The following is a 57,671-nucleotide window of genomic DNA, read 5'->3' as shown; positions in this document are numbered from 1 at the left end:
ATGTGCCACATTCCAAACAGGCCGCATACATAACATTGATACTGCCATCAGGCTGTTTGGAATAAACATGTGCCGGACATATCCGTATCAGTAAATCAACAGCATTACTCTTAGCAGCTGCTTCCTGATTAACTTTGATATGAGATTCCTCTATATCTGTTTCATAGCGGTCTTTATCCAGCCGTTCTGTAACATCACCAAATGGATTTTTATTCATAATGCCCTCACCCCGGTATACATATCTTTTATCAGTTGAAATGCACTAAGCTGATTTTTCTTTATTATCTTAAGTCCCTCGGACATCATATGCTGTCTTGGTGTTGTATCAAGATTATAAATATTATACATAATATCACCAAGAAGCGGTCCATAATTTTTATACATGCGCGGATTTTCTAAAAATACTGGCATTTTAGCATATGTTTTCATGTCTTTACCGACAACTATATTATTAAGTTCTGTATAATAGGCATCCATTGCTGCCTGAGAAAAATCCTTCTTGCTTAGTACCTCATCAACTACTTTGGCTGCGGCAATACCTGAACCTGCTGCCAAATCCATTCCCCGTACAGTACTGCCGGTATTTAATGCGAGTCCGGCAGCATCGCCTATTACAATCAAACCAGCACGAGTTAAATCATGCAGCATGGCTTGACCGCCTTCCGGTACCATATGGCAACCATATTCGAGTAATTCACCCCCGCGCAGTAATGGCTCAATGGCCGGATGTGATAAAAATCTGTCATGTAAATCCGAGGCACTTTCACTACTTTCTGCCAAAGCATCAATTTTTACAACTACACCAATAGATATTGAATCACTATTGGTGTAAATAAATCCACCGCCATTAAGTCCATTGGTACAATCACCAACCACTGCGTAGGCTGCCCCTTCATTTTCTTTTAAATGGAATCGTTCTTCAATAGTATCTTTTGGTAATCCAATAACAGATTTTATACCAACGGCTAAATTTTCCAGAAGTTCTCTGGTTCGAATTCCAGCATTACGACAAAGCATTGAATTTACTCCATCCGCCGCAATTACTACATGTGAATATAATTTATCATCGCCTGCCTGTATACCAACAACTTTATCGCCATCCATAAGAAGTTCATCTACTCTTATTCCTGGCATAAATGTAACTCCGGCATCTTCACATTGCTGAGCCAGCCATTCATCAAGCTTAGCCCGTTTTACCGAAACTGCTGTAACAGAATTTTCCAACCGCGCATCACCATAGTTGATATTTACAAAAGATGATTCATTAAGAAAGCTAATGCAATTGCGGGTAATATATCTTTCTATAGGAGCTTTTTTTACAAAATCAGGAATAACATCCTCCATAACACGGCAGTAAAAAACTCCACCTGATAAATTTTTACTGCCGGCACTTTGTCCACGTTCAGCTAATAAAACTGAATATCCTTTATCAGCCAGTTTTAATGCTGCAACACAACCAGCTATGCCCGCGCCAACAATGATGACTTCAAAATCTACTTCATTATTAACATTATTTTCCATTTGGGCATCCTCCTTTTTATTCTCAGTACTTTGCTATAAAATCTGATTAAAAATCAAGCACCAAGAGTTTTTATGATATGACGGGCTGCTACACGTCCTGATGCATGGGCAAAACCATTAGCTGTCCCCGGAACATCAAGATTATAAGTATCACCATAAAGACCGCTGGCATCATTACCAACTGCATATAAACCAGTGATAGGTTTATATTTTTCATCAGTTACCTGCATATTGCCATTTACACGAATACCACCATCGGATACAAGAACACTTGGTGCCATATTTATGGCATAAAATGGGCCTTTGCGCACATGACGCAGGAATTTACTCGGCTTAAAGAACAATGAATCATAATGATTGTCACAAGCTTCATTATATTCTTTTACAGTATCAGCTAATACCTGTGCATCAAGTCCCATTGATTTAGCTAATTCTTCAATACTATTACCCTTCCATGCAATACCGGCTTCAACATCCTGATCTAGTTCGGTCTGCAGACGGGTAAGTTTCATATGGTATTCAATAAAATCGCCAAGGCCAATATCTGAACCATCGTTCATAAGATGCTGAATTGTATCACTGTCAATAATGGCATAGACAGTTCCCTGCGGCTGCATAGCAATAGTATTACCAGCATCAGCAAAACTCATGGCTACTTCTTCACTGGCAAAACGCTTACCAGTTTTATTTACCCACAATACTGGTTGTGAACCAGCACCGCTTACATGTGACGTAAGCGTTTTGGTACGGGCACAGGGAATAATCATTATTGGTCCGATATTATCGGTATCAGCACCAATTTCCAAAGCCATATTTAAACCATCGCCGGTATTTTCTGTAGGTACACACTGATATGTATAGTCTGCTGAACGATACAACCAGGAATATTTTTTTACAAGTTCCGGACTATTACCATAGCCGCCCGATGCCAAAACAACATCTTTACAGCCGATATTAATTCTGTTACCCTTGGAATCAAGAGCCTGCACACCAACTACAGCATTATCTTTCATCAATAATTTTTTAGCCGGTGTTGATGTAAAGATATCTACGCCAGCATTAACGCAGGCACGCAATAATACTTCCTGCATATGTTCACCTAAACCTTCTGGTCGGTGGAATGTATATAATTCATGCGGCTGATCATAAGCATAAATATTTACATCTGTATATTCTATGCCTAATTTTTTCATAAGATCGATTGTTTCTGCTGTATTACTTACCTGCATACGTACAACATCAGTATTAGCACGATGATGGCTGTAATCTATATAACGTTTGAAACCCTCTTCCTTACTGGGAAACTGCTTTCCTTCCGGCAGTTTACGAGTTTTTTGTTCACTCGATTCAAAAGCGGCCTGTCCTTCAGCATAAATAGATGTACCACCAGTATGTTCCATTTTTTCCAGCAATGCTACACTAAGTCCGCCTTTAGCTGCGGTAAGGGCTGCTGATTTACCAGAACCACCCCCGCCAATAACTACCACATCATATTCAATATCAAAAGTCATGTCTTTTTCAGCCATATTTTCTCCCACTTTCTTTAAGTAATTTTAATTAAGCATGTTTAAAAGCTTCCATCAAAGCTGGGGCAATTTTATGAAAATCACCCACAATTCCATAATCACAGTTCTTAAATATTCTGGCATCAGGATCATTATTTACTGCAACAATCACCTGGGCATCGCGTATGCCCGACATGTGCTGCGGCTGCCCCGATATTCCCATAGCAATATAAAGCTGTGGTGCAATCTGATGATGCGAAGATCCAATAACCCGTTGTGATGGGAACCAGCGCATATCATCACAAATTGGTAATGTACAAGCTATTTCGGCATCTGCTGCAGCTACCAGATCTTCTATCATTTTTAAATCATCTTTAGCTGTTACGCCCATGCCAACACCGATAACTCTGTCGGCATTTTCTATACCAGCTTCATTACTGCTGCCAGCCTTTTCTACTATTTTTGCATCTGCAGTTGGCGCATCAAGTACTATATTTTCTATAGCTGGTGCTGCTTCAGCTGACATATCTTCATCATCACCATCAAAAACAGCACTTATTTTACCGGAAATTTCTATATCTTCCAACACTTTACCTTCTACTGCACTTCTTACTGCTGTTAATACATTGCCATTTTTACTTAATGCCCGAACATTGCTGACTACAGCCGCATCAAGCTGCCGGGCAATAGTACCGAGAATAACACGTGCTGTTGGTGCATCGGTAGCTATTACAACATCCGGTGCTTCTTCTTTGGCTTTAATTGCAATTTGGCGGGCATAAACTTCACGGGGAACATTTTCAGCAGCAGCAAAAAACATTATTTTATCAAAACTATATTTAGCTGCTGTTTGCGCTAATGCCTGTGAACCTATTACTACAGCTACTGCTTGTCCTTCCAAATTACGGACTGCATTAAGCATACCGCCTATACGACGTTCATCAACAATAATAATCCAGCTATTCATATATCTATCTCCTTCAATTTCTCATGATGTATATTTCTTATAGTACTCCGTCCGTATGCAAAGCTGTCATCAACTGCTGACAGGCTGCAACTGCATCACTGCCATCAATAATCTGTGCAGGTGGTGTATCAGGTAATCTTGTTCCCTGCGAAACTGCTTTTGAACTATGTTCCACTGTTAAATCGGCGATCGTAATTTTATCAACTGGTTTTTTACGGGCAGCAATTACATCCTTTAAACCTGGTGCATTTTTTTCAGAATGCGTTGCTGATACCGCCAGTAAAACAGGAACTTTTACTTCTATCACTTGTGCTGTATTACCTGATTTTTGTGTTACTTTTAAGGTATCCCCATTATTTTCCACTGAAGTTATACCAGCCAGGCAAAGCATATCAAGCTGACCTGCTAATGCTGCAACAGCGCCGTAATCCCAGTCAGAATCGCCAATAATAACCACATCAACAGCAGCTAATTTTTTTATTTCAGCTGATAAAACAGCCGCTGTTGCGGCACTGTCTGAATCAACTGTTGCATCGGTAACAACTATGGTATGTGCTGCACCTCTGGCTGCCGACCAGGTATTATCGCCATCACCTATTGTCAGAGCAATAACTTCCCCACCTTGTGCTATAGTTGCAGCTGTTTCCATAACTGCCGGATCATCATCATTTACCGACATTTTTACACCCTGCCAGTTTACTTTCCCATCATTACTTACACGAGCATCCTGTGGATTCTTCTGCCATTTAAAAACTGTAACTATCTTCATCTATTATTATCTCCCTTATTGTCGTAATCAATGTGCTGTCTGTCCGGCATCTACCGGATTTTCCTACATATCCTTCACATCCTTATTTTCAACTTTAGATTATATATTTATTATATGTCGCTTTATAGCTGCATAGATAACAACTATTTTTTACCGAGAGTAAACTAACTATTTACACCATCAGTACCAATCATTAATTTAATTAATGATAAGATAATTATTATTTTATATAAACTATTTCTATTGCTCGATTATTAAAACTTATCAATACTTTTCTTCACATAGAATAAATTTCAATATATAATAAAAATATATACAATTCTTATAATTTTTTTTATAAATTTTAATAAATCTATTATAAATTAAACTAATATCTACAGGAGGAATAATATTGACCATACGCGATTTAACATTTTTTCTGGCTGTCTGCCAAAAACACAGCATTCGTAAAGCTGCCAAAACGCTTTTTATTACTCCGCAAGGTCTGAGCAAAGAAATAAAAAAACTGGAACATGAGCTGCAAACGCCGCTTTTTTACCGAAATTCCAGTGGTATAGTCGTTACTGATTTTGGTAAAGTTGTAAAAAAATATGCTGAAATCATACTAGATAATGTCAACCATATGCAAACTGACCTCGATAGATTAAAAAACACTACCTATAATCAAATTCCTATTGCCTGTGCCTATGGTGTAATCAGTGCCTTATCCCCAGAATACCTGCTTGAATATAAACAAATTAATCCTGCTATCGAACTAAATATACATGAATATCCTGATTTATTAGTAGAAAACGCTGTTTGGGAAGAAAAAGCTACTATTGGTTTTACTATCGGTCCTGTCGATGAGAACAAGTTCGATGCCTTTCTCATAAAAAAACATGACTTAAAACTACTCGTAAATCAAAAAAATCCTTTAGGTAGAAAAAAGAGCATTGACTTTAGCGATTTAAAAAATGAAAAATTTATTTTAGTTAACAATAAATTTAAGACTCATCAAAATATACTCAACCGATGCCATGCGGCAAATTATGAACCTAATATCTGCATGTCAGTATCGGAAATCAGTATGGCCCATAAATACTGCAATTTAAATTACGGCATTGCGGTTACTGTCGATTACATAATTCAGGATCTGCAATTTGATAAAATAAAAGCCCTGCCCTTCAGCGACAAGACTTGTACCTGGGATATTTATATGATTGTAAAAAAAGACATTTACTTAAGTGATATTGTTAAAAATTTTATTAACAATATCAAAGCACAAATTATCAACTAAATCAGCATCATTTACATTGGATAATATCAACATTTTAGATCTGTATGTTTACAAAAAAAGTAGTAGAGCACTAAAAATAAGTGCTCTACTACTTTTTTGTTTTACTACAATAATTTAATCAAATATAAAATTTATATTCTGCCAAACATTTTTTTATTGCCGCTGTTGTATCACTAAAAATCACACCAGCTCTGGCTGCTTTATCGGTATTTATTCTAATATCACGAGCTTTTTGCGCATATTTAACAGTGTCTTCTGACAATAGTTCAGGTAAACGCTGCTCTAATCCCAATTCTTTTATTATTTCAGCTGTAATTTCATAACGACTCTTATTATTTTGTGCGCCAATGTTATAAGTTCCATAAGGAATTTTAAATATTTTTTCCATATTTTCTATTACCTCCTGCACATAGGTCATCCCGCGAAATTCATTTTTAGAGGCTTTAACCGGCTTATTCTGTAATATGGATTTTATTGTACCCCAAATTATATTATCTGACATCCCACAATTGCGCTGCGGCAGGCCAAACAGCCAGGTAAACCTAAGTATCCATAGTTCCGGCAATATTTCCTGCAATAATTTTTCTGCCTTAAGTTTAGTTTGTCCATAAACTGTATCAGGAACTGCCCTGTGATTTTCACTATATGGTCCAGCTTCATCATTGCCATTAAATACCTGCTCGCTGCTGATAAAAACCATTTGTGCATCTATTTCTTTAGCTGCATGTGCCAAATATACCGTGCCATCTACATTTATTTTATGAGCAATATCAGGATGTTCATTACAATAATCCGTGGAGGCTACAGCAGCCGTATGAATAATTATATCGGGAACAAATGCCGCAATCACTTTATTCACTGATGCTTCATCTGTTACATCCAGTTCTTTATGCCCCGGCGCAAATATTTCATATTTGTTTTTATAAAAATCTACAAATCTCGATGCAAAAAAACCCTGTCCGCCAGTAATCAATATTTTCATGCTAATCACCTTTCATCTTTAATAATAATTTTATTAATTTTCTGTCCGATAATTTTTGAGCATTGTCATAACAAGTTCATGATCTTCTTGCTGTGACATCCCCGATACAGTAACAACACCAACTACGCCTGTCCCTTGCAGATAAATAGGCACCGCTCCACCCGCTGCCGTAAATTTATCTACCGGCAAACCATACCGTTCTGCCGGACTTTGTTGTTTTTGTTCAAGATAAAGTGCCGTTGCATAAGACGAATGACCTGTATAGTATACAAGATTTTCCTTGCGCAATACCCAATTATCATTTTCAACTGCCGTTCCGTCACAAGCATATTGAAATAAAACATGATGATTTACCGATATACGTATTACCAATATCTTATCATTATTCATTGCCCATTTAACTAATAAATTACCCAGATTCCAAGCATCTTTGGCATTAAAAGATTTAATACCAGTATTTTTTTCCATTTCGTAAATTTTTTCTACCTCTGTCATTTATTTTCCCCCATTATATTTTATCTGGTGCAACTAATTGTTCATGCCCATTAATATTGCTGGCAGCATCCTGTTTTTCGGTAAGCAGTAACAGAAATAATGCTTCAATTATTGCCAATGCCGGAATTCTTGTAAAACTTACTTTTTCAATAAAAAGTATCTCCCTAGTCGCTGTTGTCAAATGATAGTCACCCTTTTGTGCCAACGGTGATTTATTATGATTGGTTATTGCCACAACTATAGCACCTTTGCTAATGGCAATATCTGCCAATTCCAACAAATGTCGTGATGCACCTGATGCCGATATTGCTATAATGACATCATTTTCTTTTAATGTTCGTCCCAAAGCCAGCTGTGTTTCCCAAATTGGCGCACTAAGAGCAGTAATTCCCAGCTGATTAAATTTATAAGCACCATCCATAGCCGCTGGAATAGTATTTCCCATTGCCGCAAACAGTACTGTTTTGGCTGTTAATATTTTTTTTATTACATCTGCTACAACTTTTCCTTCAATCTGTTTAAATGTCTGCTCAATCTCTTCTATTTTATTTTTCATGATTATCTGCAATGAATTGTCCATATTATTCACGGACAATTCACCTTTTAATGGTTCTTTTGCTTCATCAAGCATCTCACGCGCAATTTGTATCTTCAGCTGATGAAAACCTGTACAGCCGCATTTTTTACAAAAACGTACTACAGTAGCCACACTTGTTCCAGTTGCAGCAGCCAATTCAGATACGGTCTGCTCCAGAACATCATTTTGGTTAGCTATAACAAAATCTGCCACTTTTTTTTCTGCCTCAAATAATTCAGGGTAAATTGCATATATGTTATTAATAGTTTGCATATATTCTCCTTGTCGTAAATTTATTTCGTCTATTTAATTATGGCGAAACTTTTTTACGACTTTATTATATAATTAAATTTCACTTTTTGCAATAAAAAAAGTTTCAATATATCAACCTAGATAATTGAAACTCTTTCTTTTATTTCTGTATCTTTTTTAATTTTATATTACACAATATTGCTCCAGCAACTACAACAGCACCACCTCTAAGCTATATAAGATTAAAATTTTTTCATTTATAATCTCTCCAATAAAAAATTGTATTGCAATTGTTTATTTTAGATCTGTTAATATTTATTGTAAATATTAATTATTGCTTATTTTAAATAAAATTATGTTATAATTAACACTACTAACTGCTTTATTTGCAAAGGATATTTACATATGCCGCGTACAACACTAAAGAATATTGCTCAAGCTGCCGGGCTCTCAACAACAACTGTTTCTCTTGTTCTAAACGATAAACCGCATCATATTTCCAAAAAAAAATGTCAATTAGTAAAAGATCTCGCCATAAAAATGAATTACCGCCCCAACCGTCTAGCTGTAGGTCTAATAAAAAAACAAAGCAAGAACATTGGCCTAATTGTGCCTGATATTAGCAATGCTTTTTTTGCCGAAATGACAAAAGGTGTTGAAGATATCGTCCGCAGTAATAAGTATAATCTATTGCTATGCAATTCCAATGGCCGAAATAATTTGGAGTTAGAATGTATTAATATGCTGGCCGACAGCAGTGTTGACGGCCTTATTATCACCATGTCTCCAGAAAGCTTTGGGGCAAAAGAACAACTTAGTCTTAATGCTTTAAAATCACTTGGTCTACATGCAGTAATAGTTGATTCTTTCAATGAAATAAATCAATTCAGCACAGTTTCCATTGATAATTTTCAGGCTGCCTGCTCTGCGGTAGAATATTTGATATCATTGGGACATAAACGCATTGCCTGTATTACTGGTCCTATCGGCCCAAAAACAACAGAAAACCGTTTAAACGGCTACAAATATTCTCTAAAAAAACATAATATCAGCTATAATGAAAATATGGTTTTTCATGGTGACTACCATTATCAAAGTGGCTATGATGCTGTTGCTGTACTACTTGCCAATAAACCAACTGCTATATTTTGCTTAAATGACCAGATGGCTTATGGTGCTGTCAAAGCTTTAAAAAAACAGGGATTGCGTGTACCTGATGATATATCCGTGATTGGGTTTGATAATATCTTTTTTTCCCAAATGGTTGAAGTCCCATTAAGTACAGTTAGCCAGCCTATATATAAACTTGGCGAAAAAGCCGCCCAAATTTTAATTACCGAACTTACTACTAAGCAAAAAACACAGCATCTTGTCCTTGAACATACTCTAAAAATAAGACAGAGCACCGCTAAAATAAATAATTAAAAAATTGACCACTTATATGTACTTACAACATATAAGTGGTCAATTTTCTTTAATTTATATTAGTTATTTTTTAATTCATATTTATGTTCAAAATAGAAATATGATGTTACTATAATATAACAAATCATTGGTACTAAGAAAGAAATCTGCATTGAGCCGCTTAAATCAGAAACAAACCCTTGAATTGCCGGAATAAAGGCACCGCCGACAATCGCCATAACAATAAAAGCACCGGCTGTTTCTGTATACTTTTTATCAGCAACAGTATCGAGGGTATGGGCATAAATAGTAGGCCATTCCGGCCCAAAGAAGAAACTGGTAAGTATAGCCATATACACTGCTGTCATATTAGGAATAGTAGCCGTAAGCAACAATGTTATTGTTCCTAATGCCGAATAAATCGTCAATACCTTTGTTACCGAGAATTTATGCATAAAATAATTGGCAAATAATTTGCCGATAAACCATGCAATATAGCTATATATCATGAAAGTGGCGGCATCGCTGTCACTTATTGAGTTATTGAGATTTAATGCCAAACGGATTGTAAACGACCATACCGCTGTCTGCATTCCTACATAAAAGAATTGAGCCATAACACCTTTTTTAAAGCGAGCATTTTTCATTAAATACTGCAGTGTTTCTTTAAGACTTGGTCTTTTTTCTTGATTATCCTTATTAATTGCTTTAGAAGCAGGCATTGGTGTCAATGCTAAAATAATTAAAATAACTAATAAAATAACTAATATGTATTTATAAGGCTGTAAAGTAAGCTGCAGCATTTGTTCACCATAAGCAATGCGTTCAGCCCCATGCAAATTACTCATTTCGGCAGCCAAATTACCTACGGAACCAAAGATAAGAAATTTACCAAGTACAATCCCGGCAATATCACCAAGCGGCACTAACGTTTGGGAAATATTTAAACGAATATTAGCTGATTTTTTTGGTCCAAGCATCGAACTATATGTATCACAAGAAGTTTCCAAAAAACTAAGTCCTACAGCAATAGCAAAAATTGCTACCAGGAACATACTGTATGTCGCTATCTGGGACGCAGGGAAAAACAGGCTGCAGCCAACAATATAAAATATAAGACCTAACATGATAGCAAATTTATAGCTGCTCTTTTTTATGACCAGCGATGCCGGAATTGCTATTAAAAAATAGCCGCCATAAAAAGCACTCTGCACAAAAGCTGTTGCTGCATCATTTAGCATAAATACTGTCTTAAACTGCGTAATTAAAATATCATTTAAACTGGCCGCAGCTCCCCATAAAGGAAAAATCAGCGATACTAAAATAAATTGGAATATCGGGGTTCTGTCCAAATAACCATCAGAAAGCTGTACCCAATTACGTTTGGAAAAAAAATTCATTATTACTCTCCCATATTAAATATTTTACTTATGAATATATATAATATGGCTGCCGCACATTAATAAAAAATTGTATCAATATATATACACTATTTTAAAATAAGCTTTCATACAGCAGCCATTTTTTAACATTTTTAAAAAGTTACACCTGATTCTAAAATCACATTAGCAAATGGCGTCATTTCACCGGTGCGAACAAAAGCATGTGTTTTTGCTAAATCTTTCTTTAACTGTGTATGTGGTACAAACACAACTTCTACATCAGGCATCAATGCTTTTACCGCTGCCAGCTGTTCTTTGTTTTCTGTCTTTATTTCTTCCGCCAAATATATTTTTTGCACTTTAAGCTCTGTTAATATGTTTTTTAATACATCAATAAAGCTTGGCAGCTGCTGTGCTAAAGCCAAATCTATCTTTTTTACTCCCATTGGTACCGGCATACCAGCATCACCTACAGATAACCAGTCCATATGACCCATTCCAGCAATGACTGCTGCTAATTCTGAATTGATTACACCTGTCTTTTTCACATTTATTCCTCCAATTAAATCAACTTATATTTTAATAATAAAATTCTATTTGCTTTGTGCTATATAATCAGTAATTTCCTTGAGTGTAGGAATAGATGGTTGGGCACCGACTCTCTGCACTGTAATGGCACTGGCTTTTTGAGCAAAACTTATCGCTTCTGCTAAATTATTGAAACTCTTGTCTAATTTAGCAGTCAACGCTCCGATAAATGTATCACCGGCTGCGGTCGTATCAACTGCCTGCACCTTATTTGCTGCCTGAAATCCATCTGCATTCTTCGTCGCATAATAAGCACCACGACTGCCCACTGTGACAATAATATTATCAACACCCATTTTAGCAAAAGCTTTTCTAGTCTGAGACATTGAATCTATATCCGTAATTTTTATCCCAGTAAGAGTTTCGCTTTCTGTTTCATTAGGAATTAATATATCGGTCAATTTTATAATTTCTGGATTAATATTCTGTGCGGGTGCCGGATTAAGTACAGTTTTTACATTATTCTGTTTGGCAATCTTAAACCCAGCAAGTATTGCTTCCTGCGGAATTTCAAACTGAGCTATTAGAAAATCAGCAGCAGCAATTTTTTCTGCATTGGCATCTACTTCATCCACTGATAATGTTTGATTGGAACCACCATAAACAAGAATACTATTTTGTCCATCAGGATAAAGGAAAATTTCCGCTGCACCTGTTCCAACATTGTCATCATATACTACAGCTGCAGTATCAATATTTTCTTGTTTAAGGCAATTAAGCATATAGTCACCGCTTTGGTCTTTGCCAATCTTACCAATAAAACTTGTTTGAGAACCAGCTCGCGCTGCTGCTACTGCTTGATTTGCTCCTTTTCCGCCTGGTGAATTAGCTTTGTAATCTGTTGATAAGGTTTCACCGGGAACCGGCATACGATTAATCTTTATAATCGTATCTAAATTTAAACTGCCCATGATAACAATTTTATTTGCCATAATAAACACCGCTTTCTTCTTAGTAAAACGTTTTACTAAAAAACATATTTTTAATCTATTTTCCAATTTAAAATATCATAATCATTAAAAGTCATACAACTAGATAATCTTTAATTAATTATCATACATTTACTGTTATTTTAAAATTTATAAACTATTAAGAATTTTTTATCAGTATCTTAAATATCAATAAAAATAGTAAAACGTTTTATTATATTAATTTATAATTTGTTCACAAAAACATATATAGTATAATTATTATATATATATTTGTCAATTATAATTAATACAATATAGACGCAAATATATTATATAATAAATCATTATCTTTTTACTAATAAATTTGGTCTTGATTTTTTTTTATAATATTGTATAATTAAAGAAAGTGATTGATTAGCAGTCTTTGGGGCAGGGTGTGATTCCCTACCGGCGGTAAAGCCCGCGAGCCTTTTTGGCAGATTCGGTGTAATTCCGAAGCCGACAGTTATAGTCTGGATGGAAAAAGATTGTGGCGTTTTATTTTTGTAATTATAATAAGACAATACAAGTCCGTTCCATATAAAAATGAGTGTTATTCGCTTCCCAAAGCTGTTAAATGCAATTGCATTTAACAGCTTTTTTGTTTTGTCCTTAATCTTTTTCTTCGGAGGTCTTATTTATGAATCGCGATGAAAAATATATGCAAATGGCTATTGACCTTGCTAAAAATGCCATTGGGCGCACCAGCCCTAATCCTATGGTTGGAGCTGTAATCGTAAAAAATAACCGCATTGTTGGCTGCGGCTGGCATAGAAAAGCCGGTACAGAACATGCTGAAGTACATGCACTACGAGCCGCTGGTGAACTGGCCAAGGGTGCTGATATTTATGTCAGTCTTGAACCCTGCTCACACTATGGGCGCACACCGCCCTGCTGCGATGCTATAATAAAAGCTGGTCTTAAACGAGTAGTTGTTGCTATGACCGATACTAATCCCAAAGTAGCCGGCCGCGGCATAAAAAAAATGCGTGATGCCGGTATCGAAGTCATTACGGGCGTTTTAGAAAATGAAGCACGGAAATTAAATGATGTTTTCTTTAAATGGATTGAAACAAAATCACCATTTATTACCATCAAAAGTGCTATGACCCTTGATGGTAAAATATCGACTGTTTCCGGACAGTCACAGTGGATAACTAATGAACATTCCCGTCAATACGGTCATAAACTACGCGATATCAATGATGCTATTATGGTGGGCATAAACACAATAATTAGTGATGATCCTTCATTAACTACACGCTTGCCAAATGGCGGTAAAAATCCTATCCGTATTATTGTCGATAGTACCGGAAAAGTCCCACTAACTGCCAAAATTTTAAATGATAATGCCGCTCCCGTCATCGTTGCTGTTACTGAAAAAGCTGCGAGTGAAAAAATAACCGCCTTAAAAAATAAGGGCATTGAAATCATTCAAACCGCTGCTGACGAAAATAATCAGGTTAATCTAAAAGAACTTTTACATATACTGGGACAAAAAGATATTTGCAGCATTCTTGTAGAAGGTGGTGCCACTCTTCTTGGCAGCCTTATCTGCCAAAAGTTAGCCGACAAGGCTTACTTCTTTATTGCGCCTAAGCTAATCGGCGGCAAGACGGCAAAGTCTGCTGTTGAAGGCATAGGTATTGCCGACCTAAGTAATGCAGCCTTATTATCTGAACCATCAGTAGAAATTTTAGAAGGCAGCGATATTCTAATTAAAGGCTATCTTAAATAATTAATGAGGTGACAAAATGTTTACTGGAATCATTGAAGAAGTCGGTCATATCAAAAAACTGGATTTTGGCACAGCATCAGTCAAGCTTACCATCTCTGCCAGCACTGTATTACAGGATGTTAATCTTGGCGACAGCATAGCTGTAAACGGTACCTGCCTTACTGTCACCCACTATACAAATAATAGCTTCACCGCTGATGTTATGCCCGAATCGGTACGTAAAACCTCTCTTAGTGAATTAAAAACAGGCAGTCCGGTAAACTTAGAGCGTGCTTTGAAATTAACCTCCCGTTTGGGCGGTCATATTGTCAGCGGCCATATTGACGGCACTGGTAAAATTCTCAAAAAAACACCGGAAGATAATGCTATTATTGTATCTATCAATGCCGACAAAAGTATATTGCGCTATATTGTAAAAAAAGGTTCAGTAACAATTGATGGTATCAGCCTTACTGTTGTTGACGTTGATGATAATAAATTTTCTGTATCGCTTATCCCTCATACTGCATCCATAACAACTATTGGCAGTAAAGGACCAAGCTCACTGGTTAATATTGAAACTGATATTTTAGGAAAATATGTAGAAAAATTACTTGCTGGAAATGACAAAGAAACAAAAACTTCACCATTAACTGCAGCATTTTTTCAGCAAAATGGATTTTAATAAAAAGAAAAGAGGACTTATAATGGATATAAAATTTGATTCTGTAGAAAAAGCTATCGAAGATTTTAAAAATGGCAAAATGGTTCTTGTCGTTGATGATGAAGACCGTGAAAATGAAGGTGACCTCATCGCCCCAGCTGATAAAGTAACTCCGGAAATAATAAATTTCATGGCCATTCATGCTAAAGGTCTTATCTGCATGCCAATGGATGGTGAACTTATCGATAAAATGGAATTAAATCCTATGGTTGCCAATAATACTGATAACCATGAAACTGCATTTACTGTTTCTGTTGATCATGTTGATACTACTACTGGTATTTCAGCTTTTGAACGCGCTTTGACCGTACAAAAAATGATTGAGCCTGATATAAAACCATCCGATTTACGCCGTCCCGGTCATATTTTCCCATTACGCGCTGTTGAAGGCGGTGTTTTAAAACGTACTGGTCACACCGAAGCCACTGTTGATTTAGCCAAATTAGCCGGTTTTAAACCTGCTGGTCTTTGCTGTGAAATAATGAGTGCTGACGGTCATATGGCCCGTACACCAGAATTATATCAATTTGCCCAAGAACATGATCTTTCATTTATAACAGTAGCTTCATTAATTGAATATCGCAAACGCACTGAATTACTCGTTACTAAAACAGCTCAGGCAAAATTCCCAAGCAAATATGGTACCTTTACTGTTGCTTCTTTTGAAAGTGCTATTGATGGTAAATGCCACCTTGCAATTATTAAAGGTGATATCAAAGGCAAAGAAAATGTTTTGACTCGCGTTCATTCCGAATGTCTTACTGGTGATGTCCTAGGTTCTATGCGCTGTGACTGTGGCGACCAGCTGGCTACAGCTCTTCGTCGTATCGAAGCTGAAGGTGAAGGTGTTGTTCTTTATATGCGACAGGAAGGCCGCGGCATTGGTCTTAATAATAAAATCCGTGCTTATGCCCTGCAGGATACTGGCAAAGATACTGTAGAAGCAAATCTTATGCTTGGTTTTGACGCTGATATGCGTGAATATGGCTCCGCTTCACAGATATTATCTGAGCTTGGCCTAAAAAGCATCCGACTAATGACTAATAATCCTGCTAAAAAAGCTGCTTTAGAAGAATACGGCGTAAAAATAACCGAAAGAGTTGCTATTGAAATTCCTGCTAACGATTTTGATGCTAAATATTTAGAAACAAAAAAAGAAAAAATGGGTCATTTATTAAAAGACGCTTAATCCGCTATTACTTTATTTAAAATAATTAAAATATATTATTAAAACAATATTTGGGAGGCTTTATTCCATGGCAAAAATTATTGAAGGTCATTTATCCGCAAAAGGTCTAAAATTTGGCATAGTCGTAGCCCGTTTCAATGAATTTATTACCAATAAATTATTATCTGGTGCTCTTGATACATTAAAACGTCATGACACTGCAGAAGATGATGTAACTGTAGCTTGGGTTCCAGGTGCTTTTGAAATACCTATGGTTGCCAAAAAAATGGCCCAAAGCAATAACTTTGATGCTGTTATCTGTCTAGGTGCTGTTATTCGTGGATCGACAACTCATTATGATTATGTCTGCAGTGAAGTATCAAAAGGTGTCGCTGCAGTTGGCCTTTCCACAGGCGTTCCTACAATTTTCGGCGTAGTAACCACCGAAAATATTGAACAGGCTGTAGAACGTGCTGGTACTAAGGCTGGTAATAAAGGATCTGATGCAGCTATGAGCGCTATTGAAATGGCTGATTTACTAAGAAAACTATAATTTATATCCCTCAAAGACTATCCAACTGATTCTAGCTGGATAGTCTTTTTGTATTATCAGTAACGCTTTATTTTTAAAATTTTTCATGGTATAGTTACTACTATAGTATTTTAATAAAAATAATGAAAATCTACTTATAATATATTTGAAGGGATGATACTTTTATGAAAGTCGGTATAATAAGCGATACTCATGGCTGTGTAGACAGATTTACGCTCGCCTATGAAAAATTATTTCAAGATGCTGATATGATAATCCATGCTGGTGATGTTTTATACCATGGTCCAAGAAATCCCATGCTTGCTGATTATAATCCGGCTAAGCTTGCCGAAAAAATTAATAATCTGCCCATTCCTGTTGTTGTTGCTAAAGGCAATTGTGACAGTGAAGTTGATACACTTGTTCTAAACACTCCTATTCAATCGCCCTATACTTATGTAGTCATTGACGGATTTAAAATAGTCACGACCCATGGTCATTATGTCATGAGTGATAAGGAAAAAGATAATATGGCCAATCACTTAAAAGCTGATTTATTCATCAGCGGTCATGTCCATATAAATGTTCTTGAAAAACGTGGTGATACGATATTTTTAAATCCCGGCTCACCAGCATTAAGTAAACGGTCTGATGGAAAACAGACAGCAGCTGTTCTCACTGATAAAAAAATTGAAATTATTGACATTGATACCGATGAAGTTATCATGTCACTTGATAGATAATTTTCTAAGATAAAAGCAGTGGAAATATTTACTTTCCACTGCTTTTATCTTAGAATATAGATTATTACATTCATGCCATCTAGGAGGATCTTTATATAAAAATGTTTAATAACAGCAGGCTTTTTCGCCGTATTGACATTCCACTCATAGTTGCTATTATTCTACTTGTTACAATTGGAATTGTCATCATTGGCAGCGCAACCCACATAAATACCCCCAGCAGTGATCGTTATTGGTATGTTCAGCGCCAGACTATTTTTGCTTTAGTTGGAGCGCTTCTCGTATTTATAATGATGAAATTTGATTATCATATGCTACAGCCATTAGGCAATAAATTATATATCTTTAATGCCTTATTGTTGCTGGCTGTTGATGTTGCCGGTCATTCAGCACTAGGAGCCCAGCGCTGGATTCAAATTGGCCCTATAAGCTTTCAACCATCTGAATTTTCTAAGATAATAATGATAATTTCGCTGGCAGTTCTACTAGAAAACCGTGTCGGCAAACTAAATACCTTTAAGGAATTACTACCTGTAGCTTTATATCTGATTTTCCCCTTTTTCCTTGTTGTAACACAGCCTGATTTGGGAACAGCCTTGGTTTTTCTGTCCATCTTTTTCGGTATGATATTTGCTGCCGGTGTCAACATGAAGATAATCGGCATTATCTTTGGTTCAGGTTTAGCCTGTCTGCCAATTTTTTGGCATTTTCTAAAAGATTACCAAAAAATGCGCATCATGGTTTTTATCAATCCTGATATTGATCCCTTAGGCTCCGGCTACCATATTATTCAATCAAAAATAGCCATTGGCTCCGGTCTATTATTCGGCAAAGGCTTATTTCAAGGAACGCAGAGCCAGCTTAACTTTCTGCCCGAAAATCATACTGACTTTATTTTCGCTGTAATTGGTGAAGAACTTGGTTTTATTGGAGCCACTATAATTCTTCTGTTATTCCTATTTCTGCTTTGGCGCGGTATACGAATTGCCCGTGAAGCCAGTGATAATCTCGGTATGCTTTTGGCAGTCGGTGTCAATTCCATGCTGGCCTTTCATCTGCTTGTAAATGTCGGCATGACTATCGGCATCATGCCTGTAACTGGTATCCCGCTTCCATTTATCAGTTATGGTGTCAGTGCCCTTATTACCAACATCCTATCAATGGGCTTACTCCTAAATATTTATAACAATAGAAAAAAGCTCATGTTTTAGCAGAACGCATAGTAAATTAAGCAAATATAATTTACTATGCGTTCTTTTTATGCTATCATTAAATTAACAATAATTCATACCTTTGTACTATTCATTAAAAAATCATAAATTCTTCACAAAAAAGTCATATTATTATATTATAATTTTCTTGTAAAGGGGGTTTTATTATGATGGGATATGGTTATGGTGGTTACGGACATTTTGCTGGTGATGGTTCCTGGGGAATATTTGCCGGTTTTTCCATGATTACACATTTGGCTTTTATCATTCTTCTAATTATGGCTATTATCTGGTTTTACAAAACTGTCTTTCGCAACAGCATCCGCAACAATTCAATCGAACAAAATAATGCAATTGATATATTAAAACAACGCTATGCCAAAGGCGAAATAACCAGTGAAGAATATCACCGTATAAAAAAAGATTTAGAATAATTTTAAACAAAAAATGAGGTCTTAGGCTATTAAAATAGCTTAAGACCTCACTTTTTATATTATAATACTTCGGAAAAATAAATAACAGTTACAGTATCTTCCATTGTAATTCTTTTTTTATATATATTTTCAAAATCAGCTATTAAATCTTCACGCGTATTGATATCAGGATTTTGATGATCAAGATCTTCCGAGGTAAGTTCCATCATGCTTTTTACCTGTACCTTATCTAAATAGGCAATAAACAATTTCTTTTTTGGTTCAAATTTAGCACCAGTAGTAACCCATACCAATGAACTCTCTGGATATTGTTTACTTACATCACCCAATCGTACTGTACAATTTTTTTTGCGTCCCATTAATAATTTTTCATGTTTTGGTGCCTGGAAATTCAATGCCATCATTTGTTTTTTTCTCTCCTATCAAGGGTATAATTCCCTATATAATTTTATTTATACATCTTCTGTATTTTCAGAGATAATAAATAATATTTATTATAATCAACTAGCATTATGCTCTTAATACACTCTCTAATTTACATATTATTTTAACCCGAATATAAAAATTTAGCAAACAAATTTATAAAATGTGTTATAATAGAGTCGTAGTTTTATTACTTATTAAGGAGGTAATGAATATGACAATTACAAAAGAGATGGGTATTATGGAAGTCGTTCAACAATACCCTGAAACTGTTGATGTATTTGCTATGTCCGGCATGGGCTGTATTGGCTGTGCCGCTGCTCATTTTGAAAATATCGAACAAGGCGCTATGGCCCATGGTATTGATATTGAGCGTCTAATGGCCGACCTCAACAAAGTAGTTGCTGCTCAAGCACAGCAATAATACTTATTGGCATAAAGCTCAGTTTTTATTAAGAATTACTTATAAAAACTGAGCTGTTTTCTATTAATAAAGCCTCTGCTAAATTACAAGCAGAGGCTTTATTAATAGATTAGCTTATTTTTTTACTCATTTTAGCCTGACATTCAGGACATACTCCATAAAAATAAAACTGTTGTCCCGACAAATCATAAGAAGTCTTTTCGGCAACATTTTTAATTGCTGGTGAAAAATCAAAATCCATAATATCATCAACACGATTACACACCGTACAGCGTATATGGGGATGAAGCTCAACAGTAGCATCATAACGCAGGCTATCTTCGCCAACATTAATAACTTGAATAAGACCTATTTCTCTTAAAATATCGATAGTTTTATATATTGTAGCCAAACTCATAGTTGGATAATAAGGTTGTAATTTATTAAAGAGCATTTCTGCATTAGGATGAGCTTTTGTATTACAAAGTGCATTGTATATTGCCAATCGTTGCGGCGTCACCTTAAACCCCTTTTTTCGCAGTAAAGCCGTTACCTTTTTTGCATCCATCATAATAGTACTATCCTTTCCATATATCAAAATCATTTTTAATTAATAGTTATTATCAACAAACTAACACTATGATATTATAATAATAAAAAGATTGCTTTATGTCAATATTTATCTGTAATTTTTTGTAACAAGTAAGCATTATTGTTTAATATATATTAGTTATATGATAAGCTAATATCATATTTCCTTTGTCAATGATATTAATTTCCATAATATCATTGACAAAGGAAATAAAAGATGGTATCATATGTATCGTTGCTGATAGATATACAGCATATTTGAGAGCATTTGGAGAGTTGTCCGAGTGGTTGAAGGAGCACGCCTGGAAAGCGTGTGTGCGGGAAACTGTACCGAGGGTTCGAATCCCTCACTCTCCGCCATAATTTAAAAATTTATTTGTTATAAAAACCTGCATTTATGCAGGTTTTTTTGTGTTTTAATACATATTTTTTAATAATTAAACATTATTTACTAATAATATTTAATTGTATATATTAACTACTATCCTAACTTTATAATGTTTATAAATATTTTTATTGCATTTTATAAAGTATAATGCTATACTTTGCTTACCGAAATAGAATAAATGTTTTTGTGCAATGAAGCCTGTTAACAAAGAAACAATATATATTGTTTCTTTGTTAACAGGCTTTTGTCTTTTTCGGAAAAAAGGGGGAATGGTATATATGTTAAAAAAGAATATTTTTAAAGCTACCGCAGTTTCTATCGGCTTAGCCTTTGCTGTATTAGGTGCAGCCGGATGCGGTAATGGCAGTGGCTCTTCTGATACAATAAAAATTGGTGGTGACCTTGAATTAACCGGTAATAATGCTTCATATGGTACATCGGCTGGAAATGGTGCCCAAATAGCCTTTGATGATGTTAATGCTGCTGGCGGCATTAATGGTAAAAAAATTGAATTTATCAAAGCTGATAATAAATCCGAACCGGCTGAAGCGGCCAACGCTATAACTAAATTGATATCCACAGATAAAGCATCTGTAATATTTGGAGCTTGTACCTCTTCTAATACAATAGCCATGACACAAATTGCCGATGACCAAAAAGTGCCTGTAGTAAGTCCATTTGCTACAAATCCTAAAGTTACTGTTGGCGATGACGGAAAAGTAAATGACTATATGTTCCGCGCCTGCTTCATAGATCCTTTCCAGGGTACCGTAATGGGGAATTTCGCCACAAAAACATTAAAAGTTAAAAAAGTGGCACTTTATATTGATAACAGCTCTGATTATTCCAAAGGTTTAGCCCACTTCTTCCAGGAAAGCTTTACCAAAAACGGCGGAACTATTGTTGATACTGAAGCATATCTGCAAAAAGATACTGATTTCAAAGCCACTTTAACTAAAATTGCTGCTTCTAATCCTGACATGATATATATTCCTGGATATTATGAAGAAGTTGGCAAAATCATAAAACAAGCTCGTGACCTCGGCATCACTGTACCAATTTGCGGTGGTGATGGCTGGGACAGTAGCAAATTAGTTGCAATTGCTGGTCCAGACGCACTTAACAATACTTATTTCACCAATCACTACTCTGTTGAAAATAAATCACCTGAAACAGCTGCATTCATTAAAAAATATAAAGAAAAATATCAGCAAACACCTGATGCTGCCGCAGTTTTAGGTTATGATGCAGCATCCATGATAATAGATGCCATTAAAAAAGCAGGCAGTACTAAACCAGAAAAAATCAAAGAAGCTCTTGCTTCTATAAAAGATTTGAAACTTGTAACTGGTACAATAAGCATCGATAAATCCCATAACCCTGTAAAACAGGCTGTTATCATTGAGTTTAAAGATGGTAAACAAACATTTAAACAAGCTGTTTCACCAGAATAATTTTCTGCTGCTAAATATTTCCTCGGCTCCCTTTTTTTAAGGGAGCCATTATTTTTTTATATTTTTACAGGAAAATGTATTAATTTATTGAATATAACAAATATTATTTTATAATTATTAAGCACAATCATGTTGATAATTATTATCATTTGTGTTATATTGTGAATAGATAAAAATTCCAACTTAATAGATAATACATTTATATAGAGGAGATGTATATAATGATTTTTAACAAATTTAGTATTGAAAAAATTATCGGCAGAGAAATTATTGATTCGCGTGGTAATCCTACAGTTGAAGCCGAAGTTACTTTAAGTGGTGGCAGTGTTGGTCGTGCAGCTGCTCCCAGCGGCGCCTCTACCGGCGAATTTGAAGCTTTAGAATTGCGCGATGGCGACAAAACCAGATTTATGGGTAAAGGTGTTAGTACCGCTGTTAATAATATTAATAGCCATATTAATTCAGCTTTGCAGGGACTTGATGCTTCTGATACCTACACCATTGACAATACCATGATTAAACTCGATGGCACAAAAGATAAATCAAAACTTGGCGCTAATGCCATGCTTGCTGTTTCTTTAGCCTGTGCTAAAGCTGCTGCTAACTTATTATGTCTGCCTCTTTATCGCTTTTTAGGCGGCATTAATGGCAATAATCTGCCGGTTCCCATGATGAATATTCTAAACGGTGGTGCTCATGCTACCAATAATGTTGATATACAAGAGTTCATGATTATGCCGGTCGGAGCGCCTTCTTTTAAGGAAGGGCTGCGTTGGTGCACAGAAGTATTCCATGTACTGCAATCAATATTAAAAGAAAAAAATCTTGCTACCTCAGTGGGAGATGAAGGCGGTTTTGCCCCTAATCTTGCTAGTGATGAAGATGCTATAAAAATAATTCTGCAAGCTATTGATACTGCTGGTTATAAAGCCCCGAAAGACTTCATGCTGGCTCTTGACCCAGCTGCCAGTGAGTGGAAAGGCAGTAAAATAGGCGAATATCACCTGCCAAAATCAGGCAAAACCTTCTCCAATGATGAAATGATTGACTATTGGGCTTCTTTAATTGAAAAATACCCTATTGTTTCCTTGGAAGATGGGCTTGATGAAGAAGATTGGGAAGGCTGGCAAAAATTAACCAGCCGCCTTGGTGACAAAGTTCAGATTGTCGGTGATGATTTATTTGTTACTAATACTGAACGTTTAAGCAAAGGCATTGCTTCTGGCTGTGGTAATTCCATATTGATAAAATTAAACCAGATAGGTACTTTATCCGAAACACTTGAATCTATAAAAATGGCTCATAAGGCCGGTTATACAGCTGTTACCTCACATCGTTCCGGTGAAACCGAAGATACCACCATTGCTGATTTGGCTGTCGCCCTTAATACCAGACAAATAAAAACAGGTGCTCCCAGCCGCAGTGAACGCGTTGCTAAGTACAATCAACTATTGCGAATCGAAGCAGAACTTGGTGAAAATGCTGTTTACCCTGGCATGTCAGCCTTCAACCAGAAACATAAATAATTTACAATAAGCCAAAAGCTTGAATTAAAAAAATTTAATTCAAGCTTTTTATTATGCATATATATATTTATTTTAATGTCTTTTCACTTAGTGATATAATTTCACTGTTTTATGTTCTTTAACATCTTCCCTATGTGTTATTTTATACCAAACCATAGGTATAACCATCATCGGAATACCAGTATATAGTGCCATACGCAAATCGGACGTAAAGGCCATAACGACAAGACACAATATCTGTATTACTATGCCAAACAATGTTAAATACGGGAAAAAAGGTGTTTTATATTTCAATGTATGGACAAGATTTTCTTTTTGCAGCTTGCGTCGAAAATTATATTGGCTCCAGCAAATTGAAATCCAGGCAAGGGCCCCAGTAAAACCAGATACGGCCAATAAATACGTATAAGCCAATGAACTCTTATCATAAGTATAAAGCAGTATAATCAGCCAACAGCCAACAATCGATACAAATATTGAATTTTGCGGCATACCATGATTATTTATTTTACCCAGCCACTTAGGCGCCATCCCCATTTGTGCCAAAGCCTGTAGTGCTCGTCCACTGCCATAAAGACCAGAATTGGAACAAGAAATCGCTGCCGTTAATATAACAAATGCAAAAACCGCTGCGACATTACTAAAACCATATTCTGCTAAAGCTGCGGCAAACGGGCTTTCCTGCAGCCCTGCATGTGACCAAGGCAGTATTGATATCAGCAGTGATACTGGTATTATATACAAAGCAATTATACGCCAACTGACATTACGCACAGCTATTGGTATGCTTTTTTGTGGATTTTCACATTCACCTGCTGCTAGGCCAATTATTTCTGAGCCTTGAAAATTAACCAGAATAATAATCATAGTAATAAATACTGACCAATATCCATGTGGTGCAAACCCACCATTTTGCAGCAAAATACTTGTACCCAAATATCCGCCTTTGCCAATAAAACCAAGACAAATTCCTATAGCAATAAAGGAAAATGCAATAAGGGCTATTATCTTTACCAATGACAGCCAAAATTCCATTTCGCCAAATTTACCTACACTAAAAACGTTTATCCCCGTTATTATCAAGCCAAATATAATCGCCCATATAACCTGACTTACCATCGGTACAAAATTATTCATAATTATACCTGCAGCAATCATTTCTGAGGGAACATAGGCAATCCAATTAAGCCAATAAGCCCAGCCTACACCGCAGGCCCAGGCAGGAGAAATATATTCTCCTGCATAACTTACAAATGATCCTGATATTGGTTTTGCCACTGCCAATTCTGCTAAACACAGCATTACACAAAACACAATTAAGCCACCAAGTAAATAAGCTAATATCGCTGCTGGTCCAGCTTTTTCCAAAATATAACCTGTCCCTAAAAAATAGCCACTGCCAATAATCCCACCCAGTGAAATTAATTGTATATGTCTATTTTTCAGGCTGCGCTTCATCATAAACTTATCCATTATTTTTATCACAACCCTTAATTATTAAAGATATATAGTGATAATACCACAAAAAAATCAATTTAACTATATTTTTCATCGATAAAACATCATACAAGTCACTTTATTTTAATCGCAAATTTAGTTATAATTAATTTTTGTAGTATAAAATGTATTAATAATATGTTTAGTAGGTTTTATAATAAAATTTAATATTATCAAAGGAAATGGAGATAATGATGCTAACGTACAAAACTATTGATAATTCTATGGTTACCGATTATGAAATCAATAAATCACGCTTTATTACCCATGTCAAAAGAACTGCTACCGAAGAAGAAGCTATAGAATTTATCGAATCTCTTAAGAAAAAATATTGGGATGCAACCCATAACTGTTCTGCTTATATTATTGGCAGCCAAGGCGAAAAACAAAAAGCCGATGATAATGGTGAACCTTCGGGAACAGCTGGCAAACCTATTTTGGACGTATTGCAAAAACAGAAACTATCTGATATAACAGTTGTTGTAACACGTTATTTTGGCGGAACAAAACTTGGCTCAGGCGGACTTATCAGAGCATATGGTCATAGTGTTTCCGTGGCTTTAAATAACGCTGTAATAGTTGAAAGAACTCCGTTTAAAAAAATTCATCTTACTTTTTCTTATCCACTCGTTGGCAGCATTGAAAACTATCTGCATAAAAACAATATTCGTATTTTAGATAAAGATTTCAGCAATAATATATGCTTTACGATCTTAGTATGCGCTCAGAATTATGATACTATTCACAATCAAATCACTGAATTATCTTCAGCTAATTGTCTATTTTCCAACTCCGAAGATATTTATTTTGATGTACCTATACACAAATAATAGCAATAAAAAAACTGCCTTTAGTGGCAGTTTTTTTATTGCTATTATTTAATCTTCATAGGATGCGACAATTTCAGCAAAATACATAGTATGCCAATCTCCGCCGTCACCATACCAACGTTCTTTTTCTGCTTTATCCATGTTTTCCGGCTGCATATCCTGTTTATACAGCACCTTGCATTCCAAATGGATACCGGCACCAGCAAGTACTGGTGTCTTTATTTTTTGTCCTGCCTGCGGCATTAATGCTGCTGCAGTAAATTTATCAATATCACGGCCAGATTTCGTACCGCAAATTTTCAGTGCTTCCTTCATATCATGCGTAGGTATGCTAACGGTAAATTCGTTGCTTTTTTCCAATAGTTCCCACGAATAACGTGATTTTCTAACCATTGCCGTAAATACAGGTTTCCCCCACATTACACCAATAGCACCCCAGCCAATAACCATTGTGTTTATTTTGCCTTCGGCGGCTGTTGTCAAAAACACACTTGGTTTAAGTGACTGCACAATTTTATCACCAATTGCCAATGCATCTATATTTTTCAAGTTTATCATCCTTTCTCTTTTAGAAAATTTATAATAAACTTATCAAAGAATAATTATAAATTTTCTTCTTTAAATTTAAGCATAAAATCAGCTAATGCTTTTACACCTTCATATGGCATTGCATTATAAATAGAAGCCCGCATCCCACCAACTGAACGGTGACCCTTTATGCCACACAACTGTTGTTTTTTTGCTTCTGCCACAAATTTAGCTTCCAATTCCTCATTAGCTAAACGGAAAGTCACATTCATGAAAGAACGGCTGTCTTTATCGGCATGGCCCTTGTAAAAACCATTGCTGTTATCAATTGCATCATATAATAGTGCTGCTTTTTGGGCATTTTTTTCGGCCATAGCCTGTAATCCGCCCTGTTTTTTTATCCATGCAGCAACTTTTCCCACCATATAAATTCCAAATGCTGGTGGTGTATTATACAATGAATTTTTCTTACTGTATGTATTATATCTAAGCATAGTGGGAATATTTTCCGGGCTATTTTCTATAAATGATTTTTTTACAACAACAAGGGTAACACCTGCTGGTCCCAAGTTTTTCTGGACACCGGCATAAATTAAGGAAAACCTGCTAAAATCCAATGGTCGTGACAACATATCTGATGACATATCAGCAATCAATGGAACACCATGTGTTTCTGGAATATAATGATACTCTGTACCATATATAGTATTATTGTAGCATATATGTAAATAAGCAGCATCAGCACTTAATTTAATTTCATCTTGTTTAGGGATATTACGGAAATTATTTTCCTTGCTGGAGCCAGCTACAACTCCTACTCCTTGTATTTCGGCTTCTTGATATGCTTTAGTGGAAAAACTGCCTGATAATACATAATTACCTTTTTTGCCATCGAGAGCGAAATTCATCGGTATCATCGCAAATTCTGTGCTGGCACCGCCTTGTATAAATAATACTTCATAATCGTCACCTAAGCCCATAAGCTCTTTTATATCAGCTTTAGCTTTATTATGCACTTCATCATATTCTGGAGAACGATGGCTGATTTCCATAACAGACATGCCGCTATTATTAAAATTTAATAATTCACTTTGAGCTTCTTTTAATACTTCTAATGGTAATATTGCCGGACCGGGATTAAAATTATATACACGATTTGCTTTCATTATAAAAACCTCCAAAATTACATCTAGAAAAAACTAAGTGTTTAAATTTACGAATTTAACAATACTTAATTTTACGCTAATAAAGTAACATCGTCAAGAAAAAGCCTATTATGTAACGATAAATATTTTTCAATTCATCTGCAAATAAATAAAATACCTTATATTATCGCATTTTTATGAAAAAAATATTATAATAATAGAAAATATTAATTATCAGTGAGGTATTTTATGCGCACACAACAAGAGACCGATTCAATAACATTATTAGGTCAAAAAAATGTACAATACGGTTATGAATATACACCAGCAATCCTGGAAACATTTGTCAATAAACATCCGCAGCGTGACTATTGGGTCAAATTCAATTGTCCTGAATTTACAAGTCTCTGTCCGATAACCGGACAGCCTGATTTTGCTACTATTTATATTTCTTATATCCCTGATGAGCTCATGGTTGAAAGCAAATCACTCAAGTTATATTTAGTTAGTTTTCGTAATCATGGCGATTTTCACGAAGATGTCATTAACATTATCATGGATGATTTAATAAAATTAATGAATCCCCGTTACATAGAAATATGGGGTAAATTCCTGCCACGCGGTGGTATCTCAATTGATCCTTATGTCAATTACGGCCGTCCTGACAGTAAATATGAAAAAATTGCTGAACAACGTTTTATTCAACACGATTTAGCCGGCATGGACAAAATTGATAACAGATAAAAAAAAATGCGTATTTCTGTGAAATACGCATTTATCATACTTAACGGGGATTATACTCCATTATTCTTATATCATGTTCCCGTCGTTCATCGTTTAGATCAAGTATCGTATCATCATCAATCCTAATCATTGGCAAAGATGAATATCCATCTGGATAATATACAATTATCCCTTGTCGTCCATCGGTTAATCCAACCTTAGAACCTAAAAATGAATTTTGTATATTGGAAATAAACGGTACACAAATTCTGGCATCAAGCGTCGAAAACATATTTTTACCTATAAATTCAACTGCGTCAAAAGGTGTCTGCTTTACTTCACCTTCACGCTCAGTGGTTATATTATCATATAAATTAGCCACTGATACAATACGCGCATATTCATTTATCTCGTCGCCGCTAACACCGAAGGGCTCACCAGCGCCATCCATAGTTTCATGATGCTGCAAAGCCGCTGCCCTTACACCAGCCGAAATATTATTTTTATCTGATAAAATGTCCTGTCCATTTATTGTATGCTGTATGTAGATTTCGTATTCTTCAGGTTTTAATTTTCCTGGACGACGACTAATCAGATTTTTAGGCATCATCGTTTTTCCTATATCATGTAAAAATCCTGCCAATATAAGATCATTAATTTTTTTATCACTAAAATGCAGCCACTTACCAATAACGCCAGACATTACAGCTATCCGCACAGAATGATGATATATATTGTCACTTATATTACTAAGGGTATATAAATAATCAATAACACCACTTTCGCGTACAGTTGGTGCCAATGATTCTTTCACTGCCTCTCCAACAGTTTCAACCACTTCCCCTTTGCCTTTTGCTACATTCACAAAAAGGTCACTGGCTTCCGCTACTATATCGTTATATTTTTTTACAAAAGCATTTTCCTTATTAAAAATTATTTCTACTGCACGATAATTTTGGCTGAAATCAAAACCGTCTTTTATATAGGCCGAAGGAATATTCAAATATTTTAGACGAGTTATATGGGCATGTGTCAATAAAGTCCCAGCTGATAAAATTACGACCATTTTATCATTGAGAATCGTTCGGCCCAGTGCCATCCCTGGCACCAATTTCTCAATATTAATCTCTTTCACATTTCTGCCTCCTCATATGGTCATGAATAAACTAAATATATATATTCTTTATACTTAGTTAAAAGTCCTACTTTTAAAAAATTAATTATTTTTATTCAAGAAAGTGAGTTGTTAATATGTTACATGTATACACTGGAAACGGCAAAGGCAAAACCACAGCAGCTATTGGTTTAGCTATAAGAGCTGCCGGTGCCGATCTAAGAATATACTTTGCCCAATTTATGAAAAGCTTAGCCTATAGTGAACAAAAAATTTTACAAGCCATGCCGCAAATAGTATTGCAAACTACTGGCAAGCCGTTCTTTATCGCTGAGGAAGGTACTATTGATAAAGAAAGTATCGCTAAATTCGATACAGATGTCGTTGTTTTCCCTAAAGGCAACCCTCCGGCAGATTATATTGAATTGATTGAACAAGGTCTGCAAAAATTGGAAGCAGCCTTAAATAATCAGCACTATGATATTATTGTACTGGATGAAATAAATGTAGCCTTATTTTTCGGCTTAATAAAAAAAGAACAGGTGGAGCATCTTTTAAATCTCATTCCTACTAATAGTGAAATAATCTGCACTGGGCGCAATGCACCTGACTGGCTAATTGACCGAGCTGATTTAGTGACTGAAATGAAACTTATAAAACACTATTTTGATAAAGGGCTTATGGGTCGCAAAGGTATTGAGGATTAAAACAAATGGTCACGGCAAAAATGCCGTGACCATTTGTTATTTAAGAATGTTTTTCAGCTGTGGCTGGAGTTTGCTGCTATTATATAGTACTGCCTCTATTGGTGTCAGCTCCACAGTATTAGTTGAAGCTGACAAAACAGTAATAATTTTCAATTGCTTCTTGCCGTCAGCAGGTGGTTTATATTGTTCATATTTTTCTTGAACAAAAAGGGGCAGGTTAGTTATCTGCGGCTCGGCTTTATAAATTGTATAATTAATAGCCGTATAAAAACTATTTTGCACTTTTTGCTGCCGTTTTATTGTAATATCTGTCCTTACTACATATTTGCAATTTTCAGCTAATGTATCCGCTGTATTTTTTTCTACTGATTCTTTTATATTATGCTTTGTAATATCCGCTAAGGCTTTTTGTAAATAAACATTTATATTTTCTCTTTGCTGCTCCTCAGGGATATGAAAAACCGGCTCAGTAAATATTACTGATACGTTTGCTGTTCTTTCATCTAGCGGGTCAGTTTTTTTATCATAATACTGACGCAAGGCTCTATCCACATATAGTATTATTTTATGGGAAATCTTATCATCATCAGAACTGACCTGTGAATATTTTATCTCCTGCCCAAATAGTCTATAACGGGCATCAACAATCTGTGCTAGATTACGAACAGGATCACCCTTCATAATAATCCGTTGCAAATTTATTTTACTGCCATATTCTTGGGCAAACTGCTCATTGCCAACTGCCGGCGCCCCAAAAGAAATTACGCTTATCTGCTGCGGCAGAACCCCCAGCTCGATTAATCTTGCTGCTGTCAGCACAGCCTCTGCTCCACCCAAACTATGTCCCGTTATATAAAGATGTGCTGCTGGTTTTTGCGCTAAAATTTTTATTAAATATTGCGTTAAATCTTCCTTACCAATTGGCTGTGCCAATAATTTTAAACAATTACTATAAAAGCCGCTATGCACTAAAGGCGTGTTTTCAGTAATTACTGCTTTGCTGCTATTTTCAGCAGCAAAGGGGATTAATTTTATATTTATATCATTTTTGACATCAGCATAATCACTGGTACCCTTAAATGCCAGAAAATAAGAATCTTCTGCCGCCTTAAAATCAACTGCATGTGCTAATAATACATCCTTTAATTTTTTATTATCACTCGTATTGTCTAAAAAGTCCCAGCCATATGCGGTCAACGCTGCTTTTACTGCTGTACTATACTTATCATTATAAGCAGCCATTGATAATAACGAGGCAAAATATTGCTGTTTATAATCATTTACATCACTTGCTTTGACACTAGACATATTGGTAAATACACAAGTGATTATTATCGTCACAACAACTATAAAATTCTTCATTTTATCCCCCTCTTGGCAAATTATTATATTTTTATTTTATCATAAATTAATCAATATAATAATCAATAAAAGTTTCTTGCGTACAAATTTTATCGATGCTATAATAAACGTATGAATAAATGTTCATATATTTATTTAATATTTGCAAAAACTTAATTTGAGGTGAGTGTTATGTCCCAAGATATATCCCATATCCATGACAAGGCAAAATCATTAGGCAATACCTGCTATCATAATGACCACTCTGATTTACAAAATTTAACTCCATTATCCACCTGCAGCTGCTGTTCCCATGAAAGCACCAGCTCCCATCACACCAAAGCACTAGTTTGGTATAAGGGTACTGATTTTTACGAAATTATCGTTGGCAGTATATTTTTTATAATTGCCCAATTATTAGGCACTTATAATTCAACCTTAGAACTCATACTATTAATTATATCTTATATAATATTGGGCCGTCATGTTTTAAGCCATGCTATGCGCAATATTATAAAAGGTCATATTTTTGACGAAAATTTTCTTATGAGCATAGCAACCATCGGTGCCTTTATTATTGGGCAATATCCTGAAGCTGCCGGCGTAATGCTGTTTTTCCGCATTGGTGAGTTATTCGAAGAACAAGCATCAAACAAAAGTCAGCAGGAAATCATTGCCGCCATTGATATGCGACCTGAAACAGTTTTAAAAATATTCGACGAAAAAACAACAGAAATTCCTGCAAAACTTGCCGAAGTTGGTGATATATTATTAATTCGTCCCGGTGACAGAGTACCGCTTGACGGCATTATTATTTCTGGCAGCAGCGAACTTGATACGTCACCGTTAACTGGCGAATCATTGCCACGTACAGTAAAAACAGGTGATAATATTTTATCAGGCTGTATAAATAAAACCAGCGCTATTAAAATGCAGGTTGAAAAAGTATTAGCCCAATCAATGGTTTCACGCATTTTAGCTTCTGTTCAGGATGCCTCAGCCAATAAACCAACTATTGAACGTTTTATTTCCCGCTTTGCTAAGTATTACACGCCCTTTGTTGTTATTGCTGCCATATTAGTAGCAATCATTCCGTCACTAATAACTGGGCAATGGGAAAAATATATTTATGCCGCATTAACATTTTTGGTCATTAGCTGTCCCTGCGCTCTAGTACTCAGTGTTCCCTTAGCTTTTTTCTCTGGTATCGGCAGGGCATCACGTTATGGTATTTTATTTAAAGGTGGTGCAGCCATTGAAGCTTTAAGCAAAGTAAAAGCTGCCGCGCTGGATAAAACCGGTACACTTACCACAGGAAATTTTGCCATACAGGAAATAAAACCCGCTGATGGTTTTTCCCCAAATGATTTACTGTATTTTTGTGCCAGTGCCGAGCAAGCTTCTTCCCATCCTCTAGCCCTAAGCATTATAAAAAATGCTCAGGAAGAAAATATTACCTTAGCTGCTGCTGCACAAATAAACGAATTATCTGGTAAAGGCATAGAATGTATTATTGATAATAAAAAAATTACAGTTGGCAATATCAATCTTATGCAGGAAAATAACATCCATATTCCATTTGTTGAAACTGTCACTACTGTTTACACAGCTATTGATGGTATTTATGCCGGCAGTATACTTTTAACTGACGAATTAAAAGCTAATGCCCGTGCAACAATCGATAGATTGCATAAGTATGATATTTCAACAGCTATATTAACCGGTGATGCCGAGAAAAATACAGTGCTCCTCGCCAAAAAGCTGGGCATAAAAAATATATTTGCCAAACTTTTACCAACAGAAAAACTATCTGCACTGCAAAAAATCCGTCAAAACGACGGTGCTGTAATGTTTGTTGGTGATGGTATCAACGATGCCCCAGTACTTGCCAATGCCAATGTAGGCTGTGCCATGGGATCAGGCGCTGATGCAGCTATCGAAGCTGCTGACGTTGTCTTCATGACTTCAAAAATTGAAGCTGTTGCAGATGCCCTGCAGATAGCATACACTACCAACAATATTGCCATACAAAATATTGTAATGGCATTAGGTATAAAATTTGCGGTAATGCTTTTAGGCGTTACCGGCTATGCCTCCTTATGGAGTGCCGTATTTGCCGATACTGGTGTTGCTATGCTGTGCGTTCTAAATTCCATGCGCATATTATATATGAAAAAATAAAACGACAAACAGCCCCAGGCAGTAACCACGGTCTGGGGCTGTTCCTATAATATCAATTACTATATTCAGTTTATTTCCATCAAAAATCTGCATTATTTTTTTGAAACTGAGTTGGTGATACCATCTGATATTTCTTAAAAACCCTGCTAAAATAATTGATATCATTAAATCCTACAACAGCAGCAATTTCACTGACATTAAGCTTTTTATCATTAAGCAGAAAAATGGCCTTATTCACACGTAAAAAATTAATATAATCCATCGGCCTTCGTCCTGTAAGTTTTTTAAATAATCGGCAAAAATGCTGGGGACTCATAACTGCAATTGCCGCTAAAAAATCAAGTGATATATTTTCCTGATAATGTGTTTCTAAGTAAGACAAAGCTGCACGTAATTTATCTGCATTTTGCAAAGCATGATTAATTGGCAAAACTTTTTGTTGATAGTGCCTCAGCAAATGAGCAGCAATATGAAAAAGATTTGCTTGTATCTCAATTTCAGAACCAATTATCGGATTTTCTATTTCTTTTAATATTACTTCAATCAGTCTATTCAATACAACATCGTTGTGAATTTTATATTGGAATAACAATCGATTTTCCAGTAAGGCTTCAATATAAGGAATTTTATCATATAATTTTTTCTGATAAAAAAGTTCGCGAAAATCAATTTTCAAAATATAGTACAATGTATCAGTGCTGAAATTTGTTCCATAGTGTATTTCATTACTATTAATAATAAGAATATCATTAGGTGCAAGTTTATGACTCTCGCCATTACAATGAATAGCTGCCGCCCCTTTTTTAAAATAAAGCAACTGCATCTGCTCATGCCAATGCTCACCAAACATCGGTCCCTTTACACCCGATTGTATACGAGCAACCCTTAAAGACACTGTATCGCAAGAAAATCGGGAACATTTACGAGCATTTCCTTGGGTACGATCCTTACATATAAAAGTACAATTTTGACATTGCAATTGTTGTAATAAGATATTTTTTTCTGACACAAGCTAACTCCTCTCATTCATATTATGCTAATATCAGTTCATATTATCCATGCTTTATTATTATTAAACATTTATAATAATATTATCATACAAATTATATTTTTCCAGCAGTGATTAAAATAATTTGCTAAATTCGTGCTAATTATCGAGGAGGTACTTACTTGGACAAAAAATATATTTATCTACTGGCCATAGGACATTTTTCCTGTGACATTGCTATGGGTGCCTTACCTGCCATTTTGCCGTTTTTCATATCACAATATGGTATGGATTATAAATCTATAGCCGGACTTATGTTTGCCTCATGTTTTTTATCATCCGTTGTGCAGCCAGCATTTGGCTGGTTAGCAGATAAAAAATCAAAAAACTGGTTTATGTCTGCTGGAATATTTTTATCAGGAACAGCGATGGGACTCACCGGTATCATTACTGATTATTGGCTGATATTTTTCGTCATTACCCTTAGCGGCATAGGAAGTGCTATTTTTCATCCTGAGGCCGCCTGTATGGTAAATAAAGTTGCCGGCAGTAAACGCGGCACTGCGCTTAGTATTTTTTCAGTTGGCGGCAATGGTGGTTTTGCTGTGGGACCTGTACTTGCTGTAGCTGCAATCAGCATGTGGGGACTAAAAGGGATTTCTATTTTCTGTTTTTTAGGTCTAGCAACAGCCCTGCTGCTTATGCTGTTCGTCCCTAAAATGAAACAAGCAATTGCAGAAAAAACAGATAATAATTCCGCAAAACCTGCTGCAACAGCTGATGCCCCTGCCAAAAATGATTGGCGTGCTTTTTCCCATTTAGTTTTACTACTAATATTTAGTTCAATTACCATTTGTGGTCTGCGCAGTTTTATCCCTATTTATTGGGTTAAAGTCATGGGTTTGTCCAATGCAGCTGCTGGTTCATCATTAACCTTATTATTTATGTTTGGTGTAATAATGACTTTGCTCGGCGGCTTACTGGCAGATAAATTTGGTTATTTAAAAATAATCCGCATAAGCTATGCATTATTAGCTATATCCGTAGTACTTCTATCACAGACAAAAACTGTATGGCTTGGTTTTTTATTGCTTTTACCTATGGGCTTTGCCATGTTTGCACCATTTAGCTCAATCGTTGTATTAGGGCAGACCTATTTAGCCCGTAATATAGGTTTCGCCTCTGGTGTTACATTAGGACTTTCCTTCAGCGTCGGCGGCGTATTGATACCACTGCTTGGTTATTTTGCTGATTCTTATGGCTTGCCGATGACCATGGAACTTTTAGCAGTAATAGCAATTTTTGCTGCACTTGCTGGTTTATTTTTACCTTCCACACAAAAGAAAAAATTGCTTTGCCAAGCTACACACTAATCATTCCTTGTAAATATAATCCTTAAATTTAAATACAACCACAGTAATAAAACTGATCTCCACAAGTTCGGCTAAATACCCCTAACTTGTGGAGATCAGTTTTTTATAACAAAAAAGGCCTGCCCCTCGGCAGACCTAAAAGTTTCTAATTATATGGCGGAGAGGGTGGAAACGTTACTAATACCTTAAACAGAACCCCATAAAACATGCGTTTATGTTAGGAATGCCTCCTTTTTATCATTACGCATAGTATTTGCTATTCTCACATAACGGCTTGGTAGTATTCCCATTAGCTTCAGTAAATTCAATGCCGTCACGCTGTCCGAATTCTTCTGGCAGTAATTCAATATCACCGCTATCATCAGAACCAAATAAACATACATGCACATTCTCGCCGTCCCAAACCATCTTTTTTACAAAGGTGCGTAAGACGGCGCGTTTTTGTTCTACACGCATATCGTTTATCGTATTGGATCTTCATCGGTTATAAATTTCAATAGCATTTTTTCAAAAGATACGGTAGAATTTTGGTAAGCCATCGATTTTCACTCCTTATTGGTTTGCTAGACACTTACCTGTTTCGGAGTTTCGATGGCTTTTCCTTTTTTTACTTTTGCGAACTTACTTGTACTCTATCTCTCCACTTACTCATACATTAACTCTCCCCCAATTTATAAATCGAAAAATTCATCTAGCTATTTAACCATTATATCAATTTTAACATACAGCGATTTTAATAGATTACTATTATCGAATATTGCAGTAACTCTGTATCCTTTTGTCACTTGTCATCAAAGTGATCACAGTAATTACATAAAGTTTTGATTTTACTCACTTACCATAAAAATCCATCAGAAAGAATGTTCGTAATTACGATCTCCTTCCCCAGTACAGTTCCCCCTGCGTTATGGTTAATGCCATATTCCTGCATATGAAAGCGCCTATATAAGTCCCTAACAAGAGAGCAATTATCATATGTCATTATCCACGGATAGGCAGCATCTAGATACTTAACAATAATTCTCTGCAAATTGAGATGGTCTCCTTCTGTAAAAAAGTTAGTGTACAGTTGACTACCTTTAATAACGTATGGAGGGTCAATGTTAAGAAACATAGGTGTTTTCATTTTCATCAGATGCATTCTAATCAGATAACCTGCATCTTTGTTGTATAGCTTAATCTTGTTTTTTAGTTGTGCGATAACCTCGATTCTGCGGCTTATATCCTCTTTATTAAATCTGCAATCAATCTTATAAGTTCCCGACTGGTCTAACCCACCAATGGGCCCGCCTTTAAGTACTCCAGAGAAATTCACCCTGTTTAGAAACAACGTGGCAAACCCATCGGTTAAAGTGTCAGCGTCTAAATCTCTATAGTTCTGCTTTTGCTTTTCTCGTTCTTCTATAGTTATCGGTGTGTCCTTAATTAAACGTAGCAAGCTATCCGTGTCATTCAATACAGAATGCCAAAAATGATAAATATGTGAGTCAAAGTCGTTCAATATAACCGACGGAACGACTTTTTCGCACAACAAGCTAATGCCTATCCCAAAACCACCAGCAAAAGGCTCCACATACATTCTATTGTCAAAGCCTTTTGCAATAATTAGATTCTTGACCTTCTTGTATATTTTAAATTTGCCACCTGGATACCGAAGCGGCGAAAATGACTTAGCCATACAATACCTCTGCTTATAAATTTCTATATGTCATAAATGTGTTTGGCAACCAATCGTTCAAATCATAAGGATTAAGGTAGATTTTTGACCTCGTGTTGTCCGTTTTTTTCAGAAGAGCAGGGACAACTTCGAACGTTATCTGTTTCGGAGTTCCATCTTCTGAAATTAACTTTTGTAGTGGCACAAGTAATCCTGCTTGCTTCCTCATATCGTATTCGTCTGGCAACTTGCCAAATTGAGCAAAATCAAGCAACTGTAGTCCTAAGTTTCTATCAAACAACTGATGATATCGTTGATTCCAATAGTTGTCAAGACAGTTCTTGCAAGAACGAGAGCATTCGCATTCGGAAAGAATGCTTCTTGCACTAACGAAAACCTTATCAAGAATAGAGCCAATTAGCGATGAGTATCCTGCGCCACTTGTTAGGTTATCGTAAAAAAACATCTCTATGTGTGGGTCACTGCTGTTTATTTTCCTTGGCCGCCATCCACCACTGATTTCGTTGTAATCAATATCCAAAACTAATGATACAGCCTTTTTGAGTGCCTCGTGCAAAGTAGTTACTGCTGCCCGTAAGATGCTCTTTTCTTCCTCACCATTACTACCCACCAATCTTACTGAATCATATGAGATATCAAGCATAAACATATCTGTTAAGAACTCATATCCCAAAAATATGTTTGTATCAACAGTCCCATCGTGGTGACAAACAGGATGATTATCATGGTAAGGTTGTGAAAACGAAAATGTCCCATTTCCATTCGGGTTAGCTACCTCTGCTCCTCCACATTTTCTACAAATATTAAAGCCATTCTTACTTTTTCCCATGTTAACGGTCAATACTTTTCTATCCGGAAGATTAACAAAACGAATACGACTCCTTTTAAAGGTTCTCATCTGCGTGTCTTCAGGAACATAGGAATAGTAAGGGGCTTCAGCATAGGTGTATTGCTCATCCTCATCCTCATACTTAACTTCATCTCCCTTAACCGGTGAGAATCCCCATGGCCGCAGTGTCTTGTTTTTAACAATTGCTGCACCGCAATAAGGACAAGTCGTGCGTTTCTCATCCGCTTTTTCAAGTCCGAACCAGTTACACTCAGAACATATATAAATATCCTTGTAATAATCAGTGTTCTTAAAGTAGAACTCAGCCTGATTAGCTTCAAATCCCCTCGGACGAGGATTCGCGTAAATACCTCCACTTTTGAATATCTTCTTATCTATGGTAACAAACCTACCTGGGGCATATTCACTCAGAGCAATAGCTATATCTCGTTCAGGTGCGTATTGAATATCACGAGGAGCATTCTTGCCGCGCTCCGATTCCTTTTCGACAAAGAATCTCACAACATTCTTTGGGAAAGAGTAAGAAGGTATGAACCCTTCACGATAAAAGACATCAAACGCAGACGTTTCTTTATCGTTGTTGATGTATTCGTCACGCTTTCCTTCGGCTAATACATTAAGGCTAATTTCACGAAAGTGTGTAATTGTGGCTACCGTTGATAGTCCTGACTCTTTCTCGAATGAATGGGAATACTCTATGAAATTCTCTCCATACTGTTCACAAAATGTTATTATCCCGATATCGACAATGCCATCATACTGTCCATTCATTATTGGCGTAGACATGAATCCGTTGAGAGCAAGCATATTGATATGACGTTGCTTTATCTTCGGATTATCACGGTCAATCCAAGGTTTGCGCGGCGAACCGGAAATCATTTCATCTGGATGCAAAAAATAATGGCTATCATGAATACCTCCAGAAGCATAAGTGACGATTGTTGAAATGCCTGCATTTTTACGTCCCGCACGCCCTGCTCTCTGCTGATAGTTTTCACGCATAGGCGGTATATTGCGAAGCCCAACCGCAGTCAACGATCCGATATCAATACCTACTTCCATTGTGGTTGTGCAGCTTAAGACATCAATCGCATCTTCGCCGTGTTCACCTGCATTGATGTCTTGGAATCTCATTTCATACCTTTCAGTACGGCTCCAAGTGTCACTACGAATTTCTTTATGAGATAGTTGCGCTGTATGTTCTTCTGTATCTATCGTGTGAATGCTTTCAATTTTATTAAGAGCATTCAGAACTGGAATTCTCCAAAAATCAAAGCGAGTCAATTCTAAATTAGTAATTGGCTTTAAATCCGTTGAAACAAAGCACGCCCCACAATAATCACCGATTTTATATGGTGACAGCTTTCCGCACTTTACACACCGATACCACGTAAAGTCAGTGCCAGTCAATTGTATTTTCACGGCACTAAGTTTGATATAGTAATGATTATTAGAGGCAGCACCAAAGAACTCATCACGTATCTTACCTACGATTTTTTCCGTGCTTATGTCATCAAGGCAAAACAACTCTTGAATTCGTTGCATCAGCCCTTTATCTAAATTAGCAGAAAACTCAAACCCAAGCCCAAAATCTTGCGTTTTGCTACGTCCGGGTAATCCTTTACGCACATCATCCGGAATAGTTTCTCCAAGCGCTGCTGTATCATCCATGACATCCCAGAAGAGAAGAACCAATAGTCTGAACACATCCTCTTGATGAAGCTCAATCCCTTCATCTTCTAGGTCAAAAATGCAGTTTTCAAGCAATTCGGATATCGGTGCTAAAAACCCAATACCAATGTCCTTAAAAGAACGGGGGCTTTCTGTAAAGAAAGTTAGTATTTGTTCGTAATAGTCATCAGGCATTGACTGGTAGTCGCGAGCAACTGACGAATAATCAAAAATACGGTTATGATCTGCTGCTCTTTTCTTCTTTATTGCAAATGTGCGTAAATCATCGATGAATTTCACTTTACTCTTCCCGCTAAAGAACGTAAGACTATTCTGAGTGCATACATCCAAAAACGCTGGATAAAGGTCTGCCAAAGAATGCTCTTTACCATCAACCTCCAGTAAAAGCGATGCAAGCATAACTGCCTGACGAAACGCGTCAGCATCAGATGATTTAGATAAGTCTAACGCTAACTTTGCAGCATTCTGGCGCGAGTCAGAAAAAAGTAAGACCTTCCTCCCTTGGTTTATCAAATCGGATTTGGGCGGTTGTAGTTCAAACTGCGCTTTAGTGAGATTATAGAATGGTATATTCCCCTTGGTGGATAAATCAACAGGCTTCTTCAAGGACATTGGCTTCTTGCATTTTGGGCAGACGCCAAAATTAAAAGGTTTTCCCTTAGCATCTGTCTTTTTTCCTTTTTCGCTTTTACTGTAGTATACAACATCAAGTAAAGTCTCATCTTCCTGTTGAGATAAATATAGTTTACCTGTAAATGGGTCAAGGGAACCAATCTTGTCATTCTTGCCTTTCTGATATTTTTGGGGAACAACGTATAGTAACAATTCTTGTAGAGAATTTGCATCACCATCTAAGCCTCTCTGAGGAAAAACATACCAGTAAGGTTGTCCCTCAGTTTTTTGAACATATACCCGAAAGTACAAAGCACCACACTTAATGTGGTTGAAAAGTTCGTAAACTTTTCCTCCGCATTTACATTTATCCTTGGGTATGGATATAACCTTTCCAAGCGGCAACTTCTCGCTTTCAGAATGTTTTGCACACGTACACTTTGGATTGGAGCATGCGTACAAGCCTTGCAAACCGCGAAGGAACATATGCAACCTCACGGGAAACAGAATATTTCCGTCTTTTGCGGCAAGTGAAACCACTACCAAGAGTGCATCAAGAGCTTTCTCTCCGTTCTCTGCATTACCAAATAAGGCTTCTTTAATTTTACTATAGGATTTCGCTCCATCACGACACAACTTGTTCAAAACAACAAACGCCTCATATTTGGGAAGGTTGTCGTATAGCCATTCTTGTGTCTGTAGTGGGGTGTAATAGTCGGGTATGTTATACTTAAATACCACCTTCGCAAATGTCCTGATTCTGGTGGCTAAAGCAATTTCACCTTGCACTTGGGCTGTACTTATAGAAGCCAATGCTTCAATGTCCGTTTTTATTTCTAGTTTATCTGGAACAGGCTCTTTGGTACCGAACAAGAATTCGCAATCCGAAGCATCTTTTCCCGTCAATCCAAAGTAAAAATCATTTATTGCTTCTTGTTTACCTTGCGGCATACTTGCAGTTGTAAGAATAAACTGCACCCTATCCTTAGTGATTCCCAAGCGATAAAATAGACGCTCCAACAACAGCGCAATCTCTCCACCAGCAGAACCTCGATACATATGGGCTTCATCCAGCACTATTTGCAATCTGTTGTCTGTTGAAGCATCAATCCATTCCTTCGTTTTATTCCAGATTTTAGCTTCGCGTTGCCTCATAAGCATATACTCTAACATTGAGTAGTTAGTAATCAGGATGTCCGGAGGGCAATTTTGCATCTCAAATCTTGTTATGAACTCAGCGTCATATGGCGATGGCTTATGAATATTCTGATCCAGATTTTTGATAAATGACTCAAGTCCGGTTTCTCCGAATCTAGCTGGATACTTATTGATGCTCTTCAGACCATTAACATTGTTTAGTTGCCTACGTTGAGTTTCGGCATCTGCATTTGCATCTACGAGATAGTTTTTACGGAAAGTCATTGCCAGTTCTTTACTACTTGCCGTTTTCGCATCTCCCGAGTAGGGTGTTCTTCCAGTATACATACCAAAATGAGGAATACGGGTTGCGTGAGTATCCGTGGTAAATATCTTCCTGAAATTTTCCCCACCAATGATTTTTCTAAAACGCGCCAATTGATCGGAAACAAGGGCATTCATCGGATATATAATCAGCGTTCGAACCGCCTCTTGCTGGAATTGCGCTGGACGATTTTTCGCTTCATCAAAACACTTTGCTATTATTGGCCACAAGAAGCACTCGGTCTTACCTGAGCCAGTACCGGTGGAAACAAATAGGTCTCGTCCTGCCATAGCACATTCCAGAGCACAAACCTGATGCTCAAACGGGTCAGAAAAAATTCCAAGCTTCTCTTGGATGAGCTTGAGCAACGAATCCTTCACTCCCTGCTCAATGAGTGAAGAGTTTTTTATCCCATCCGTAACTTTCTTATACGAGGCTGATGTTTCAATATATGGCTCACGAGCAATGTTTGTATACTCCGAGCAAAATTCTCCCAACAAATCATCAACATATAGCAGTAAAGTTTCACTGTTAGCCAGATAATCTGATTTTATGTAGTTTCTAAGCCTATCACGAATTGCTTGATAGTACTGTTGAACTCCATTTACGCTATTCATGGATGCGACCTCCTTTTACTTCGATACCGATGTGTTCTAACATAGTATATGTTTCTCCTAATAAACTGTTTGGTATAATGAAGTTAACTTTATCAAAAGCCGTACTCTCAGGCCAAGCTAAAAGCAGCAAGAAATAGTATTCTCGGTAAGGTAAGTGTCCACCTACCCGTATTCTCGAATATTTGTTATCAAGCTTTGAAATCGTTGCTTTCACCGAGTTTCCATAGTGCGCTTTCATTGCGAAATAAAGACGCCTATATTCGTGCGAAATAAAACTGTCAGGATGAACCTCTACGGGTTCATCCGCAAATAGTATTCCTTCGGATGTTCTCATCATCCGATAGAAGGGACCCGTTTCCGTTTTTCGAGCAACAGAGCAATCTGTTTCCAGATTCTTATTCCATGACAAAGATGGAACATTCTTCGATAGTGGATTGAAGAACTCCAATTCTTGAACATCAATGTCCCTGTCATAAAAGTCTATCGCGTCAAATTGTGCTTGGAAGTATTCTTCACAGGTCAGACTATCCCTAATGAGAAAGTTATTTACTGCTATCACATATTCTGACGGTGACGAAAACACACCTAATCCGTTAACAGTATAGGGCTTTTGTGGAAGACCAAAAAACAATGCCTGCTGTCCAATTTTTATGCTCCTTCCAAAGTTAGCTAATCTATTGTGTTTGTCCTCATCAGTCAGTAAATAACCAGTTTCTTCGTAAACTCTTCGCATAGAAACTGAAATATTACGCTGTTGATTGCTCGTATCAACAAATTTTTTGGAGATATCAGGGAATAGTTCTGTGTACCTTGCCAATAAATCGTTAAGTACTATTGTCTGATTATTCTTTGTTGTCCCTATACTGATTCCCTTTACATTTTTTGCGATGCTTAAACACCATTGTCCTAATGCAGAGTAGCATAGCCTGTATACGAACGACTCATCAGACTCGTTTTGAAAACGAGGAATATTCATGTCGACTGACATGGCTTGTATGAGATCGTTTTTCACACAAACCACCTCTTGAATAATCCCTTATGTGAACATCTACCTTTATCTCCCGCATACTTGTTCAGACGCTCCGAGACGCTGAATGGAGAAATCTTAAGAACATCCACGCAGAAAGGAAGGACATCGAATGCTAATAAACAGCATAAACTTGCTTCGTTTGAGATTAACGAACTCTTATATGTAGACAAAGCACTGCACACGCCCAATTCGTCGAGTATCTCTTTAAGAAGCGATGACCAACGAATATCGGGAGTAATTGTAGGGTATGAAGCGTCGATTTCATCTATAGTGGACGGGGCTTCTGTCAAAGCATGGTCATGGGTAAATCCCTCAATCCGGTTAAGATTAAGGTAAATACAATATTTTAAAAGCTCTTCTGGAATATAAAAGAGCGTTCTTTCATAGACGGTAGTTAAGAAAATAATCTTATTTCTATGCTTATCACAAATTGTTAGCAAGGTCGTCTCATTATAATTTCCAATGAAGTTATCTAAGCAAACTATACGGTTTTTAGTGGATAAAAACCCGTGTATTTGCTGCTCCGAGATGTCCGTTACAAACGAAAGAGTATCCACATTTGCCGAACCAACCAGCGTGTTTGCAACACACCTCATTAGCACCATACCTGCAGCCCTACAAATAATAATGGGCTTTCCTTGAAACAAAATTTTGCATATATGCTCTTTTAACAGAAAATAATACTCAGCGTTCGTAGCCACTCCAAGGCTCTCTAAATTATACTCTAAAAACTCTTTAAACTCTTCGATGTCCTTTGGGCCTCTTGGCTTTAAAGAGGCTGCTTGTTCTATCGATTCGGCTATTCGTTGCTGCTTGATTTCTTCTTTTATTTTTATTTCAAGTTGTAGCTGCGCATCTTTGGAAGCGGACAGTTCGTCATTCAGCTTTTGTATATATTCATCGCGCTCTTGAGCCTTCTTTTTCAAGATATCAAGTTCTTGCTCGCGGGCGCAAACAATACCTTCTAGCTTTTCAATATCAGCACAGGTGCGTTTGAGTGCTTTTATCTCGGATGAATGTTCAATAAGCTTCTTGCTGGATTTATCTAACTCAGATTGAACACACCTGATATCATCCTCAAGCCGCATTACTTCGGATTTCTTGTTGCTCAGCGTTGTCTTAATCCTTTTGTGCGAGATATCTAAATCTCTAATTCTTTTTATACTTGCACTAATAAGAGAAACATACTGTTCTGGTTGTTCGTCGCCAATCAGCTTAAAAAATATACTGATGTTGTCCACAAAAAAGCAAAATGGTAAAGTCTGCATCCAAGCTGACTCTTTACTTTCACCTTTATCAGTTTTCAGAGTTATTTCATCTTGTATTTCGTCAAGCCAACGGCTTATGTGCTTTTCGATAAACGAGGAAATAAAAGCCTGATTACGGCTTCTATACAGCAACGCACTTACTTGCTCCTGATTTTTTAGACTTGTTGGTCTAAAACCCGGCATGATTTTTGCAAAGTCTTTGGGATAACGCTTAAAATACCATACCGAATCTTGGATGTAGATGACCGAACAAATATACTTGATTTCAGCTTCGGTTAGTATTGGAAGATAATTCATATCCACCCCTCCTCAATAAAGTGTTTTGCCACAGAGTTTATCAACCCTGTTTTTTCGCAACTTTCAATATACTGAAAAGCGGTATGACTAAGTTCGAGCGATTCATAGCCAGCCCAGTTGAATGCTTCCGTCCTTTTATAATACATGAGTATATCCTGAAGAAGACGGTTACCAGTCAAAGTAACCGTATCGTTTGCTACAGTGACAATACTATCAAGATATCCATATGAATAATGCCGCACTTCACTACAGTGTGTCAGTAAGACAGACATTCCCTTGCTCATTGGAGATACACCCGAACGATTAAAGAGAAATGCACTGACATCTGACGCAACATAGTTTTTTGCTGTCTCTTGTGCAACTGAAATGACATCGTATTCATACGATGTTTCTTTGCACTTTTCAAGCACAAGCTCTGCGTTTTTCTTGTATATTTTGGTTCGACCGTTTATTGAAACCTTTGAAATTCCATTTTCAAACCTTTCAATGTTATCAGAAGGCACGTTTATATTGCCATGTGCTTGCAGTTCAAACGTTGAGAACAGATACGCGTAATCAGTACAAATCAGCATTGATTCATTAACCAGTGAAGAAGGAGGCCATACCAACGTTAGTGTCTCATTTGTTTCCAGTTTGTATTTCCACAATCCAAGTTGGTGTTCTACGCTTGCTGTTTTCCGAGTAAAAGCTACAACTACACCAGCAAAATCCCTGTCCATAGTCTTAAAGCTAATTACTTCTCCTACTTTCACATCTTGCTGAAAACTCATAGGATGATACAAGTGCGTAAATACTATCAAATATGGAGTGTTCGTATATAAGGTGTCACTACGGATAAGCTTTGCTTTGAAATCACCACCATCACCTTGAGCTTGAATTTTAAAGAAAGATGGGTATAAATACCCACGCTTATCTTTCCTAAATAGTTCACATTTGTGTGGTTTGGAATCATTCGAAGAAGAAACATAGTACTCCCATGAAAACTTACTAATAGGAATAAGTTCTGAAATATTCGGGTAAAACCTGCTACTTCTAATAGGAATGGAAATCAACGGCTTTGCTGTATACGAAGTCTTAACCTGAAGACTTGCTTCGTCTTGTTCATAAGTCGAAATCTCATCAGCATCAAACTTTACACCAATACTGAACAGTTTCGTAGAGTTCGAAAAGTAGAACTCAATTTTATCCCTGACATTACGATGAAAAAGTGCACTGTTAATAATAGCGTTGCGATTGCCAAGATAATTCTCACATTCAACATTATTGTTACCATTACGATGTCTGAAGTGAGTAGCTTGATTACGACTGTCTGCAGCACACAAATGCACTTCTTCCCAACAGCAAGCGCATTTATAACGGTATGGTTCAAAACCACTGCCTTTAGCCGCAGATTCCGCATCAACATAGTCCGATAAAATTGTATCGTACGCTTTTTTTTGCATTTCACAACGTTCCTTTCCAACTAGAATGAAATATTTTAACTCTTCATTTTTGTACTAAACCTCATTTGCAAACTGCATTGCCGTGGCCTCAATTCAATGTATACCTCATATACAATAATTTAACACTTCAATATTTATCGCTATTTTCCTTCTCTAGTGTATTGACATATCGACTTTTAGTAAATTGAATTTCCATACATCGCCAGAATATCAAGTGAGACAAAAAGTAAAAAGTTAAATATCAATGTGCCACTACACTAGGATAAAGTGGCATAAAATACTTTTATAATAGTATTTTATGAAAACATTCCCTAAAAGCAAACATCTCCCCCTTAAAGTGTAGTACATATGAATAGAGATCAGCCGCTAATCCTAACATTAAGATAGCAACTGATCTTCACCAATTATTCAACAAGAAATCTTTGATATTCAAATGGATAATTCCCTTTTGAGACATATCCACCTCATCCATGCTGACCACAAACTTAGGGAAATTATCTTCGATTTGAAGCAGATTACCAAATTCCCGTTCCTGTGTTTTTTTATCGGTTAAAAGATAGGCAACCTGAACATAGATATTCTTACCTTGCTTTTCAGCAACAAAATCAATCTCTTTGGTGTCAAGTTTACCTACATAAACATCATACCCGCGCCGCCGAAGCTCTAAGTATACAATATTTTCAAGAGTTTGCGATATATCAGCCTGCTTATATCCTAATACTGCATGCTTAAATGCATTATCCGCCAAATAGAACTTCTCTTGCGTTTTCAAAATCTCTCTACCTTGTAAATCCTGACGTGAGCACCGATTCAAGATATAGGCGCTTTCTAGCTTCGAAAGATAATTATAGACCGTCTCTACATCTATACTCCGGCTCTGGCTTGTCAAAAAACCTTTTATAGAATTCGCCGAAAAGGTATTGCCAATGTTATCAAAAGCATACTTCACTATACGCTCTAACTGGTCAACCTTCCGAATTTGGTTGCGCTTAACAATATCAGTAAAAATAGTAGTGTTATAAATATCTTTCACGATGGTATAAGCTTCGTCTGGCGTAAGCTGTTTAATATGAACGGCAGGAAAGCCGCCATATTCAATATAACGTAAAAATTCCTTGGAGAGGTCTTGCATCTCACCATATGCTTTCCTAAAATCTAAATACTCAGCAAAAGAAAGCGGATATACGCGAAACGAAACATACCGTCCGGTCAAATAAGTCGATATTTCCGAGGACATCATTTTAGAATTAGACCCGGTGACAAAAATATCAACATTGTATTCACCTTCCTCCATGAAGGTATTGACCAGCCGTTCCCAATGTTCTATTTCTTGAATCTCATCCAAAAACAAATATGTGCGTTCATCTGTAACAAGTTTACCTTTGATAACCTCAAATACTTGTTTCGCATCAGCATTCTGCCATTCCAAGGTATCAAAGTTAAAACGTACTATACAGTTTTCAGATATCCCTCTTTGTTTAAGTTCTTCCATGAGCAGCAGCATAATGGTTGACTTTCCACAACGGCGAACCCCAGTTAGAATCTTTACTAACGGCATATCAATAAATGGTGTAATTTGATCAATATAAGATTGCCTTATAATCATAGTCACCACCCCCTTGCAAGTAATATAGTCTAAACAACATAAAAAATCAATAGTTTTTATGGTTATAACCGAAATATATTATCAATATTGATAATTTTCATGGCATAGACAGTAGGCTTCTAAGAGCCTCCTGTCTGCCAAAGCTTTATTATTCTTCAATTAAATACGAATATAAATTTTTAAGGGAACTTATTTTCTGCCTCTTACTAATAGTCACGGGTGATACGTTGATTTCTGCAAACATTATCATTATTTTATCAATATTTCTATCGTTCATTTCTTTTTGGGCAAGATATAGTGATTTCTTTTTCGGTATAAGTTCTATCAATTGAATCATCTTTGTTCTAGACTTTTGTTTGGAAATATTATCCTCAATTAGTTGCACAGCTTTATTTTTTTTATAATAATTCCCATATGGAACTATATGCGAAAAAATCTCTAAAAATATTTTTTCACTATTTTTTGCCAATTGTTTTATTTGTTTTGCTGTAGCGGTTTCATCCGTATACTTGCAAATAGCTTTCTGTTTTTTTAACCGTACTTCTGCACGTAAAATTCCTTTTGCTTCTTTTTTCTCAGATGCAGCCTCTTTATCGTACGCTGTAAATTCAATTCCATTGGAATTGCCGTCCAAATCAAAACTCAAATCATTATCAATCTTTTTATCATTTTTGTCATACTTCGGTTTGAAACCTTTAACTTTTCCAATGTTATGTAATACTTTTATATAGGCAGACACGCTTTTTTTATCGCCAACATTAATATTCACAGTAAAATCTATACGGGTTAATTTAAAATCGCCCAATTTATATTCAGCGTCAAAATATGCCTTAACATATATTTTCACTTTACGTAAAAGCTCCAATATATTACCGTTATTAGGTTTCCATAATTTTTTTATATCATTACCTCCAAGCAACTTAGTGGGATTTACTATAAGTTTAATTTTTTTCTTGAAAGTATTGTCATGATATTCAATTTTAACACCTTTATCTTTAAAAGCATCATCACGAATAATATTATTTTTCCTATATAACCGATAATTTCCTTCTGCATTTTTATATGCATTATTTTTCCATTTGCCAAAATCACTTGTATTAAGTATAAGCGAAAGCTCGAATGTATGTGGTGCATAAATCATTTTAATTCCTCCAATCTATATTACAACTATTTCTTGTATTTTTTCTATCATATTTTCTATTATCATCGTGTTATTCTCATTGCATAGCTACTTATTACTATTCCCAGTAAACTTTTATTGATCTATTCTTTTTTACTTATATGTATATGCTTTATATAATAAATAATAATTCCTACATGACAAATCCTTTCTTGTTACACTAATATTAATTTATAAAGCCAAATTTTCACTCTAATAATATAAATAATATTACCACTTTATCTATTTCATATCTTCTACTATTAAAAGGATATATTATTACTATAGATATATTAAATATTATGCTATGAGCAACTAGAACTTTTACCCATCATATTTAAAAGATTTAATTACTTTTTAAGTAATAATTCTATATTGTACACCTCAATAAAATTCATTTAGATCACCATTTATTGCTAATAAATATATAAAAAAATAGACAGGATAACCCCCATCTATTTTCTATTCAACTATCACATTAACTAGCTTCCTGAATATTAAGTTCAGCAGCGTTAACTATATCCATAAATTGTTTACCAAAAGTTCTAGCTTTCGCACTTTCTTCTGAACTAAGGATGCTAACGGCCTCAAAATTATATAGCGAATAGGGCTGCCCTGTTTTATTGGTTGTTTTATCTAATGTTATTTTTGTAACCACTCCAGATAATGGCATCATTTTTCCAATTAACCTTGTCATATAACGCTGGAAAATCAATTTACTTGTTACTGGAACCCTAATAATAATTGGCATTATATTATCTGGGCGTAAAAGGAATATCATTACAAATTCCTTGCAAGCCTTAGCATTGGACTCGCCATCTTTTGAACCAAAATCATTAAACGGGCAATGCTTACAAGGTTTCCCTTCATATGACATCAAGCTATCGTGGCTATAGCATACTGGTGGCGTACCTTCTACTGGATCAGGAGTATCCCAATAAGCACGAGGTGTAGCATAATCAAGTACAATACCTGTTAATTCTTTATATATTTCATCTCCAGATAACCCCGGTACAGTAAATGAAGTTGCACCACCAGACGGGGACTTAACAATATCAAAGAGTTGAACTGATAATGGTTGATTCTTTAAATTCTCCTTGATAATATCTAACGCATTATTTGTTAATGCTATATAGTTAGAATCAATCGGAACTATTGTCGTATTTGGCTTAGTTAAACTAGCTATTTCTTGCTTAGGTTCCTGCAAAGCCTGTAATTTATCCCCTAGTTTATCTTTTAATTTTTCCGTATTCATAATAATTCTCCCTTTTACATAGCCGCTTTTATGGAAAAGCGTCGGTATGATGTTTTATTTGCATATTTTTTATAAAGTCTTGGATGTTCAGTCTTTAAGGTCTTTCCATCTAAACGTTCCTGAGATATGCTTTTCCACGCAACAACTCGATCGTCCACAGTACCAATTTCATTATCGCCTAACATATTTTTTAGCTGATTTTCTGCTTCTTGCTTTTGTTCTGAATATTTATTGACATTGGTACAGGCATTTTCATATTGTTGTATAAATTTAATAGCTGTATCTGGTAATTTTGTTTTAGATGCAGATATACTATTAGGAAATCGTTCACCAAGAAATTTAGCTGCTGCTTTTGATCCATCCAATGGCAGAGGAATAATATCTTGGACATGTTTCCAAAAGTCCGATTCTAATTGAATTAACATTGAAATTAATGCTTCATCACGTTCAATAAATTTCCAGCGAAAAGTATTTCCACCAATTAAGACAGCAATATATGTCCCCATATATCCAGTAACAGCCATATAATGTTGAACTTGTAACATATATTCATCTGGTATGGCATCATCCCATTCACTTACTTTATAAGCTGATGCTGTTTTTGCTTCAAATACACATTTCCCATGAATTGGATGAATGCACTCACCATCTAAATTTGCTAACATAAATGGATGAGCTTCACTTTGCAAAAGCTTTTTAGTTAAATTAACTTCAATCCCAGTTCTCTTGGTAAATTCTGTCCTAACTAAGGATTCAAGCTGATTTCCCCAATAAGCGGCTTCTCCTGCTTCTTGATAAGGTATTTGATTTGTTTTATCCATCCAAAGTTCTACAGGCGATTTATAACGGTTAACGCCACATACTACAGAAGCATCTGACCCGCCAATCCCCTTTTTCCGCCAATTAAGCCACTCATCATAGGGCATGTTTTCAGTTGACGCTAAAATAATTGTCATTTGCTACACCTCGTTTTATATAATAAAATACGGGTATGTGACAATTTATCACATACCCGTATTTAATCTGATTCTATAGATATAATTATCCTGCTGAGCGCACAAGTTCATAGGCTTTATCAATCAACGGATTACCTTCAACCGTTTTTGCAAATACATTCTCCCTATAATTTGCAGTTTCCCGAAGCGGTTGGCTATGTGTAGCAAAATCTGATACTGCGCAGATAAAACGATAAGCATTTTTGCCAACATATCCCTTAAGATCTGGCGCATCGAAATATCTTAACTTCATATCTTCCCTAACCCGTATTATATTTTTCTTATGAATATCAGTAGGATTATCATTCATTGGAAGCAGCATATCAATATACTCCATGACTTTAGTATCAGTCAGTTTTATTTTAGATAGGTGCGAAATTTCGGCTCCAAGTTTACCCATGTATTTCTCTGCTAATAATAGCGTATTATGTGCATCATCCATTTTATTAACCAAATTACCTACATGCACAGTTGACCACATACGTCTAGCTGAAGACAATGCCATATTAAGTGTATTTTGACAAACTACCCTTACAGGAGTCATTGCTACTTTAATAGCACCATTACCATCATGCGAGCTGCTAAATACAAGATATGGCTCAATTTGTTCTCCCTCAATAATGTATTTATCTGGAAGTTTAGCAAGTAGCCAAATCTTACGACCACCTTGCAAAGCCCCTGCTGTTTCATAACGTACCCCTTCGCCTAATAAAGCATCTGTAAATGCAAATGCTTCTGAATTTTGGACAACCTTATAGCGGTCAGTAACTACACCAAGAACTTTTTCATCAATATCCCTAATATTAGCTTTATAACCTGGAATTGTAGTATAAGTATCCGTCATAATGGGACGCTGAATTACATTCCAGTTAAGCCCTGATTGTTCAATAGCTTCCGTTGAATTTAAAGCTGATTCTACACGAACACCAAGTCCATGCCATGGTGCTACTCTCGTATAAAACATTGTTTCTACATTTGCTGACATAATAATCTCTCCCTTAAAATCTATATAATTTTATTGTTAGCTAAAATAAATAACTCCTAAAATACTAAAAGGGCTTCCGCATTGGAAGCCCTTCTTTTAAATCAGTATTACTTTTGCTTATTATTCTCCTGTGAATCTTTTTGTTCGATAATAGCTTTTAAAGTAGTAATTACCACAGAAGCTGCAAATAATATATACTCACTAATTTTTTCCCTAGACATTAAATTACCTCCTTCTATATATATTTAATTAATAATATATAATTGAAAGATGTACATCTTCGATCAACTTAATTATAACGACCTGTTTTATTGGTAGTTTATTTCTCCCAATTCATAATCAGTAACCTTTGCATCATGTACTGGAGCTTTAAAACTCCAAACTATCCCCTCTTTTAATATTGGCGTAATATCGACGGTCGTGCCGATTTGGTTACCTTGATAGTCATATAAAAGAAAACTAATAGAAATTTTACGTCGTTCCCCAGTAGATATATTTTTTATTTTACCAATAATATTTTCATTATTAACATGAGGCCTTTCAACCCATTCAAAGTTTTTATCAATATAATTACTCTCTTTACTACTATCAGCATTATTAGTATTAACATATGGCTCAATATATTTGTGATACCACGGTTCTAATTTTTCAGGTTTTCCCGTTTCATACACAAATAATTCTTTAGTTTTTACATCTACAAGAATATCATACACTCGATGCAGACCTTGTAATTGAAACATATAGTATTCTTCATTTGAGCTAGGTAATTTATGCGGCTTTTCATCACCATCAGTAATAGAAACCGATGAAGGAAATTTATGCATATTAACCCATGTTTGAATAATTGTTTTAGCTTCAGCTATATTTATAGTTGAATGTCCACTTAGCTCACTATGTGCGCCAGTGACAGTATAGCTTTTTACAATTGCTTCTATTATTGGTTCATATTTTTCTCGTTCACTTATTTTAAATGAACAAATAACTTGATAGCTATTTCCACCTAACACATAGAAATAATTTTTTGATATATAATCACCTTTTAGTCCATTTGTCTGATAGACTAGCTCTTTCACAGGTATATCACCAAATTTTATATTACTAGTTGAAACAAACTCATGCATCTCATTAACAGCGTTCTTAACTGCTTCCTGATCATCTGTTAAAATCCCAAATGGGTTTGTTACTATTTTAAAAACCATAATTTTTGCCATTCCATCAGGTGATTGAATTTTAATAAGTTCAGATGATATATTACCTTTTTTTACCTGCCAGTCTTTTGGATATTTAAAACTAAACCCTTCTGTTTCATTTTTATAAGTTTGCGAAAGTTGAACTGGCTTATTGTCACTATTAGTTTCTTTATCACTTGAACATGCAGTGCATAAGAATAAAATAACTGCAAATAGTATCATAAATAATTCTTTCAAAATTAGCCCCCCCTGTATTTTAATGTATTAATCAAGTTTTGCTGTTCACTATTATAAAACTACCCTGATAAATAATATGCGCATGGAAATTATATTGCACTCCCATACGCATTAATCTAATTACTTATATATTTTTTAGAAATTCATTACTTAATTGAAATAATAGCCAATGTCTGTCTCTCCTCGCTGACAAGCTGAAAACATATATAATAATATTTGTTCAGCAGCTGCTTGCGTAGAAGGTGAATTGCTATTAAGTGTTATAGACTCTGGCCTTATTGAAACATGCTTTGAGTCATTAGCCATGGGCGCTACTTTAATTTTTACATCTATCTTTTTATTTGAACCTTTTATTATTCCGCTTATATCAACATACCCAATGTCGCCCGATTCACTTGATTCCCATTTTGGCGATTCAATATATTTATTTAATACATCAGCATATGTAAGCATCATTCCTTGGCTAGTTAAAGGTTTATGCTTTTCTACTGTAGATACATAATTTGTACTTCCTTCCCAATTTGCTATAACGATAAACACGACCACTAAAGCAACTATACTGTATAGCACGTATTTTAATTTGTTACTTTTTTTCTTTTTTTGTATATTATTGCTGAATTCTGCATTTTCTTTTTCGATATTTTCTATTTTTTTTGAACCAAACATATTAACGCCTCCATATTATATAAAATTTATTTTTCTGGTATCAAGCATTTGGCATCTAGTCAATAATTATTTTATGAAATTTTACTTATCTTTTAATTAGTCTATGAACTAATGTAATAGGAATTATTATCCAACCAAATAAAACAGCTGCAAATACTTTATAAAGCATTAATTGTGCAAAACCTCGTAAATTCATAAAGAATGTTAATCCTATTCTATTTTGCAAATAGTTTATTGCATTCCAAGCTACTGCAAAATAAATTAAAAATGCTATTGTTTCCATTACAACACCTCTCTTATTTATGATTTAGCATCATTTTCTTTCCTGCGTTTATTTAATATTCCTTCGATCACCTTAGCCGAATACCCACCAGCCCTCGCAATTTTAGCACGATCTCGTCTATTTGATATCGACTTAGCAATATCCGCAATATATTCGGGACGATATAAACGCATAGGACAATCTATCTTATCACCACGAAAATGCTTAAATAGTTTAAGCATCGCCTCCTTACCAATAAGCTCAAATAATTCTAGGTAGCTATCATTAAAGGCATTAACTTCATTACCCTCAACTTCAAATGCTTCATATACAATGTCATCATTGATATTATCAAAATCAATATTAATCAACTGACTGTCCTCCCTTCATAAAACCACTAAAATTATAACAATGCAAAAATCCCCAAATCAAATACTAACCATGCTTTTTTTCAGCTCCGTAAAACACTTCCTTTTACGAATACAAATAGGGTAATATTTATTCTACTGAAAATTATGATTTTAGAAGTTAACAATATCACGTTAGTAATTTCATAATATACATTTTTCAGCTCCCTTAAATAAAATTAATCCCCATGCCATAAATTGGCATGGGGATTCTTCTAAGGTCATATTAAGAATATATAGTTATATACAGAGCTTATTTGATAATTCATATTTCCTCTTTAAACATTTTCGCTATTTGATGAATCATAAACTCTACTGGTGCCTTCAAAATTTTTTCAAATTTTTCCTGTGAGCTTATTATAACATTATAATCGATTTTATCAGGATTATAAAAAACTTTTTCAGTCAAATTATTTATATTATCAAGAAAAAGCTGTTCCCAGTTTTGTCCAAAAATATTTAATTCTATTAATTTATCAAGAATTAGGCAACTTGGTCCTATAACACAACTCTTAAGCGATGAAAATTGCTGCATATATGATAATACAGTATCAATCTCATTAAATGCACTAAAATCATTATACAGCTTAGGAAAGTGAAGATCATTTAAAATAATTGATTTTTTTATAAAATAACGTTCTTCTTCATCATCTTTAGCCTTAAGTAAATATCCTATTTCATTCCTAATAGTGAATAATCTTAATTGCCGCTCAAATCTATACATATTAATACCATAATACAATTTATCTTTACATATATGCAACAGTATTTCTTTTTGAAGATCTACTAAGTTTTTATATTCTATTTTTTTTAATTTACTCAAAAATTTATTATATGCATCTACTAATTCACGATGGTGAGCTTTATCTAAATTCACTGAGGTATTCCAGCTCAGTACTTTACCTACATCATTATATAAATTGCCAATTCTCTTATATGTATCAAATAAATCCTCATTAGAATTTGCTAATTTTTCCAAAACATACATAAATGACCATTCGAATTTTAAATCTATGCTCATTACTGACCCTTCAGATCTTTTTATATAAGTTTGCCTTTTTGATAACAATCTATTTCTTATTTTCCTTAATTTTATTGCTTCTTGCTCAATAATCTTAAATCCCAACGAGTCTTTTTCTGGATAATCATAGTCAAAATAATATTTTGATCTTTCTTCATTATAAGAACCCTTAAAATTGTATTTATTTGGTGAAGTATCATATAAAAATCTTCTAAGTGATATACCTTTAATACGTTTAGTTGTATTAATAAAAATACATAATGTAGTAAAAAAACATGCTTCAAAAATATGCTTATAGATACTTATATTTTTAGGAAATATATTAAATCCGACATATTCCTTGATTATAAAATCAAATATTGTTTCAAAAACCTGATTAAGTACTTGTTTACTATTTAATTCTCTATTTTTATTTATATCAATAATAATGTCTTCTTTTAATTGGTCAGTTGTAAAATGAAATTGAACAAATAAATAAAATCCATAATGATGAACCTTGTGTTAGAATGTAATCGCTAAACAACAATCTAC

General features: G+C 35.6%; 52 protein-coding genes, 1 tRNA gene and 1 riboswitch (1 of these 54 running past the window's edge). Of the genes, 18 read left to right on the top strand and 35 right to left on the bottom strand.

Annotated elements, in window-relative coordinates; all coding sequences use genetic code 11:
• The 5 genes in view from HNR32_RS03920 to HNR32_RS03900 are tightly spaced (at most 53 nt apart) and all read right to left on the bottom strand, a layout consistent with a single transcriptional unit that may run on beyond the window.
• Nucleotides 1-217: the 5' portion of a ferredoxin family protein gene (locus tag HNR32_RS03920; protein WP_183859879.1), read on the bottom strand. The gene continues 80 nt to the left of window position 1, outside the view; only the first 217 of its 297 coding nucleotides appear in the window; its start codon is at nt 215-217; its stop codon lies beyond the left edge, outside the window.
• A complete protein-coding gene (locus tag HNR32_RS03915; RefSeq protein ID WP_183859877.1) occupies nt 214-1,521 on the bottom strand; it encodes an FAD-dependent oxidoreductase in 1,308 nt (435 codons plus the stop codon). Before HNR32_RS03915 ends, HNR32_RS03920 begins: the two co-directional genes overlap by 4 nt.
• Nucleotides 1,522-1,574: 53 nt before the next feature.
• Nucleotides 1,575-3,047 (bottom strand): FAD-dependent oxidoreductase, encoded by a 1,473-nt coding sequence (locus HNR32_RS03910; RefSeq protein WP_183859875.1) that lies wholly within the window; start codon nt 3,045-3,047, stop codon nt 1,575-1,577.
• Between the two features lie 31 nt (nt 3,048-3,078).
• Complete coding sequence (locus tag HNR32_RS03905) at nt 3,079-3,993, bottom strand: electron transfer flavoprotein subunit alpha/FixB family protein (RefSeq protein ID WP_183859873.1); 915 nt, start codon at nt 3,991-3,993, stop codon at nt 3,079-3,081.
• A gap of 37 nt (nt 3,994-4,030) precedes the next feature.
• Complete coding sequence (locus HNR32_RS03900) at nt 4,031-4,762, bottom strand: electron transfer flavoprotein subunit beta/FixA family protein (RefSeq protein ID WP_183859871.1); 732 nt, start codon at nt 4,760-4,762, stop codon at nt 4,031-4,033.
• 391 nt (nt 4,763-5,153) lie between these two features.
• Here HNR32_RS03900 and HNR32_RS03895 point away from each other — a divergent pair, with 391 nt between their 5' ends.
• Nucleotides 5,154-6,038, top strand: coding sequence for a LysR family transcriptional regulator (locus HNR32_RS03895; RefSeq protein WP_183859869.1), 885 nt, complete (start codon nt 5,154-5,156; stop codon nt 6,036-6,038).
• 118 nt (nt 6,039-6,156) lie between these two features.
• Here HNR32_RS03895 and HNR32_RS03890 read toward each other — a convergent pair whose 3' ends face one another.
• From HNR32_RS03890 to HNR32_RS03880, 3 genes are read right to left on the bottom strand one after another with little or no spacing between them, the layout of a single operon-like run.
• A complete protein-coding gene (locus tag HNR32_RS03890) occupies nt 6,157-7,020 on the bottom strand; it encodes an SDR family oxidoreductase (protein ID WP_196611090.1) in 864 nt (287 codons plus the stop codon).
• Between the two features lie 33 nt (nt 7,021-7,053).
• The gene (locus tag HNR32_RS03885; RefSeq protein ID WP_183859867.1) at nt 7,054-7,515 is read right to left on the bottom strand and encodes a heme-degrading domain-containing protein; all 462 of its coding nucleotides are present in this window, start codon (nt 7,513-7,515) and stop codon (nt 7,054-7,056) included.
• A gap of 13 nt (nt 7,516-7,528) precedes the next feature.
• Nucleotides 7,529-8,365, bottom strand: a complete 837-nt coding sequence (locus tag HNR32_RS03880; protein ID WP_183859865.1) for a MurR/RpiR family transcriptional regulator — start codon at nt 8,363-8,365, stop codon at nt 7,529-7,531.
• A gap of 384 nt (nt 8,366-8,749) precedes the next feature.
• On the opposite strand from HNR32_RS03880, the gene HNR32_RS03875 reads away from it, so the two are divergent.
• On the top strand, nt 8,750-9,769 hold the full coding sequence (locus HNR32_RS03875; RefSeq protein WP_183859863.1) for a LacI family DNA-binding transcriptional regulator: 1,020 nt from the start codon (nt 8,750-8,752) through the stop codon (nt 9,767-9,769).
• A 59-nt stretch (nt 9,770-9,828) separates the two neighbouring features.
• Here the strand turns inward: HNR32_RS03875 and fucP are convergent, their stop codons facing one another.
• The 3 genes from fucP to rbsK all read right to left on the bottom strand — a co-directional run bounded on the left by fucP (nt 9,829) and on the right by rbsK (nt 12,650).
• Complete coding sequence (gene fucP / locus HNR32_RS03870; RefSeq protein ID WP_183859861.1) at nt 9,829-11,148, bottom strand: L-fucose:H+ symporter permease; 1,320 nt, start codon at nt 11,146-11,148, stop codon at nt 9,829-9,831.
• 134 nt (nt 11,149-11,282) lie between these two features.
• On the bottom strand, nt 11,283-11,678 hold the full coding sequence (gene rbsD, locus HNR32_RS03865) for a D-ribose pyranase (RefSeq protein ID WP_183859859.1): 396 nt from the start codon (nt 11,676-11,678) through the stop codon (nt 11,283-11,285).
• 45 nt (nt 11,679-11,723) lie between these two features.
• A complete protein-coding gene (rbsK, locus tag HNR32_RS03860; protein WP_183859857.1) occupies nt 11,724-12,650 on the bottom strand; it encodes a ribokinase in 927 nt (308 codons plus the stop codon).
• Nucleotides 12,651-13,045: 395 nt separating this feature from the next.
• A riboswitch (FMN riboswitch) is annotated at nt 13,046-13,161 on the top strand.
• Between the two features lie 147 nt (nt 13,162-13,308).
• Here rbsK and ribD point away from each other — a divergent pair.
• From ribD to HNR32_RS03825, 7 genes are all read left to right on the top strand, one after another.
• The gene (gene ribD, locus HNR32_RS03855) at nt 13,309-14,406 is read left to right on the top strand and encodes a bifunctional diaminohydroxyphosphoribosylaminopyrimidine deaminase/5-amino-6-(5-phosphoribosylamino)uracil reductase RibD (protein ID WP_183859855.1); all 1,098 of its coding nucleotides are present in this window, start codon (nt 13,309-13,311) and stop codon (nt 14,404-14,406) included.
• Between the two features lie 16 nt (nt 14,407-14,422).
• A complete protein-coding gene (locus HNR32_RS03850; protein ID WP_183859853.1) occupies nt 14,423-15,070 on the top strand; it encodes a riboflavin synthase in 648 nt (215 codons plus the stop codon).
• 22 nt (nt 15,071-15,092) lie between these two features.
• The gene (locus HNR32_RS03845; RefSeq protein WP_183859851.1) at nt 15,093-16,298 is read left to right on the top strand and encodes a bifunctional 3,4-dihydroxy-2-butanone-4-phosphate synthase/GTP cyclohydrolase II; all 1,206 of its coding nucleotides are present in this window, start codon (nt 15,093-15,095) and stop codon (nt 16,296-16,298) included.
• Nucleotides 16,299-16,365: 67 nt separating this feature from the next.
• Nucleotides 16,366-16,830: a 6,7-dimethyl-8-ribityllumazine synthase gene (ribH, locus tag HNR32_RS03840; protein ID WP_183859849.1), complete on the top strand. Its 465-nt coding sequence runs from the start codon at nt 16,366-16,368 to the stop codon at nt 16,828-16,830.
• A gap of 164 nt (nt 16,831-16,994) precedes the next feature.
• On the top strand, nt 16,995-17,552 hold the full coding sequence (gene yfcE, locus HNR32_RS03835) for a phosphodiesterase (RefSeq protein ID WP_183859847.1): 558 nt from the start codon (nt 16,995-16,997) through the stop codon (nt 17,550-17,552).
• A gap of 101 nt (nt 17,553-17,653) precedes the next feature.
• Complete coding sequence (gene rodA / locus HNR32_RS03830; RefSeq protein ID WP_183859845.1) at nt 17,654-18,763, top strand: rod shape-determining protein RodA; 1,110 nt, start codon at nt 17,654-17,656, stop codon at nt 18,761-18,763.
• Nucleotides 18,764-18,930: 167 nt separating this feature from the next.
• Nucleotides 18,931-19,197 carry an SHOCT domain-containing protein gene (locus HNR32_RS03825; protein WP_183859842.1) on the top strand — a complete coding sequence of 89 codons (267 nt, stop codon included), beginning with the start codon at nt 18,931-18,933 and terminating at the stop codon, nt 19,195-19,197.
• 59 nt (nt 19,198-19,256) lie between these two features.
• Here HNR32_RS03825 and HNR32_RS03820 read toward each other — a convergent pair whose 3' ends face one another.
• A complete protein-coding gene (locus HNR32_RS03820; protein ID WP_183859840.1) occupies nt 19,257-19,601 on the bottom strand; it encodes an ASCH domain-containing protein in 345 nt (114 codons plus the stop codon).
• 233 nt (nt 19,602-19,834) lie between these two features.
• On the opposite strand from HNR32_RS03820, the gene HNR32_RS03815 reads away from it, so the two are divergent.
• Entirely contained in the window at nt 19,835-20,044 is a 210-nt protein-coding gene (locus HNR32_RS03815; RefSeq protein ID WP_183859838.1) for a DUF1858 domain-containing protein, read from the top strand.
• A gap of 109 nt (nt 20,045-20,153) precedes the next feature.
• On the opposite strand, the gene perR is transcribed toward HNR32_RS03815, so the two are convergent.
• On the bottom strand, nt 20,154-20,594 hold the full coding sequence (gene perR, locus HNR32_RS03810) for a transcriptional regulator PerR (RefSeq protein ID WP_183859836.1): 441 nt from the start codon (nt 20,592-20,594) through the stop codon (nt 20,154-20,156).
• 290 nt (nt 20,595-20,884) lie between these two features.
• On the opposite strand from perR, the gene HNR32_RS03805 reads away from it, so the two are divergent.
• The 3 genes from HNR32_RS03805 (at nt 20,885) to eno (ending at nt 23,982) form a co-directional block, all read left to right on the top strand.
• Nucleotides 20,885-20,974 (top strand) — tRNA-Ser (locus HNR32_RS03805).
• Nucleotides 20,975-21,280: 306 nt separating this feature from the next.
• Nucleotides 21,281-22,456: an ABC transporter substrate-binding protein gene (locus HNR32_RS03800; RefSeq protein WP_183859834.1), complete on the top strand. Its 1,176-nt coding sequence runs from the start codon at nt 21,281-21,283 to the stop codon at nt 22,454-22,456.
• Between the two features lie 221 nt (nt 22,457-22,677).
• Nucleotides 22,678-23,982, top strand: a complete 1,305-nt coding sequence (eno, locus tag HNR32_RS03795; RefSeq protein ID WP_183859832.1) for a phosphopyruvate hydratase — start codon at nt 22,678-22,680, stop codon at nt 23,980-23,982.
• Nucleotides 23,983-24,069: 87 nt separating this feature from the next.
• Here the strand turns inward: eno and HNR32_RS03790 are convergent, their stop codons facing one another.
• Nucleotides 24,070-25,455: an amino acid permease gene (locus HNR32_RS03790; RefSeq protein WP_196611091.1), complete on the bottom strand. Its 1,386-nt coding sequence runs from the start codon at nt 25,453-25,455 to the stop codon at nt 24,070-24,072.
• Between the two features lie 215 nt (nt 25,456-25,670).
• Here HNR32_RS03790 and HNR32_RS03785 point away from each other — a divergent pair, with 215 nt between their 5' ends.
• Nucleotides 25,671-26,309 carry a YigZ family protein gene (locus HNR32_RS03785; RefSeq protein ID WP_183859830.1) on the top strand — a complete coding sequence of 213 codons (639 nt, stop codon included), beginning with the start codon at nt 25,671-25,673 and terminating at the stop codon, nt 26,307-26,309.
• A 48-nt stretch (nt 26,310-26,357) separates the two neighbouring features.
• On the opposite strand, the gene HNR32_RS03780 is transcribed toward HNR32_RS03785, so the two are convergent.
• Nucleotides 26,358-26,858: a flavin reductase family protein gene (locus HNR32_RS03780; RefSeq protein WP_231038107.1), complete on the bottom strand. Its 501-nt coding sequence runs from the start codon at nt 26,856-26,858 to the stop codon at nt 26,358-26,360.
• 53 nt (nt 26,859-26,911) lie between these two features.
• A complete protein-coding gene (gene serC, locus HNR32_RS03775) occupies nt 26,912-28,003 on the bottom strand; it encodes a 3-phosphoserine/phosphohydroxythreonine transaminase (RefSeq protein WP_183859825.1) in 1,092 nt (363 codons plus the stop codon).
• Between the two features lie 228 nt (nt 28,004-28,231).
• Between serC and queF the strand changes: the two genes are divergently transcribed.
• Entirely contained in the window at nt 28,232-28,726 is a 495-nt protein-coding gene (gene queF / locus HNR32_RS03770; protein WP_183859823.1) for a preQ(1) synthase, read from the top strand.
• A 40-nt stretch (nt 28,727-28,766) separates the two neighbouring features.
• Here the strand turns inward: queF and HNR32_RS03765 are convergent, their stop codons facing one another.
• Nucleotides 28,767-29,840, bottom strand: a complete 1,074-nt coding sequence (locus tag HNR32_RS03765) for an HD-GYP domain-containing protein (protein ID WP_183859821.1) — start codon at nt 29,838-29,840, stop codon at nt 28,767-28,769.
• Nucleotides 29,841-29,956: 116 nt separating this feature from the next.
• Here HNR32_RS03765 and HNR32_RS03760 point away from each other — a divergent pair, with 116 nt between their 5' ends.
• Nucleotides 29,957-30,526 carry a cob(I)yrinic acid a,c-diamide adenosyltransferase gene (locus HNR32_RS03760; RefSeq protein WP_183859819.1) on the top strand — a complete coding sequence of 190 codons (570 nt, stop codon included), beginning with the start codon at nt 29,957-29,959 and terminating at the stop codon, nt 30,524-30,526.
• Nucleotides 30,527-30,562: 36 nt separating this feature from the next.
• On the opposite strand, the gene HNR32_RS03755 is transcribed toward HNR32_RS03760, so the two are convergent.
• The gene (locus HNR32_RS03755) at nt 30,563-31,888 is read right to left on the bottom strand and encodes a lipase family protein (protein ID WP_183859817.1); all 1,326 of its coding nucleotides are present in this window, start codon (nt 31,886-31,888) and stop codon (nt 30,563-30,565) included.
• Nucleotides 31,889-32,059: 171 nt separating this feature from the next.
• On the opposite strand from HNR32_RS03755, the gene HNR32_RS03750 reads away from it, so the two are divergent.
• Entirely contained in the window at nt 32,060-34,048 is a 1,989-nt protein-coding gene (locus HNR32_RS03750; protein ID WP_183859814.1) for a heavy metal translocating P-type ATPase, read from the top strand.
• A gap of 79 nt (nt 34,049-34,127) precedes the next feature.
• Here the strand turns inward: HNR32_RS03750 and HNR32_RS03745 are convergent, their stop codons facing one another.
• Entirely contained in the window at nt 34,128-35,057 is a 930-nt protein-coding gene (locus tag HNR32_RS03745; protein ID WP_183859812.1) for an AraC family transcriptional regulator, read from the bottom strand.
• 161 nt (nt 35,058-35,218) lie between these two features.
• Between HNR32_RS03745 and HNR32_RS03740 the strand changes: the two genes are divergently transcribed.
• Entirely contained in the window at nt 35,219-36,409 is a 1,191-nt protein-coding gene (locus HNR32_RS03740; protein ID WP_183859810.1) for an MFS transporter, read from the top strand.
• A 240-nt stretch (nt 36,410-36,649) separates the two neighbouring features.
• Here HNR32_RS03740 and HNR32_RS03735 read toward each other — a convergent pair whose 3' ends face one another.
• The 16 genes from HNR32_RS03735 to HNR32_RS03660 all read right to left on the bottom strand — a co-directional run bounded on the left by HNR32_RS03735 (nt 36,650) and on the right by HNR32_RS03660 (nt 57,245).
• Nucleotides 36,650-36,865: a hypothetical protein gene (locus HNR32_RS03735; protein WP_183859807.1), complete on the bottom strand. Its 216-nt coding sequence runs from the start codon at nt 36,863-36,865 to the stop codon at nt 36,650-36,652.
• Between the two features lie 379 nt (nt 36,866-37,244).
• Nucleotides 37,245-38,087, bottom strand: a complete 843-nt coding sequence (locus HNR32_RS03730; protein WP_183859806.1) for a DNA adenine methylase — start codon at nt 38,085-38,087, stop codon at nt 37,245-37,247.
• 13 nt (nt 38,088-38,100) lie between these two features.
• Nucleotides 38,101-43,320 carry a DEAD/DEAH box helicase family protein gene (locus HNR32_RS03725; RefSeq protein ID WP_183859803.1) on the bottom strand — a complete coding sequence of 1,740 codons (5,220 nt, stop codon included), beginning with the start codon at nt 43,318-43,320 and terminating at the stop codon, nt 38,101-38,103.
• Nucleotides 43,313-44,332 carry a hypothetical protein gene (locus HNR32_RS03720; RefSeq protein WP_183859801.1) on the bottom strand — a complete coding sequence of 340 codons (1,020 nt, stop codon included), beginning with the start codon at nt 44,330-44,332 and terminating at the stop codon, nt 43,313-43,315. The genes HNR32_RS03725 and HNR32_RS03720 overlap by 8 nt, the downstream gene beginning before the upstream one ends.
• Nucleotides 44,329-45,915: a hypothetical protein gene (locus HNR32_RS03715; RefSeq protein WP_183859799.1), complete on the bottom strand. Its 1,587-nt coding sequence runs from the start codon at nt 45,913-45,915 to the stop codon at nt 44,329-44,331. The genes HNR32_RS03720 and HNR32_RS03715 overlap by 4 nt, the downstream gene beginning before the upstream one ends.
• A complete protein-coding gene (locus HNR32_RS03710; RefSeq protein ID WP_183859797.1) occupies nt 45,912-47,357 on the bottom strand; it encodes a hypothetical protein in 1,446 nt (481 codons plus the stop codon). Before HNR32_RS03710 ends, HNR32_RS03715 begins: the two co-directional genes overlap by 4 nt.
• Before the next feature lie 397 nt (nt 47,358-47,754).
• Nucleotides 47,755-48,963 carry an ATP-binding protein gene (locus HNR32_RS03705; RefSeq protein WP_183859795.1) on the bottom strand — a complete coding sequence of 403 codons (1,209 nt, stop codon included), beginning with the start codon at nt 48,961-48,963 and terminating at the stop codon, nt 47,755-47,757.
• 148 nt (nt 48,964-49,111) lie between these two features.
• Complete coding sequence (locus HNR32_RS03700) at nt 49,112-50,104, bottom strand: hypothetical protein (RefSeq protein ID WP_183859793.1); 993 nt, start codon at nt 50,102-50,104, stop codon at nt 49,112-49,114.
• A gap of 496 nt (nt 50,105-50,600) precedes the next feature.
• Nucleotides 50,601-51,377: a hypothetical protein gene (locus HNR32_RS03695; RefSeq protein ID WP_183859791.1), complete on the bottom strand. Its 777-nt coding sequence runs from the start codon at nt 51,375-51,377 to the stop codon at nt 50,601-50,603.
• 14 nt (nt 51,378-51,391) lie between these two features.
• Nucleotides 51,392-52,333: a YqaJ viral recombinase family nuclease gene (locus HNR32_RS03690; RefSeq protein ID WP_183859789.1), complete on the bottom strand. Its 942-nt coding sequence runs from the start codon at nt 52,331-52,333 to the stop codon at nt 51,392-51,394.
• 85 nt (nt 52,334-52,418) lie between these two features.
• Nucleotides 52,419-53,357, bottom strand: coding sequence for a TIGR03299 family phage/plasmid-derived protein (locus tag HNR32_RS03685; protein ID WP_183859787.1), 939 nt, complete (start codon nt 53,355-53,357; stop codon nt 52,419-52,421).
• Nucleotides 53,358-53,665: 308 nt separating this feature from the next.
• Nucleotides 53,666-54,784 (bottom strand): PsbP-related protein, encoded by a 1,119-nt coding sequence (locus HNR32_RS03680; RefSeq protein WP_183859785.1) that lies wholly within the window; start codon nt 54,782-54,784, stop codon nt 53,666-53,668.
• A gap of 150 nt (nt 54,785-54,934) precedes the next feature.
• Complete coding sequence (locus HNR32_RS03675; RefSeq protein ID WP_183859783.1) at nt 54,935-55,450, bottom strand: hypothetical protein; 516 nt, start codon at nt 55,448-55,450, stop codon at nt 54,935-54,937.
• Nucleotides 55,451-55,535: 85 nt separating this feature from the next.
• On the bottom strand, nt 55,536-55,733 hold the full coding sequence (locus HNR32_RS03670) for a hypothetical protein (protein ID WP_183859781.1): 198 nt from the start codon (nt 55,731-55,733) through the stop codon (nt 55,536-55,538).
• A gap of 17 nt (nt 55,734-55,750) precedes the next feature.
• A complete protein-coding gene (locus HNR32_RS03665) occupies nt 55,751-56,083 on the bottom strand; it encodes a hypothetical protein (RefSeq protein ID WP_183859778.1) in 333 nt (110 codons plus the stop codon).
• A gap of 301 nt (nt 56,084-56,384) precedes the next feature.
• A complete protein-coding gene (locus HNR32_RS03660; protein ID WP_183859776.1) occupies nt 56,385-57,245 on the bottom strand; it encodes a hypothetical protein in 861 nt (286 codons plus the stop codon).
• Nucleotides 57,246-57,671 lie beyond the last annotated feature (426 nt).

This window comes from Pectinatus brassicae (genome assembly GCF_014201835.1).
Taxonomy (GTDB): domain Bacteria; phylum Bacillota; class Negativicutes; order Selenomonadales; family Selenomonadaceae; genus Pectinatus; species Pectinatus brassicae.
Note: the sequence above shows the minus strand (reverse complement) of the source record. Positions and strands in the feature narration are given on the sequence as shown.

Bases quoted from the DNA above. Each gene is read 5' to 3' on its own strand.
- HNR32_RS03915 (WP_183859877.1), bottom strand. From the start codon at position 1,521: ATGGAAAATAATGTTAATAATGAAGTAGATTTTGAAGTCATCATTGTT.
- HNR32_RS03910 (WP_183859875.1), bottom strand. From the start codon at position 3,047: ATGGCTGAAAAAGACATGACTTTTGATATTGAATATGATGTGGTAGTT.
- HNR32_RS03905 (WP_183859873.1), bottom strand. From the start codon at position 3,993: ATGAATAGCTGGATTATTATTGTTGATGAACGTCGTATAGGCGGTATG.
- HNR32_RS03900 (WP_183859871.1), bottom strand. From the start codon at position 4,762: ATGAAGATAGTTACAGTTTTTAAATGGCAGAAGAATCCACAGGATGCT.
- HNR32_RS03890 (WP_196611090.1), bottom strand. From the start codon at position 7,020: ATGAAAATATTGATTACTGGCGGACAGGGTTTTTTTGCATCGAGATTT.
- HNR32_RS03885 (WP_183859867.1), bottom strand. From the start codon at position 7,515: ATGACAGAGGTAGAAAAAATTTACGAAATGGAAAAAAATACTGGTATT.
- HNR32_RS03880 (WP_183859865.1), bottom strand. From the start codon at position 8,365: ATGCAAACTATTAATAACATATATGCAATTTACCCTGAATTATTTGAG.
- HNR32_RS03875 (WP_183859863.1), top strand. From the start codon at position 8,750: ATGCCGCGTACAACACTAAAGAATATTGCTCAAGCTGCCGGGCTCTCA.
- fucP (WP_183859861.1), bottom strand. From the start codon at position 11,148: ATGAATTTTTTTTCCAAACGTAATTGGGTACAGCTTTCTGATGGTTAT.
- rbsK (WP_183859857.1), bottom strand. From the start codon at position 12,650: ATGGCAAATAAAATTGTTATCATGGGCAGTTTAAATTTAGATACGATT.
- ribD (WP_183859855.1), top strand. From the start codon at position 13,309: ATGAATCGCGATGAAAAATATATGCAAATGGCTATTGACCTTGCTAAA.
- HNR32_RS03850 (WP_183859853.1), top strand. From the start codon at position 14,423: ATGTTTACTGGAATCATTGAAGAAGTCGGTCATATCAAAAAACTGGAT.
- HNR32_RS03845 (WP_183859851.1), top strand. From the start codon at position 15,093: ATGGATATAAAATTTGATTCTGTAGAAAAAGCTATCGAAGATTTTAAA.
- ribH (WP_183859849.1), top strand. From the start codon at position 16,366: ATGGCAAAAATTATTGAAGGTCATTTATCCGCAAAAGGTCTAAAATTT.
- yfcE (WP_183859847.1), top strand. From the start codon at position 16,995: ATGAAAGTCGGTATAATAAGCGATACTCATGGCTGTGTAGACAGATTT.
- rodA (WP_183859845.1), top strand. From the start codon at position 17,654: ATGTTTAATAACAGCAGGCTTTTTCGCCGTATTGACATTCCACTCATA.
- HNR32_RS03825 (WP_183859842.1), top strand. From the start codon at position 18,931: ATGATGGGATATGGTTATGGTGGTTACGGACATTTTGCTGGTGATGGT.
- HNR32_RS03820 (WP_183859840.1), bottom strand. From the start codon at position 19,601: ATGATGGCATTGAATTTCCAGGCACCAAAACATGAAAAATTATTAATG.
- HNR32_RS03815 (WP_183859838.1), top strand. From the start codon at position 19,835: ATGACAATTACAAAAGAGATGGGTATTATGGAAGTCGTTCAACAATAC.
- perR (WP_183859836.1), bottom strand. From the start codon at position 20,594: ATGATGGATGCAAAAAAGGTAACGGCTTTACTGCGAAAAAAGGGGTTT.
- HNR32_RS03800 (WP_183859834.1), top strand. From the start codon at position 21,281: ATGTTAAAAAAGAATATTTTTAAAGCTACCGCAGTTTCTATCGGCTTA.
- eno (WP_183859832.1), top strand. From the start codon at position 22,678: ATGATTTTTAACAAATTTAGTATTGAAAAAATTATCGGCAGAGAAATT.
- HNR32_RS03790 (WP_196611091.1), bottom strand. From the start codon at position 25,455: ATGGATAAGTTTATGATGAAGCGCAGCCTGAAAAATAGACATATACAA.
- HNR32_RS03785 (WP_183859830.1), top strand. From the start codon at position 25,671: ATGATGCTAACGTACAAAACTATTGATAATTCTATGGTTACCGATTAT.
- serC (WP_183859825.1), bottom strand. From the start codon at position 28,003: ATGAAAGCAAATCGTGTATATAATTTTAATCCCGGTCCGGCAATATTA.
- queF (WP_183859823.1), top strand. From the start codon at position 28,232: ATGCGCACACAACAAGAGACCGATTCAATAACATTATTAGGTCAAAAA.
- HNR32_RS03760 (WP_183859819.1), top strand. From the start codon at position 29,957: ATGTTACATGTATACACTGGAAACGGCAAAGGCAAAACCACAGCAGCT.
- HNR32_RS03755 (WP_183859817.1), bottom strand. From the start codon at position 31,888: ATGAAGAATTTTATAGTTGTTGTGACGATAATAATCACTTGTGTATTT.
- HNR32_RS03750 (WP_183859814.1), top strand. From the start codon at position 32,060: ATGTCCCAAGATATATCCCATATCCATGACAAGGCAAAATCATTAGGC.
- HNR32_RS03735 (WP_183859807.1), bottom strand. From the start codon at position 36,865: ATGCGTGTAGAACAAAAACGCGCCGTCTTACGCACCTTTGTAAAAAAG.
- HNR32_RS03730 (WP_183859806.1), bottom strand. From the start codon at position 38,087: ATGGCTAAGTCATTTTCGCCGCTTCGGTATCCAGGTGGCAAATTTAAA.
- HNR32_RS03725 (WP_183859803.1), bottom strand. From the start codon at position 43,320: ATGAATAGCGTAAATGGAGTTCAACAGTACTATCAAGCAATTCGTGAT.
- HNR32_RS03715 (WP_183859799.1), bottom strand. From the start codon at position 45,915: ATGAATTATCTTCCAATACTAACCGAAGCTGAAATCAAGTATATTTGT.
- HNR32_RS03710 (WP_183859797.1), bottom strand. From the start codon at position 47,357: ATGCAAAAAAAAGCGTACGATACAATTTTATCGGACTATGTTGATGCG.
- HNR32_RS03705 (WP_183859795.1), bottom strand. From the start codon at position 48,963: ATGATTATAAGGCAATCTTATATTGATCAAATTACACCATTTATTGAT.
- HNR32_RS03700 (WP_183859793.1), bottom strand. From the start codon at position 50,104: ATGATTTATGCACCACATACATTCGAGCTTTCGCTTATACTTAATACA.
- HNR32_RS03695 (WP_183859791.1), bottom strand. From the start codon at position 51,377: ATGAATACGGAAAAATTAAAAGATAAACTAGGGGATAAATTACAGGCT.
- HNR32_RS03690 (WP_183859789.1), bottom strand. From the start codon at position 52,333: ATGACAATTATTTTAGCGTCAACTGAAAACATGCCCTATGATGAGTGG.
- HNR32_RS03685 (WP_183859787.1), bottom strand. From the start codon at position 53,357: ATGTCAGCAAATGTAGAAACAATGTTTTATACGAGAGTAGCACCATGG.
- HNR32_RS03675 (WP_183859783.1), bottom strand. From the start codon at position 55,450: ATGTTTGGTTCAAAAAAAATAGAAAATATCGAAAAAGAAAATGCAGAA.
- HNR32_RS03670 (WP_183859781.1), bottom strand. From the start codon at position 55,733: ATGGAAACAATAGCATTTTTAATTTATTTTGCAGTAGCTTGGAATGCA.